Annotated in this window: 46 protein-coding genes and 1 other RNA gene (2 of these 47 cut by a window edge); 31 read left to right on the top strand and 16 right to left on the bottom strand. The window is 47.0% G+C overall.

Translation table 11 applies throughout. The annotated features are described in order from the left end of the window. Positions 1–542: the 5' end (the start) of a SusC/RagA family TonB-linked outer membrane protein gene (locus AC4BAP_RS11445; RefSeq protein WP_490582786.1), read on the bottom strand. 2,653 nt of this gene lie to the left of the window's left edge; only the first 542 of its 3,195 coding nucleotides appear in the window; it begins with the start codon at positions 540–542; its stop codon lies off the left edge, out of view. Between the two features lie 549 nt (positions 543–1,091). Here AC4BAP_RS11445 and kduI point away from each other — a divergent pair. From kduI to AC4BAP_RS11395, 10 genes are all read left to right on the top strand, one after another. Beyond that, positions 1,092–1,931 carry a 5-dehydro-4-deoxy-D-glucuronate isomerase gene (gene kduI / locus AC4BAP_RS11440; protein WP_490582785.1) on the top strand — a complete coding sequence of 280 codons (840 nt, stop codon included), beginning with the start codon at positions 1,092–1,094 and terminating at the stop codon, positions 1,929–1,931. A 5-nt stretch (positions 1,932–1,936) separates the two neighbouring features. Then, positions 1,937–2,722, top strand: a complete 786-nt coding sequence (locus tag AC4BAP_RS11435; RefSeq protein WP_490582784.1) for a gluconate 5-dehydrogenase — start codon at positions 1,937–1,939, stop codon at positions 2,720–2,722. Between the two features lie 42 nt (positions 2,723–2,764). Continuing rightward, entirely contained in the window at positions 2,765–3,793 is a 1,029-nt protein-coding gene (locus tag AC4BAP_RS11430) for a LacI family DNA-binding transcriptional regulator (RefSeq protein WP_490582783.1), read from the top strand. A 201-nt stretch (positions 3,794–3,994) separates the two neighbouring features. After that, positions 3,995–5,422: a tagaturonate reductase gene (locus AC4BAP_RS11425; RefSeq protein ID WP_490582782.1), complete on the top strand. Its 1,428-nt coding sequence runs from the start codon at positions 3,995–3,997 to the stop codon at positions 5,420–5,422. 106 nt (positions 5,423–5,528) lie between these two features. Then, positions 5,529–6,962, top strand: coding sequence for a glucuronate isomerase (uxaC, locus tag AC4BAP_RS11420; protein WP_490582918.1), 1,434 nt, complete (start codon positions 5,529–5,531; stop codon positions 6,960–6,962). Between the two features lie 2 nt (positions 6,963–6,964). After that, positions 6,965–7,981, top strand: coding sequence for a PfkB family carbohydrate kinase (locus tag AC4BAP_RS11415; protein WP_490582781.1), 1,017 nt, complete (start codon positions 6,965–6,967; stop codon positions 7,979–7,981). A gap of 18 nt (positions 7,982–7,999) precedes the next feature. Continuing rightward, a complete protein-coding gene (locus AC4BAP_RS11410; RefSeq protein ID WP_490582780.1) occupies positions 8,000–8,674 on the top strand; it encodes a bifunctional 4-hydroxy-2-oxoglutarate aldolase/2-dehydro-3-deoxy-phosphogluconate aldolase in 675 nt (224 codons plus the stop codon). Positions 8,675–8,753: 79 nt separating this feature from the next. After that, positions 8,754–9,773, top strand: a complete 1,020-nt coding sequence (locus tag AC4BAP_RS11405; protein WP_490582779.1) for a TRAP transporter substrate-binding protein — start codon at positions 8,754–8,756, stop codon at positions 9,771–9,773. Between the two features lie 12 nt (positions 9,774–9,785). Next, positions 9,786–10,280 carry a TRAP transporter small permease gene (locus tag AC4BAP_RS11400; RefSeq protein ID WP_490582778.1) on the top strand — a complete coding sequence of 165 codons (495 nt, stop codon included), beginning with the start codon at positions 9,786–9,788 and terminating at the stop codon, positions 10,278–10,280. A gap of 43 nt (positions 10,281–10,323) precedes the next feature. Continuing rightward, positions 10,324–11,622 (top strand): TRAP transporter large permease, encoded by a 1,299-nt coding sequence (locus AC4BAP_RS11395; protein ID WP_490582777.1) that lies wholly within the window; start codon positions 10,324–10,326, stop codon positions 11,620–11,622. Positions 11,623–11,680: 58 nt separating this feature from the next. On the opposite strand, the gene AC4BAP_RS11390 is transcribed toward AC4BAP_RS11395, so the two are convergent. The 5 genes from AC4BAP_RS11390 to AC4BAP_RS11370 all read right to left on the bottom strand — a co-directional run bounded on the left by AC4BAP_RS11390 (position 11,681) and on the right by AC4BAP_RS11370 (position 18,117). Continuing rightward, entirely contained in the window at positions 11,681–12,184 is a 504-nt protein-coding gene (locus AC4BAP_RS11390) for a cupin domain-containing protein (RefSeq protein ID WP_490582917.1), read from the bottom strand. Between the two features lie 224 nt (positions 12,185–12,408). Further along, positions 12,409–12,780, bottom strand: a transfer-messenger RNA (tmRNA) gene (gene ssrA / locus AC4BAP_RS11385). A 130-nt stretch (positions 12,781–12,910) separates the two neighbouring features. Continuing rightward, the gene (locus tag AC4BAP_RS11380) at positions 12,911–14,323 is read right to left on the bottom strand and encodes a hypothetical protein (protein ID WP_490582776.1); all 1,413 of its coding nucleotides are present in this window, start codon (positions 14,321–14,323) and stop codon (positions 12,911–12,913) included. Positions 14,324–14,348: 25 nt separating this feature from the next. Next, complete coding sequence (locus AC4BAP_RS11375; RefSeq protein ID WP_490582775.1) at positions 14,349–15,734, bottom strand: S41 family peptidase; 1,386 nt, start codon at positions 15,732–15,734, stop codon at positions 14,349–14,351. A 28-nt stretch (positions 15,735–15,762) separates the two neighbouring features. Next, positions 15,763–18,117 (bottom strand): ABC transporter permease, encoded by a 2,355-nt coding sequence (locus tag AC4BAP_RS11370; RefSeq protein WP_490582774.1) that lies wholly within the window; start codon positions 18,115–18,117, stop codon positions 15,763–15,765. Positions 18,118–18,537: 420 nt separating this feature from the next. Here AC4BAP_RS11370 and AC4BAP_RS11365 point away from each other — a divergent pair, with 420 nt between their 5' ends. The 4 genes from AC4BAP_RS11365 (at position 18,538) to cfa (ending at position 23,921) form a co-directional block, all read left to right on the top strand. Beyond that, a complete protein-coding gene (locus tag AC4BAP_RS11365) occupies positions 18,538–19,902 on the top strand; it encodes a sigma-54-dependent transcriptional regulator (RefSeq protein WP_490582773.1) in 1,365 nt (454 codons plus the stop codon). Then, positions 19,892–21,247 (top strand): sensor histidine kinase, encoded by a 1,356-nt coding sequence (locus tag AC4BAP_RS11360; protein WP_490582772.1) that lies wholly within the window; start codon positions 19,892–19,894, stop codon positions 21,245–21,247. The genes AC4BAP_RS11365 and AC4BAP_RS11360 overlap by 11 nt, the downstream gene beginning before the upstream one ends. Positions 21,248–21,701: 454 nt before the next feature. Continuing rightward, positions 21,702–22,661, top strand: coding sequence for a DUF3667 domain-containing protein (locus AC4BAP_RS11355; protein WP_490582771.1), 960 nt, complete (start codon positions 21,702–21,704; stop codon positions 22,659–22,661). Positions 22,662–22,799: 138 nt separating this feature from the next. Next, positions 22,800–23,921, top strand: coding sequence for a cyclopropane fatty acyl phospholipid synthase (gene cfa / locus AC4BAP_RS11350; RefSeq protein ID WP_490582770.1), 1,122 nt, complete (start codon positions 22,800–22,802; stop codon positions 23,919–23,921). Positions 23,922–23,964: 43 nt separating this feature from the next. Here cfa and AC4BAP_RS11345 read toward each other — a convergent pair whose 3' ends face one another. Both AC4BAP_RS11345 and AC4BAP_RS11340 read right to left on the bottom strand, forming a co-directional pair. Next, on the bottom strand, positions 23,965–24,426 hold the full coding sequence (locus tag AC4BAP_RS11345; protein ID WP_490582769.1) for a hypothetical protein: 462 nt from the start codon (positions 24,424–24,426) through the stop codon (positions 23,965–23,967). 366 nt (positions 24,427–24,792) lie between these two features. Beyond that, the gene (locus AC4BAP_RS11340) at positions 24,793–27,618 is read right to left on the bottom strand and encodes a T9SS-dependent M36 family metallopeptidase (RefSeq protein WP_490582768.1); all 2,826 of its coding nucleotides are present in this window, start codon (positions 27,616–27,618) and stop codon (positions 24,793–24,795) included. A 583-nt stretch (positions 27,619–28,201) separates the two neighbouring features. Here AC4BAP_RS11340 and AC4BAP_RS11335 point away from each other — a divergent pair. Both AC4BAP_RS11335 and AC4BAP_RS11330 read left to right on the top strand, forming a co-directional pair. Next, on the top strand, positions 28,202–30,103 hold the full coding sequence (locus tag AC4BAP_RS11335) for a DNA polymerase III subunit gamma/tau (protein WP_490582767.1): 1,902 nt from the start codon (positions 28,202–28,204) through the stop codon (positions 30,101–30,103). A 53-nt stretch (positions 30,104–30,156) separates the two neighbouring features. Further along, entirely contained in the window at positions 30,157–33,111 is a 2,955-nt protein-coding gene (locus tag AC4BAP_RS11330) for a M16 family metallopeptidase (protein WP_490582766.1), read from the top strand. A gap of 205 nt (positions 33,112–33,316) precedes the next feature. Here the strand turns inward: AC4BAP_RS11330 and AC4BAP_RS11325 are convergent, their stop codons facing one another. Both AC4BAP_RS11325 and AC4BAP_RS11320 read right to left on the bottom strand, forming a co-directional pair. After that, positions 33,317–33,454 (bottom strand): hypothetical protein, encoded by a 138-nt coding sequence (locus AC4BAP_RS11325; RefSeq protein WP_490582765.1) that lies wholly within the window; start codon positions 33,452–33,454, stop codon positions 33,317–33,319. A gap of 36 nt (positions 33,455–33,490) precedes the next feature. Continuing rightward, positions 33,491–33,865: a transposase gene (locus tag AC4BAP_RS11320; RefSeq protein WP_490582764.1), complete on the bottom strand. Its 375-nt coding sequence runs from the start codon at positions 33,863–33,865 to the stop codon at positions 33,491–33,493. 298 nt (positions 33,866–34,163) lie between these two features. Here AC4BAP_RS11320 and AC4BAP_RS11315 point away from each other — a divergent pair, with 298 nt between their 5' ends. Beyond that, complete coding sequence (locus AC4BAP_RS11315; protein ID WP_490582763.1) at positions 34,164–35,153, top strand: DUF4062 domain-containing protein; 990 nt, start codon at positions 34,164–34,166, stop codon at positions 35,151–35,153. Between the two features lie 86 nt (positions 35,154–35,239). Here AC4BAP_RS11315 and AC4BAP_RS11310 read toward each other — a convergent pair whose 3' ends face one another. After that, the gene (locus tag AC4BAP_RS11310; RefSeq protein WP_490582762.1) at positions 35,240–37,468 is read right to left on the bottom strand and encodes an NADP-dependent isocitrate dehydrogenase; all 2,229 of its coding nucleotides are present in this window, start codon (positions 37,466–37,468) and stop codon (positions 35,240–35,242) included. 463 nt (positions 37,469–37,931) lie between these two features. On the opposite strand from AC4BAP_RS11310, the gene AC4BAP_RS11305 reads away from it, so the two are divergent. Next, entirely contained in the window at positions 37,932–39,257 is a 1,326-nt protein-coding gene (locus tag AC4BAP_RS11305) for a GDSL-type esterase/lipase family protein (RefSeq protein ID WP_490582761.1), read from the top strand. A 4-nt stretch (positions 39,258–39,261) separates the two neighbouring features. Here the strand turns inward: AC4BAP_RS11305 and AC4BAP_RS11300 are convergent, their stop codons facing one another. Then, positions 39,262–39,888, bottom strand: a complete 627-nt coding sequence (locus AC4BAP_RS11300; protein ID WP_490582760.1) for a phosphoribosyltransferase — start codon at positions 39,886–39,888, stop codon at positions 39,262–39,264. Positions 39,889–40,001: 113 nt separating this feature from the next. Further along, positions 40,002–40,682: a dienelactone hydrolase family protein gene (locus AC4BAP_RS11295; protein ID WP_490582759.1), complete on the bottom strand. Its 681-nt coding sequence runs from the start codon at positions 40,680–40,682 to the stop codon at positions 40,002–40,004. A 131-nt stretch (positions 40,683–40,813) separates the two neighbouring features. Between AC4BAP_RS11295 and AC4BAP_RS11290 the strand changes: the two genes are divergently transcribed. The 9 genes from AC4BAP_RS11290 (at position 40,814) to AC4BAP_RS11250 (ending at position 50,873) form a co-directional block, all read left to right on the top strand. Continuing rightward, entirely contained in the window at positions 40,814–41,455 is a 642-nt protein-coding gene (locus tag AC4BAP_RS11290; protein ID WP_490582758.1) for a hypothetical protein, read from the top strand. A 105-nt stretch (positions 41,456–41,560) separates the two neighbouring features. After that, on the top strand, positions 41,561–42,244 hold the full coding sequence (gene nfi, locus AC4BAP_RS11285) for a deoxyribonuclease V (RefSeq protein ID WP_490582757.1): 684 nt from the start codon (positions 41,561–41,563) through the stop codon (positions 42,242–42,244). Positions 42,245–42,332: 88 nt separating this feature from the next. Further along, positions 42,333–42,719 carry a GxxExxY protein gene (locus AC4BAP_RS11280; RefSeq protein ID WP_490582756.1) on the top strand — a complete coding sequence of 129 codons (387 nt, stop codon included), beginning with the start codon at positions 42,333–42,335 and terminating at the stop codon, positions 42,717–42,719. A 205-nt stretch (positions 42,720–42,924) separates the two neighbouring features. Next, positions 42,925–45,543: an ATP-dependent chaperone ClpB gene (gene clpB, locus AC4BAP_RS11275; RefSeq protein ID WP_490582755.1), complete on the top strand. Its 2,619-nt coding sequence runs from the start codon at positions 42,925–42,927 to the stop codon at positions 45,541–45,543. Between the two features lie 115 nt (positions 45,544–45,658). After that, entirely contained in the window at positions 45,659–45,943 is a 285-nt protein-coding gene (locus tag AC4BAP_RS11270) for a hypothetical protein (RefSeq protein WP_490582754.1), read from the top strand. Positions 45,944–46,297: 354 nt separating this feature from the next. Continuing rightward, positions 46,298–46,678 (top strand): transposase, encoded by a 381-nt coding sequence (locus AC4BAP_RS11265; protein WP_490582753.1) that lies wholly within the window; start codon positions 46,298–46,300, stop codon positions 46,676–46,678. A gap of 177 nt (positions 46,679–46,855) precedes the next feature. Further along, positions 46,856–47,701, top strand: coding sequence for an alpha/beta hydrolase (locus AC4BAP_RS11260; RefSeq protein ID WP_490582752.1), 846 nt, complete (start codon positions 46,856–46,858; stop codon positions 47,699–47,701). Positions 47,702–47,882: 181 nt separating this feature from the next. Then, positions 47,883–48,476 carry a HupE/UreJ family protein gene (locus tag AC4BAP_RS11255; protein ID WP_490582751.1) on the top strand — a complete coding sequence of 198 codons (594 nt, stop codon included), beginning with the start codon at positions 47,883–47,885 and terminating at the stop codon, positions 48,474–48,476. A 54-nt stretch (positions 48,477–48,530) separates the two neighbouring features. Next, positions 48,531–50,873: a M1 family metallopeptidase gene (locus tag AC4BAP_RS11250; protein WP_490582750.1), complete on the top strand. Its 2,343-nt coding sequence runs from the start codon at positions 48,531–48,533 to the stop codon at positions 50,871–50,873. A 263-nt stretch (positions 50,874–51,136) separates the two neighbouring features. Here AC4BAP_RS11250 and AC4BAP_RS11245 read toward each other — a convergent pair whose 3' ends face one another. Both AC4BAP_RS11245 and AC4BAP_RS11240 read right to left on the bottom strand, forming a co-directional pair. Beyond that, entirely contained in the window at positions 51,137–52,483 is a 1,347-nt protein-coding gene (locus AC4BAP_RS11245) for an NAD(P)/FAD-dependent oxidoreductase (RefSeq protein WP_490582749.1), read from the bottom strand. 351 nt (positions 52,484–52,834) lie between these two features. Continuing rightward, on the bottom strand, positions 52,835–53,500 hold the full coding sequence (locus AC4BAP_RS11240; RefSeq protein WP_490582748.1) for a peptidase associated/transthyretin-like domain-containing protein: 666 nt from the start codon (positions 53,498–53,500) through the stop codon (positions 52,835–52,837). A 73-nt stretch (positions 53,501–53,573) separates the two neighbouring features. On the opposite strand from AC4BAP_RS11240, the gene AC4BAP_RS11235 reads away from it, so the two are divergent. Together AC4BAP_RS11235 and AC4BAP_RS11230 are read left to right on the top strand one after the other, a co-directional pair. Then, positions 53,574–53,960, top strand: coding sequence for an ArsR/SmtB family transcription factor (locus AC4BAP_RS11235; protein WP_490582747.1), 387 nt, complete (start codon positions 53,574–53,576; stop codon positions 53,958–53,960). Between the two features lie 139 nt (positions 53,961–54,099). After that, entirely contained in the window at positions 54,100–54,801 is a 702-nt protein-coding gene (locus tag AC4BAP_RS11230; RefSeq protein WP_490582746.1) for a YjjG family noncanonical pyrimidine nucleotidase, read from the top strand. A 5-nt stretch (positions 54,802–54,806) separates the two neighbouring features. On the opposite strand, the gene AC4BAP_RS11225 is transcribed toward AC4BAP_RS11230, so the two are convergent. Next, a complete protein-coding gene (locus AC4BAP_RS11225; RefSeq protein ID WP_490582745.1) occupies positions 54,807–55,196 on the bottom strand; it encodes a hypothetical protein in 390 nt (129 codons plus the stop codon). A gap of 186 nt (positions 55,197–55,382) precedes the next feature. On the opposite strand from AC4BAP_RS11225, the gene pruA reads away from it, so the two are divergent. Together pruA and AC4BAP_RS11215 are read left to right on the top strand one after the other, a co-directional pair. Beyond that, positions 55,383–57,017 carry an L-glutamate gamma-semialdehyde dehydrogenase gene (gene pruA / locus AC4BAP_RS11220; RefSeq protein WP_490582744.1) on the top strand — a complete coding sequence of 545 codons (1,635 nt, stop codon included), beginning with the start codon at positions 55,383–55,385 and terminating at the stop codon, positions 57,015–57,017. A 402-nt stretch (positions 57,018–57,419) separates the two neighbouring features. Continuing rightward, a protein-coding gene (locus tag AC4BAP_RS11215) for an NADH-quinone oxidoreductase subunit A (RefSeq protein WP_490582743.1) crosses the window boundary here: on the top strand, positions 57,420–57,671 show its 5' portion. The gene runs 129 nt beyond the window's last position; the window shows 252 of its 381 coding nt (coding positions 1–252); the start codon lies at positions 57,420–57,422; its stop codon lies beyond the right edge, outside the window.

The following is a 57,671-nucleotide window of genomic DNA, read 5'->3' as shown; positions in this document are numbered from 1 at the left end:
ACTACATATAATGGTGTATTGCTTTGCGAAATAGAAGTACCGCCACGCACCTTAATCTGCACGTTAGCATCAGGCGTACCCTCCGAGCCGGTAACCTGCACACCCGCCAAACGGCCGGCAAGCGCCTCAGCGGCTGAGTTTATCGGAACATCCTTTAGCTGTTTGGCACCTACAGACGAAACGGAGCCCGTAAGATCCCTTCTGTTCACCTCCTGGTAACCTATAACTACTACCTCGTCCAGCACTTTTTGGTCCGGCACTAGTATTACATTAATATTGGTCTTAGAGCCAACCTGGATTTCCTGGCGCTGGTAACCTATAAAAGTATAGATCAGAACAGCACTACTGTTGGGCACCTTTATAGTATAGCTTCCATCAACACTGGTGGCTGTGCCATTGGTAGCAGACCCTTTCTGAAGAATGGTCACGCCTGGCAACCCGCCGCCTTTCTCATCCAGCACCTTACCGGTAATGGTGAGTCCCTGAGCCACCACGCTCACAATTGAGATAAAGAATAAAGGCACCACAAGCAGATACCTCATCCTTTTTAGTAAAAAATGCTCCATAATAGGCTAGTTATGTTTTAAGGTATAGAACAGAATTTGAGTTTTGCGCTCAGTAACTCCCGCCGGTTTTCTCATCTGGGCAATAACCTTGAGACATTTTAAGACTCAGTAAGGTTTAAAATCAGACTGATGCACCCAAAGGGAATTTGCAACCGTGTTTCAGCGTTAATCAATTGCTCACCAACCAACACCACTCCAATTGCCTAATCAAGTAAGGCAAAAATTTTTCTTAGTGCAAACGTTTGCATAAAAAATTTTTAATTATTTGTTTACATTCAGATTATTAGTAGTTTTAAAAAATTGATAGCACAACAGTTGCATCATGAGTCAATCTTAAACAAAACACTGCTCAATCATCATTTTATTGCCAAATTGTCAACAAATAGGCGATTTTATTCACAATTTACATAGCACATAAAATAGATGATTAATACAATTACAAGAGCAAAAAAGCTATATTTAAAACAAATTGCGTAATCGTTTGCGCAATCAACGTATATTATAAAGTGTAATCATACATTTAAAATGAGCATAGAGTATATAGTAAGGCACGCCACGCATCCCTCAGACTGCAGGTCTTATGACACGGCAAGGCTGCGCGACACCTTTTTAATAGAGAATTTATTTAAGGCCGACAGCGTAAACGTGGTATACAGCATGTACGACCGTTTAATTGTAGGCGGTGCCAACCCTATTGACCAGGAAGTAAAGCTGGAAACTTTCCCTACCCTTCGCTCAGAGCACTTCCTGGACAGAAGAGAACTGGGCATCATAAATGTGGGTCCGGAAAGCGCGGTAACAGTAGATGGTCAGCAGTTTATACTTGCCACCAAGGAGGCCTTATATATCGGTATGGGTGCTAAGGATGTAGTATTCCATCCGGCTGCAAGCGGCGATGCAAAGTTTTATTTCAACTCCGCGCCTGCTCACCGCCATTATCCTACTAAAAAAATATCGCTGGCTGAGGCCGAAACCGTTGAACTGGGTGCACTGGAGAATTCTAACCACAGGACCATTCGCAAAGTGCTCATAAACTCGGTTGTTGAAACCTGCCAGCTGCAAATGGGCGTTACAGAGCTGAAAACGGGCAGCGTCTGGAACACTATGCCAGCCCACACTCACGACAGAAGAATGGAGGCATACTTTTATTTTGAGCTTCCGGAAGACCAGGTAGTTTGCCACTTCATGGGAGAACCTGACGAGACCAGGCACCTTTGGGTAAAGAACAACCAGGCTGTCATTTCTCCGCCTTGGTCGATCCACAGCGGTGCGGGCACTTCCAACTATACTTTTATATGGGGTATGGCCGGCGAAAACCTGGATTATAACGACATGGACAAGTTTGCCCCTACAGACCTTAAATAAGTTAAATGAAAGAGTTATTTGACTTAAGCGGAAAAGTAGCCCTGGTAACTGGCGCCACACACGGCCTGGGCATGGCCATGGCCAAAGCACTGGGCAAGGCAGGCGCTACCCTGGTTATAAACGGCAACACACCTGCCAAGATGGATCTGGCTGTGCAACACTACAAGCAGGATGGCTTTAATGTATACAGCTATTTGTTTGATGTAACAAACGAAGAGCATGTAAAAGCGAGCATAGATCGCATAGAGAAAGAAGTAGGCCCTATACACATACTCGTGAACAATGCCGGCATGATACAGCGCACACCAGCCCTGGAAATGGAGGTGGCAGACTTCAGAAGAGTGGTAGACGTGGACCTGACCTCCCCTTTTATACTTTCCAAGACAGTGGGCAGGTATATGGTGGACCGCAAAGGTGGCAAGATCATCAACATCTGCTCCATGATGAGTGAGCTGGGCCGCGACACCGTGTCGGCGTACGCTGCCGCGAAAGGCGGTTTAAAAATGCTTACGCGCAACCTGGCAACGGAATGGGCAAAGTATAACATACAGGTAAACGGCATCGGTCCGGGGTATTTTGCCACCGACCAGACTGCCCCGATCCGTGTGGACGGTCATCCTTTTAACGAATTTATCATCAGCAGAACGCCAGCAGGGCGATGGGGCGACCCGGAGGACCTGGGCGGTACAGTAGTGTTTCTGGCCAGTAAAGCGAGTAACTTTATAAATGGCCAGATTATTTATGTAGACGGAGGTATTTTAGCCACCATTGGGAAACCAGGAAACGAATAGCTAATTTACGGGTTCGTCAACGCAAGGCCTAAACAAACAAACATGGCTACTAAAACAAAAATCACCATACAGGACATCGCCAAGAAGCTGAACATAACGGCTTCAACGGTTTCCCGTGCGCTAAATAACAACCCGCGCATCAGCGAGGAAACCAGAAAAGCGGTCCTGAAAGCTGCCAAGCAGCTTAATTACCAACCCAACAACATCGCCGCTGCACTTCGCAATGGCAAGAGCCATATTATTGGAGTAATAGTGCCTACTGCCGACAGAACCTTTTTCGCGTCGGTGGTAAGGGGAGTAGAAGAGATTGCCAATAAACTGAATTACAAGGTGATCATCTGCCAGACCTACGACAGCTACGAGAAAGAAGTACAGACCATTGATGCGCTGCTTAGTGCACGTGTGGATGGCATCATTGCCTCGATAGGCAAAAACACGGAGAACTTCAGCCACTATAAAAAAGTGCTGGCATCGGGCCTGCCGCTTGTGCTGTTCGACAGAACCACAGACCAGCTGGATGTGAGCCAGGTGGGCATCAACGACTACCTTGGGTCTTACAAGATTGTGGAGCACCTGATAAGGCAGGGCTGCCAGCGCATTGCCCATTTCACAAGCCCTAAAAAGATCAGCATCTTTAAAGAGCGCTTAAGAGGTTATACCGATGCCCTGAAGGACAATGGCATTGAGATAGATGAGAATCTGATCATCTCCAGCAACCTGCAGCTTGAGGGTGGCCGCCAAAGTATGGAAAAACTGTTTGAGGCAGGCGATCTGCCGGATGCAATCTTCTCGGCGAGTGATTACGGTGCCATGGGCGCTATGCAGGTACTGAAAGAAAGAGGAGTGTCTATTCCGGAGCAGGTAGCCCTGGCAGGTTTCTCCAATGAGCCTTTCACTTCCTTTACAGATCCGCCCTTAACCACCGTAGACCAGCTGAGCTTAACAATGGGTAACATCACCGCCGAACTGTTCTTTGACCAGCTAAGGATAAAGGACAAAAAGTTTGTACCGCAGCGCACCGTTTTAATGCCGGAGATCATCATCCGGAAGTCATCCTTGAAGAAAGGATAGGCAAAAAGACCGATTCCCCCTTAGCATGACAGGCAAATTGTGCAACGGGGGAATTATTTTAGAATTTTGTACAATCGATTGCACAGATTCAGAAAATTATACTTACTTTTCATTATTGTCAGAAGCAGGTATAAGATCTGGCTCCGCTTGCAGTCTATAGCAGGAGAAAATAGTTATAGAATCCAATAATTACACAAAACGATGAGGACATTGAATCGAAACACGGCAGGCATACTAATGAAACAACCTGTGAAAGTGTTGCAGTTTGGAGAGGGCAATTTTTTGCGCGGATTTGTAGATTGGATGATCGATGTGCTGAACGAGCGCACCAGTTTTAATGGAAGCGTGCACATTGTACAGCCACTTGAGTTCGGTATTGTGCATTTACTGGAGCAGCAGGAAGGTTTGTACCATGTATTGCTTAATGGCATCCAGAACGGCAAAGAAACCCAGACCACGCGCCTCATCAGCTGTGTAACCGGCGTAACAAACCCTTACAAAAGCTACCAGAACTACCTGGCGCTTGGCGAGAACCCGGACCTGGAATTCATCATCTCGAACACAACAGAGGCCGGTATTGCGTTTGAAGACTCCGACACCGATATCCAGAAATTACCGAACAGTTTTCCGGGAAAACTGACAGCGCTGCTTTATCGCCGGTTCCAGCATTTTGACGGGGCGGCAGATAAAGGTCTGAATATTATACCATGTGAACTGATCGAGAAGAATGGCGAGGCGCTTAAAGCAGCTATACTTCAGTATGCCGCTCACTGGAATCTGCCACAGGAGTTCAGCAACTGGATACAGGAACACAACACGTTCTGTAACACACTGGTAGACCGCATTGTGCCGGGTTTCCCGAAAGAGAACATCAAGGAGATACAGCAGGAGCTTGATTTTGAAGACAACCTGGTGGTAAAGGCCGAGCCGTTCCACCTGTGGGTGATTGAAGCACCGGCAAAAGTACAGGCTGCCTTCCCAACCGATAAGGCAGGACTTGATGTGAAGTTTGTGGATGACCTGACGCCTTACCGTACCCGCAAAGTGCGCATCCTGAACGGTGCCCACACTGCGTTGGTGCCCGTGGCCTACTTACAGGGCCTGCGCACAGTTCGCGAGGCAGTAGACGATGCATTGGCCGGCCAATTTATCCGGGAGGCAATTTTTGAAGAGATCATCCCGACACTGGACCTGCCACAGGAAGAACTGGAGCAGTTTGCCAACGATGTGATAGAGCGATTCCAGAACCCGTTCATACGCCACGAACTGATCACGATTGCGCTGAACTCGGTTTCAAAGTATAAAGTGCGCGTGCTGCCTTCGGTGCTGGAGTACATTAACCGAAAAGGCGAACTGCCGCAGCGTTTGTTGCATGCCCTGGCCGCGCTTATACTTTTTTACAAAGGCAACTACAACGGAGAGGCAATTCCGCTAAACGATACGCCAGAAGTACTCAGCTTTTTTGAGAAAGTATGGCAAACAGACAATGCCCAGGAAGTTGCACAGGCAGTTTTAGCCAATGCAGATTTCTGGGGCACTGACCTGACTCAGATAGCAGGCCTGCAGGCATTGGTAGCGCAGCAACTGGAGCTGTTGCAGAAGCAGGAAAGCGTAGAAATTCCTTCCTAATTTAATAAGTGAAGCCACAGGCCTCGACCACCTGAAAAGCCATCGGCTATTAACTTAGCCGATGGCCGGCTTAAAGTATAAGGTCAAGTATAAAGTATATCGAAACATGATTACTCCTGAACAAGAAATAGCTACGAAAGCCACCTTCCTGGACGAAAACTTTCTGCTGGAAACAGAAACGGCGCGCAAACTATACCACGAGCATGCCAAGCACATGCCCATCATCGATTACCATTGCCACCTTTCGCCGGAGGATATCGCCAACGACAGGAAGTTTAAGAACCTGACGGAGATATGGCTGGAAGGCGACCACTATAAGTGGCGTGCCATGCGCACCAACGGCATCGCAGAAAAATACTGCACCGGCGATGCCCCGGATTTTGAGAAGTTCCAGAAGTGGGCCGAAACAGTGCCGTATACGATGCGCAACCCGCTCTACCACTGGACGCACATGGAGCTGAAAAAACCGTTTGGCGTTGAGAAGATACTGAAGCCGGAGACAGCACGCGAGATTTACGATTATTGCTCTGAGATGCTGCAAACAAACGAGTTCAGCGTGAGAGGCATTCTACGACAAATGAACGTTGAGATCATCTGCACCACCGACGACCCTATTGACACACTGGAGCATCACCAGAAAATTAAAGCCGACGGTTTTGAGGTAAAGGTGTTACCTACGTTCCGAGCCGATAAAGTTGTTTTCATTGACAACGAAGAAGTATTCCTGCCATACTTGCAGAAGCTGGAAGCAGCTTCTGGTGTAAAAATCAACAACTACACTAGCCTGATCGAAGCTATTAAGCAGCGTCACGATTTCTTTCACGAGAATGGCTGCCGCTTGTCTGATCATGGTTTAGAGACTATTTATGCCGCAGAGTATACTCAGGAAGAAGCAGAGCTTATTTTCCAAAAGGTCCTGAACAAAGAAAGCCTGACCAAAGAAGAAGCCCTTAAGTATAAATCGGCGATGCTGGTTGAACTGGCACTGCTGGATCACTCAAAAGGGTGGACGCAGCAGTTCCACCTGGGTGCGCTGCGCAACAACAACACCCGCATGATGCGCGAACTTGGCCCTGATACAGGTTTCGACTCTATTGGTGATTTTGACGTGGCAAGCTCCCTGGCTAAGTTTATGGACAAACTGGACAACTCTGACCAGTTGGCAAAAACCATACTTTACAACCTGAACCCGAGCCAGAACGAATTATACGCTACCATGATCGGTAACTTTAACGACGGCAGCACACCGGGCAAAATCCAGTACGGCTCCGCATGGTGGTTCCTGGATCAGAAGGATGGCATGGAGCGCCAGATGAATGCTTTATCAAATATGGGCTTACTGAGCCGCTTTGTGGGCATGCTTACAGACTCACGCAGCTTCCTCTCCTACCCTCGCCACGAGTATTTCCGAAGAATTCTGTGTAACCTGATCGGCAATGACGTGGAGAACGGCGAACTACCTGCCAGCGAAATGAAGTGGCTGGGCCAGATGGTGGAGAATATCTGTTACTATAACGCTAAATCATACTTTAACTTCTAAAGATGGCGAATAAAGTAGTAACCTTTGGTGAGGTGATGATGCGCCTGTCTGCGCCTGGCTTTGCCCGGTTTGTACAGTCGGATGCTTTTGACGTGACCTATGGCGGCGGAGAGGCAAACGTGGCCGTATCGCTGGCGCAGTTCAATATGCCGGCAGCACACGTTACGCGCTTCCCGGATAACGAGCTGGGCCGTGCCGCCACCAACCTGATGCGCAAGTATGGGGTGGATACGCAGCACATCGTATACGGCGGCAACAGGCTGGGTTTATACTTCCTGGAGACAGGCGCCAGTGTTAGGGCAAGTAAAGTGATCTACGACCGAGCCGGTTCCTCATTTGCCGATCTGCAGCCCGACATGATTGACTGGGAAAAGGCTCTGGAAGGAGCCAGCTGGTTCCACTGGACCGGCATTACGCCGGCTATCTCGGAGGGAGCGGCTGCCAGTTGCAAAAGAGCCATCGAGGTAGCCAACAGCAAAGGCATCACTGTATCCGCTGACATCAACTACCGCAAAAACCTGTGGCAGTATGGGAAAAAAGCCAGCGAGGTAATGCCTGACCTTATTGCAGGCTGCGACCTGATCGTGTCGGGCAAAAGCGATGCGAAAGACATCCTTAAAATAACTTCCAATGAGTCTGATGAAGAAGTATCTTATATGGATGTATTCAGCCAGATAATGGAACGCTTCCCGAAAGTGAAAAAGATAGTGAACACCACCCGCGGAAGTATAAGCGCCTCACACAACACCCTTTCGGGTATGCTGTACGATGGCAAGCAACTACTCCACACCACCACCTACGACATCAACCCTATTGTAGACAGGATTGGCGGCGGCGATGCCTTTATGGCTGGTTTGATCTATGGCATGCTCACGTACCAGAACGACCAGAAAGCACTTGACTTTGGGGTGGCTGCCTCTGTATTAAAGCATTCGATACTGGAGGACGCAAACCTGGCCACGGTGGAGGAAGTTGAGACGCTGCTTGCCGGAGACACCTCCGGAAGACTGCAACGATAAAGTATAATGCTAACAAGTATGAACAAGAAAGAAGAAGCATTACAGGCTATACTACAACAAGGATTGCTGCCCCTGTTCTTTTACCAAGACCCGGAAGTGAGCCTTGAGATCATCAAGACGCTTTACAACGCCGGCATCAGAACGCTGGAGTATACCAACCGTGGTGCAGCTGCTTTGGAAAATTTTACATATCTTAAAGCTGAGCTAAGCACTGACTACCCTGATTTACAACTAGGTATAGGCACTATAAAGACCACTGAAGAGGCAAATAACTTTATAAAGGCTGGCGCTGATTACATTGTTTGCCCGATCGTGAATCCGGCTGTGGGAGATTTGGTACGTGAGGCTGGGATGTTGTGGATTCCGGGTTGTTTTACGCCAACCGAAGTATATGTTGCACAACAGCACCATGCAGCCCTTATCAAAATCTTCCCGGCAAACATACTTGGTCCTGCTTTCATCTCTTCTATAAAAGAGCTGTTTCCGGGCCAGTTTTTTATGCCAACCGGAGGTGTAGAGATAGACCAAAACAACATCAGCACCTGGTTTAAAGCCGGCGTGTGCGCGGTGGGTATGGGCAGCAAACTGATCAGTAAAGAGATTATGGCAGGCCAGCAGTACGAGCAGCTTTATACTTTAACCCAGCAAGCACTTAATCTGGTGGATATTTGCAGAACACCAGTTAACGCATAACCGAACCTATTTCAACTACTACTAAACTTTATGCACGCGCTGCAAGGCGCGTGCAACTAACCTTAAAACTAGTAAGCATATGTTTACTAAAAAGTATAAAAAAATACTCCTGGGCTTAGTGGCATTAATTGCAGTTCTCGCCACACAATCGTGTCAGAAATTATCCGACACAAAAGAGATAAAGCTGGCACATGCCCTGGAAACCACCCACCCGGTGCACCTGGCCATGGTGGAGCTGGCTAAAAGCGTGGAAGAGAAATCCGGAGGCAAGCTCAGAGTTGATATTTACTCGAACGGGCAGCTGGGCAGTGAGCGTGAGTGCGTAGAGTTGCTTCAGATAGGCAGCCTGGGCATGACCAAAGTCTCCGCTGCTGTGATGGAAAGCTTCTCTCCCAACTTTAAAGTACTAAGCCTGCCTTATATTTTTGAAGACAAGCAACATTACTACAGTGTATTGGAAGGTGACGTAGGGAAATTTTTACTCTCAGAAGGTGAGCCATACTGGCTTAAAGGCCTTTGCTATTACGATGCCGGCAGCAGAAGCTTTTATACTACCAACAGGCAAATCAATGACCCCAAAGACCTGAAAGGGTTAAAAATACGCGTACAGGCCAGCCCTACAGCCATTAACATGGTAAAAAGCTTTGGCGGCGCTGCCACACCAACTTCATGGGGTGAGCTTTACACGGCCTTGCAGCAAGGTGTGGTAGATGGTGCAGAGAACAATACACCCAGCTTTTACCTGTCGCACCACTACGAGGTATCCAAATACTATTCGCTTAACGAGCATACCATGGTACCCGACATTTTGCTGATCAGCAGCAAAGTATGGGAAAGCCTGAACCCGCAGGAGCAGAAATGGCTGCAGGAGGCAGTGGATGAATCTGCAGTGGTGCAGCGCCAGCTTTGGCAGGAAGCAGAAGAACATGCGCTTGCTGAGGTTAAAAAAGCCGGCGTTATCGTTACCAAACCAGACAAAGAACCTTTTGCCAGACTGGTAGAGCCACTTTACGAGAGCTACAAAAGCGAGCCGGAAGTATACTCTCTTATCCAGCGCATCAGAAACACAGACACAAAAGCTCATCTCAGCAAACGCTAATTTAACCTGTTTATGAAGCTTAGAAATACAATTGATAAAGCCCTCTATACCGTACTGATTATACTTATGTCGGCTATGGTTATAAATGTGCTTTGGCAGGTGGCGTCCAGGTACGTTTTAAAGTCGCCTAGCTCTTATACCGACGAAATTGCGCGATTCCTGCTTATCTGGGTCGGGTTACTAGGCGCCAGTTACGTTGCCAGCAAAAGAATGCACCTGGCTATTGACATTCTGCCATCGAAGCTGGAAGGAGTAATACAAGCACGGCTTAATATCCTCATCAGCTCGGTAGTAGCATTGTTCGCGCTGTTTGCCATGGTATGGGGAGGCAGCAAACTTGTTTACATCACCCTTACGCTAAAACAAACCTCAGCGGCCTTAAATGTGCCTTTGGGTTACGTTTACACTGCCATCCCGCTCAGCGGATTATTGATCTTATACTATAGTATATCTAACCTCTTCATTAAACCGGACCTGGCTGAGGTTGATGAAAAAGAAGAATACTAGCCCCTACTCTATACCTTAAAACTCGCCTACTACTAACCTTGATATGGAATTTTTAGAAGTAATTGTCCTGGTTCTCAGCTTTGTGGTGCTGCTTATACTTGGTGTACCCATCGCATTCTCTATTGGCGTATCAGCTTTGCTAACCATGCTGGTAAGTATAGCCCCCGATGCCGCCTTTACTACCATGGCTCAACGAATGGCCACCAGCCTCGATAGCTTTGCCCTTTTGGCCATACCCTTTTTTATACTGGCCGGGCAGTTCATGAACCGGGGCGGCATTGCATCGCGGCTAATAGACTTTGCCAAAGCCTTGGTTGGAACGCTCCCTGGCGGCCTCGCTTATGTAAATATCATTGCCTGTATGCTGTTCGGAGCCATTTCGGGGTCTGCGGTAGCTGCTGCTTCTGCCATTGGGGGTATCATGAGCCCAAGAATGGTAAAAGAAGGTTACTCAAAGCCATTTAGCGCAGCAGTTAACATTACCTCTGCTACTACTGGTATGATCATCCCTCCAAGTAATATCCTGATCGTTTACTCATTGGCCAGCGGTGGTGTCTCTATTGCTGCGCTTTTCGTGGCGGGTTACGTACCGGGTATACTTTTGGGCCTGGTGCTGATGTTTGTTGCCGGCTTTATAGCATTTAAACAGCGTTATCCAGTTGGCGAAAGGACATCTTTAAAAGAGGTTATTAAGAAGTTTTTTGATGCCCTGCCAAGCTTGTTTCTGTTAGTAGTGGTAATCGGAGGTATTATCGCTGGCATATTCACAGCTACAGAAGCATCAGCCATTGCAGTACTTTATACTTTAGTCCTATCGATGGTGGTTTATCGCCAGATAAAGATAGAGAACCTGCCCGAGATACTTATCAATACAGTTATCACTACCTCTATTGTAATGCTGTTGATCGGCACCTCTATGGGTATGTCGTGGGTAATGTCTTTTGAAAACATTCCGCAGGGCGTAAGCGAGGCTTTGCTCTCTATCAGCGATAACAAGATCGTGGTGCTTATCATCATTAACCTAATCCTGCTGTTCGTAGGCATCTTTATGGACATGACACCGGCGGTACTTATTTTCACACCTATCTTTTTACCGGTAGTTACGGCATTAGGTGTAGACCCTGTTCATTTTGGCATCATGATGGTGCTGAACCTTTGCATCGGCTTGTGTACGCCTCCGGTTGGCTCGGTACTGTTTGTGGGTTGCGGGGTGGCAAATATCAGCATCAGTAAAGTAATTAAACCGCTGGTGCCACTGTTCATTGCCATGGTGCTGGCTTTGCTTTTGGTTACCTATGTGCCAGCATTAAGCCTGTGGTTACCTGGAGTATTTGGGTTATAATTCCATACTTAAAACAAAAGGCTCTAAAAAGAGCCTTTTGTTTTAAGTATGGTTTGTTTTACCTACCAAAATCATCCTGAAGGCGTACGATGTCTTCCTCGTCAGAGGGTTGCTGTGCATCGGTGTGTCGCCATATCTCAGCCAGCACACCCCAATCGTTCAAGCCGATCAGGCGGTGGCGCTCGCCCTGCTTCAGGGTAATCAAAGACTCTGGTAACAGTTTCTGCAATTCACCTTCCTCATCGGTATCGCTGGTAACCACGCCTACTTCGCCTTTAAGCACTTTCCAAATCTCGGCACGGCGGTGGTGGTACTGCCACGATAATCTTTTATCCGGTGCAACAACAAGAATTTTAGGGCTAAGTTTACCGGATATTTTCAGGTCCTCCATGGGCACCTGGCTAAAGTATGTTTCTGCGAATTTCGGTGCCTGGGCCTCATCTATTACAAAAAAACCTCCCCATGGTCTATCCAAATCTTTCTTCTCTATATGGAAGCCCTGGTTGGCAAGCTCTTTCTCAACCTCGCTAAAGAGCGCCTGCTTGTTTTCTGCTAAGCTCATCATAAGGGTGTACTAAGGGTCTTAATTCAAAAGTTGTTGAATAAAATAATACTGCTATCTGTAGCTGAAAGTTTAACAGCAGCTAGTATCTATTTGTATTTTTTCCCCTTAGCTGCTTTAAAGTAATTGCGATTAGCTTACACAATTTACTTTTTTAATTTGAAATCAGAAGTATAAAGCGCAAAAAAGCGCCAACCGGTACAATACCAGTTGGCGCTTTTTTATAGTGGAGATGCAGGGACTCGAACCCTGGTCCAGACAAGGAAACCGTCGTGCCTTCTACATGCTTAGACGCTAGTTGGATTGTCGGGAGCTTGCGGGCCTAGGTCAAGCCTATGCGCACTCCTTAGGTGCTTTAGTTTCGCCTGTGCACCACACCTTTACACAGACTAGTAAATCGGATCGAAGCCTCTGATGTGCAGGCAGATTTACGAAACCTGCACGAGACTATGGCTAGTGCTTAATACCTAGATTAAGCAGCCATGGCGTAGTTATATTCGCCAGTTATTGTTCGAACGAATTTTTAACAGGTGGTACGTTCATCACCCGACATGCTTACACGCAATCTGCACAAGCTGTCAATTCCGGTCATCCCCAATAAATAAAGAACGAATTCTTGCTATCTATACTTCAAGAAGTATGCCACAAATGTATAAAATTTGCAGCATACTTCTATCCGTATTTCAGTTCTTTAACACTTAAAAGCCGTGTCAGGTTTCAATCCTTCTATAGTTTCGCCTGTAGGTGCTTGCTCCAGTCCAGCATAGCCACATAGAGCTCATCTACACTTATCTTTGGGTTCTGTTTGTAAAGTGAGATCAGTTTTTGGTTAAAGTCTCCGAACCGGATAAAGCCTCTGCTCTTTTCCATCTGACGCTCCATTTTAGGTATAAACGTAGCGTTATCCTCGGCAGAAAATTTATCCAGGCAGTAAAGAGAGTACAGGCTCCAGGTCATGTATTCATTAAAAACATTGTCAGGAGAAGAGTAAGCGCTTGTGCCGTTTGCCTCCACTACCCACTTTTTTCTATCGGCAAACGCTTCGTTAATCTGCTTCGTGTACCTTTCAGAAACCGGGTTTGCAAAGTTGTGGTCTATTTCTGTAAACACGACACGGCTGTTGTTCATTTCGTTTACATGTTCGTTATACTTAGGGCTGAGCTTTGCCCGGTTCACGAACATTACTGTCTGGCTAAAGCCATTGTCTTCGAAGCTCATGGTAGAGTGGGCGCCACCAATCAGCGGGGAGAATGTAACGCGGTAGTTGCCATACGTAAACCCGAACTTCTGTTCCAGCCACGACTGCATCTGGTCTATCGGGTTCTGAGAGCGATAAGTTTGCATTAACTCCTGGTAGTATGGCTGGTGTTGCTTGTAAAACTCTCTGAAACCAGACTTTCTGGCAAAGTCCTCGATCAAGGTTAAATTGGCAAGTATTGGGTCTTCCGGGTAGTTGAAACCCATTTTTCGGATGATGCCTTCGTTTTTGATGTTGCCTTTCTTGTTGAAAACATAAGCGCAGGCGTTCATTTTCATGCCATAGTAGTACCAGTAGCTATCTATATCAAATGGTTCTGTAATGCGCTTGTTCACCACAACCATTACCGGATGATTTTTATAAGGAGAAAAATGCGCCATTACTTCTTTATAGTATGGCGTGGTCATATCCACCATATTAGAATCCTGTTGCCCCACCTTAGAAATAGCCACCAGAATGTTTGCCAATTCATGTACTTCCGGCACCTCCACGCTATATTTGCCCTGGTGCTCACGAATATACTTTTTCGTGAAGTTCACGTTCTTTGGCACTCCTACAACCTCGGTCAGCTCTTTTTCTTTACCTGATTGCAGTATGTAGAGCTGTACCGTTTCTCCTTCTTTTATATCAAAAAAAATAGAATCCACATCTGTTATAAGGCCTACTTTGTTTGTCTTAAGTCTGCACTCTACCTCTAGCCTGGCTGGCTTATTACCAGCACCTACCCGCCAATCAGAGCGTCTCTCGGCATCATTTACTACATAAGTATAGCTGTCTGAATTCGATTTTATACTTGGCAGTTCTTTTACTTTCTGTGCATAGCATGCTGATGCGCCCGAAACAAGCAGCAGAGTCAGCGCATACTTTTGTAAGCTTTTCATAGAGTTTTATTTTAAGATATAGGTATTATTTAGCGGCTAGTTTCCGTCCTTTCAGGTGCTTAAGCGCCTGCTCCAGCACGGGGTCCTTTTTCTGGATATAATCCTGAAGCGTCATCTTCACTTCAACATCTGGCTTTACACCATAACCCACAAACTCACGACCATCCGGGTAGGTATCCTTTTTAGTACAGATGCGGGCATTGCCACCACCAGGCAACTCGAACATGAAAGGCTGGCCGGTGCTACCGTTCGTGTTCTCACCTATCTTGGTCATGTGCTTTTGGTTGTCGGCATAGATCAGGAAATCTTCGGCGGCAGAGGCTGTTTTATGGCCGATAAGTATAGCGGTTGGCACAATTACTTTTTCGCCTTGCTGCACATTATTCCGGGCTGGATTGTAGTCGAACTCATACATCAGTTTGTCGTTATAGGCATTTAGCGATCTGGTTGCAAACTCACTTCCTACAGTATCTTTAGGTTCTGTAAACACACCCCACGCTTTAAAGCTTGCCAGGTGCTGGCGCGTAGCGTTCTTAGAACCGTACAGCAGCGTGTCAGGGCTAAGGTAACTTAGTATCTCGCGGCCTATCGTTGTAGAGCCGCCACCGTTGTTGCGCAGGTCAATTACCAAAGCTTTGGCTTTGCGTAGCTCCGGCAGTTTCTCCAGGAACAGTTCGTTGATCTTCGGATCATGGAAAGCATTCAGCGCCAGGTAAGCCGTTTGGTTCGGATACCATTTCAGGTCAAGCAACTCGCGTTTCTCCAGGGCTGGGTACAACTCCTGCTCTGCGGTTTTAGCAACTGTTAACGCCAGGCTTCTTACTTTACCTTTCGGGGTTTTATACTTTATGTCAAACGTCTCTCCTTTCAAGCCTCTCAGCATGTTTTCAATGGCCCAGTCCATCAGCACATAATCTGTAGACGATGCTATGTAAGGCAGCACATTTTGCTTTAAGTGCGTTGCTGTTGGCAAACCGTTTACTTCAATAATCTCGCTGCCAACTGGCACTTCGTCTTTTATGCTCAGGTTGGTTCTGGTAACAATGGCTTTGTTATCGATATTGCTCAACATAATTCTATACTTCCCGAACATGGACTTATAGATCAGCGAGTCTATACTTCTAGGAAAATAGATGTTGGTGTGTCCATCATTTAAGCTGGCGCAAAGCTTCTGGAGTTCGCGGTAGTACTCGTAATCGTTTTTGGTGTTCTGTACTTTTGTAATGGCTTCGCGGTAATCGTTTTCCCACTTGCTGCGGTCCACTTTATCCAGGTACACAAAGTTGTAGTTTACTTCCTGCCAGAACTTAGACAAGCCATACACTTTATCAGCAGGACTAAGAGTATTTGGCACTTGCGCTTTAGCAGTAAACACCAACAGCAGCAATAATAGGAATAGATACTTTTTCATCGTTTTATTTTATACTAATGGATTTGATTTATTCAGTTCTGATTGATGTAACAGGATTTGCAATAGCTGTTTTAACGGCATGAAAACTTAGCGTGAACAAGGCGATGAAAACAGTAGCAGCAAGTGCCAGGGCAAATATCCACCAGCTTAGTTCGGTGCGGTAAGCGTAGTCGTTTAACCAGCCGCTCATGAGGTACCAGCCCAGCGGCAGTGCGATCACATTAGCCAACAGCACTAGTTTTAAGAAGTCTTTGCTTAGCATAAACACGATACTAGTCACAGATGCTCCCAGCACTTTTCGGATGCCGATCTCCTTTTTGCGCTGCTCGGCCGTAAACAACGCCAGTCCGAAAAGGCCAAGACAGGAGATGAAGATAGCAATGCCCGCGAAGTAGTTGGTGAGCTCTGCGATCATGGCTTCGCTTTTATACATCTTTTCAAAGTCATCGTCCATGAAGTGGTAATCGAACGGGAAAGCTGGGTTATACTTTTGCAGTACAGCTTCCATAGAGGCCAAGGCTTCCTTTGTCTTGCCTTTCTCTGTTTTTACAAACAACCGGCTCACGTTCTTAGGGTCCAGGCGGATAATAAGTGGCCTAATACCCGCGCGCATATCTCTCGACTGGAAATCCTTAACTACACCGACAATATTTCCTTTATTTTCCCACATGTCTATCCACTCGCCCACAGGCTCCTTAAGCTGCATTACCCGTACGGCCTCTTCGTTTACCAGGTAGTTTGCTGTATCCGTACCAAAGCTTTTAGAGAAATCGCGTCCTTCTTTTAACTGTATCCCTAAAGTCTCCAGCAGGCCATACTCTACATTCATTACATCAATAGATACCACTTCCTCTGGCTCTTTGCCGCTCCAGTTTGCATCACCCGTGTTGGAGCTGATCCGCAGCGGGTTCTGGTTAGATGCTGACACAGTAGCAATGCCCGGCATCGAAAGCAACTCCTGCTTTACAGCATCATAGCGCTCACGCAAGGCACCTTCTACCGGCACATAAACCACTTGCTCGCGCTGCAGTCCCAAATCTTTGTTTCGAATGAAATGTAACTGCAGGTATACCACCAGGGTACTCACAATCAGCAATCCGGAAAGTATAAACTGAAACACTACCAGTCCTTTTCGCAGGTAGGCGGCTCTGTAGTTCAGTTTAACAGCGCCTTTTAGCACCACCGCCGGGTCAAAAGATGACAGGAAGAAAGCCGGGTAGCTGCCCGAAACCAGACCAGTGAATAACGCCACCCCCAGCAGCATAGCAATAAGCGTTGGATCTGATAAGTCGAATTGCACCGCTTTTTCTGTCAGGTTGTTGAAAGCTGGCAGCAACATACCGGTTAAGTTCATGGCCACAAAAAGGGCCAGTAGCGCTACCAGAACCGACTCCAGCATAAACTGCCCAACCAGCATAGATTTGTCTGCCCCGATAGCTTTGCGAACACCGACTTCCTTTGCGCGTTTTACCGAGCGGGCCGTGGCCAGATTCATGAAGTTAATGCAGGCAATAAGCAGGATAAACACGGCAACAACCGAGAACAGGCGCACATAAGTAATTAAACCGCTTTCAGTCTTACCTTTTCTGAAGTCTGAGTAAAGGTGCTGTTTGCTGTAAGCATGCAGGAAAAGCTCTGAGTCGAGGGTTTTATCCTGTCTTGTAAGAAAATGCTTCATCTTAGCATCAAGCGCCGCAACGTCAGCCCCTTTCTTTGCCTGCACAAAAGTCAGGATACCATTGTTGCCCCAGTTTTTTAACCAGTCATTCTTGGCCTCATAATTTTCATAAGGCATTACAAAGTCAAACTGAAGCGATGAGTTTTTAGGTACTTTCTGCATCACGCCGGTTACCTTATAGCTCTCACTGTTATTCAGCTTAACAACCTTACCTACTACATCTGTAGAGCCAAAAATCTTTAACGCAACACTGTCACTCAACACAACCGATTTCGGATTCCGGAGTACCTGCTCCGCATCACCGTAAACCAGCGGAAATGTGAAAACTTCAAAAAACTCAGGATCAGCGTACTGCCCCTGCACTTTTATACCTTTGTCTCCGAAGCTAAACAACTCCTCTTCTGTAAAACTAACCCGCACCGCATGTGCTACCTCAGGCAACTGTTGCTCAAGGGCAGGAGCCAAAGGGCCAGTCTGAGCAGGCATGGTTAGGTTATCGGCGCCTGGATAAATCTCGGTTCTGTACACGATGTACAGCTCATCAATATTCTTATGGAAGCGATCAAAATTCAACTCATCCTTTACCCAAAGCATAATCAGTATGCTGCAGGTCATACCCAATGCTAAACCAGAAACGTTGATCAAAGAAAAGACTTTGTGTCGCATCAGGTTGCGGTAGGCCATTTTAAGGTAGTTCTTTAACATAGCTTTAAGTTTTATCTGGAACAGGTATACAATCTTGTTTTAAGCAGAAGCAAGGAGAACCATGCAAACTGTAAAAGCTCATAAGAAATTAAAATGCCAACTTTAAAAACACCTCATTATCAACAACTTAACTATGCCATAATTTTAAAAGTGTTCGCTTCCGATACACATTTCAGTAGAACACCTGTACGCCTGCGATACAGCACTTTTTAGTCAGCATCAGGATTTACAGGATTAAAGGATTAGCAGGATTAATCTGTTAATAAATGAATAAATGTATTATTTAATAAAGATTCGTATCCTGAACCATCTTATTCCCATCACTTTAATCCCGTCAATCTTTCAATCCTGTAAATCTTGATTCTGACAATATCATTTGAATTGCTTAAATTCGGTATCTGAACCAGAAAAGCTTGCACAATGGCCACAGGAAAAACAGGCAGAGTTTTAGTTGTTGACGATGAGGCAGACGTGCTCTTCGCCATGAAGATGCTACTGAAAACAGAGGTAAAAGAGGTAGTAACGGAGAAGAATCCGGACAACCTGATGAGCCTGCTGTCGAAGGAGAAATTTGATGCTATTTTCCTGGACATGAATTTCAAGAGCGCGCTTAACACCGGCAACGAAGGCCTGTTTTGGCTGCGCCAGATTCTGGACAAAGATAAGGATGCCAAAGTTATACTTATCACGGCCTACGGCGATGTGGAACTGGCTGTGAAATCGTTGAAGGAAGGGGCGTTTGACTTTATAGTAAAGCCCTGGCACAACGATAAATTACTGGAAACCCTACACACCGTTTTGCAGGCAAAGGGGCCGAAGAAGAGTGAGAAATCAGCAGCAGGCACAGGCCAAACTACCATACTTGGCGAATCTGAAGCGATACAGGATATACTTTACAAAATAGAGAAAATTGCCCCTACTGAGGCCAATGTGCTCATACTCGGCGAGAACGGAACTGGTAAAGAACTGGTAGCACGCGCCCTGCACGAGAAATCATTTAGAGCTAGTCAGCCATTCGTAAGCGTAGATGTGGCCGCCCTGACAGATACCTTGTTCGAGAGTGAGTTGTTCGGTTTTAAGAAAGGAGCTTTTACCGATGCCAAGGAAGATCGCAAAGGGCGATTTGAAGCAGCCAATGGTGGTACCCTGTTCCTGGATGAAATCGGAAACATCTCCCCTGCCATGCAAGCCAAACTGCTGACAGTGCTTCAGAACCGGCAGGTAACGCCTCTCGGCTCTAACACTCCGGTACCTGTTAATATCCGCCTGATTTCAGCTACCAACGAGCCTATTTATGAATTGGCCGCCAAAAACCTGTTCCGCAAAGATCTGATTTACCGCATTAATACAGTAGAAATAACGCTGCCTCCGCTGCGTGCCCGAGGCAATGATGTAGAGCTGCTAGCCAGACATTTTGCTGATATCTATGCCAGCAAAAACCATAAGCCTGCACCTGAGTTTACACCTGCCACCCTGCAGAAACTAAAACAACACAACTGGCCGGGTAACGTGCGTGAGTTGCAGCATGCCGTGGAGCGGGCCATTATACTTGCCGAAAACAATGTGCTGCAGCCCCAGGATTTCAGCTTCTCGCCGATGGAGATGGCGCCAACTGACTCTACACCTGTGCTTGCGGTAGATACAAGTATGCCTTTGCACGAAATTGAAAAAGAAACCATACGCCGTGTGATCGAGAAGAATAATGGCAATATCTCCAAAGCTGCCAAAGAACTTGGCCTTACCCGCACCGCCCTTTACCGCCGCCTGAACAAGTATGATATCTAAGCGACTGGAACTCGGGCTGTTTGTCAGGTTTATACTTTTGCTGGGCGTGATGTACGTGACAGTGGCTTACCTGACGCAGTACACCTGGCTACAGGTAGCCACAGGTATACTTGTGATGCTGGCCCAGGTGCTGGAAACAGCGCGATACGTCACCCGCAGCAACAACGAACTGGCCAGGTTTCTGGAAGCCGTAAAACAACGTGATTTTTCCCAGCGGTTTAACGAGAACGCCAATTCTTCGCTGCAGCAACTGCACCGCGCCTTTAACACAATAAACGACACCTTTAAGCAGCTGCACATAGAGCGTGAGGCACAGTTCCAGTACATGCAAACCATACTTCAGTTGGTGGATACTGGCATTATGGCTGTGGATGAGGAGACAGGTGAAGTGGAATGGGTAAACGATGCCCTAAAGAAGATGCTCGGCCTCCCCTACCTCAAAAGTATAGACAACCTGGACAAGCGTTACCCTATCCTGCTTAATGCGCTGCAAAGTATAAAGTCCGGTGAAAGTATACTTACAAAGTTAAAGCTGCCATCTGGTCAGTCGCAGGTGCTGGTTTCGGCTACAGCCTTTACCATGCAGCACCGCAACCTGCAGCTGGTAGTGCTCAAAAACGTAAGCGCCACCGTAGATGCTACCGAAACCGAGGCCTGGCAAAAGTTGCTCCGCGTTATGACGCATGAGATCATGAATTCCGTGGCACCCATTGCCTCGCTGGCCGATACTTTAGGCAAACACCTGCACCTGGAGCGGGAACGCTATACTTCGGAACCTGACACAACCGTTGATGTGGAAGTGCTACAAGATACGGAAGAAGGAATCGGCATCATCAAAAAACGTAGCGAAGGCTTGCTGCGCTTTACACAATTTTACCGCAACCTGAACAAATCGCAGCAGCTAAACCTCACTACTATTTATGTGCAGGAGCTTTTCAAAAGTATAAATGCCCTGATGTATCCAAGGCTTAAAGAGGCTGGCATAGACTTTAGCTGCAAAGTATCACCCCCTAACCTGGTCATAAATGGAGATGTAAATTTGCTGGAGCAAGTAATTATCAACCTGATTACCAATGCCCAGCGTGCGGTGTTGGATCGGCTATCTCCACAAATTATACTTATAGCCGGTCAGCAGGACGGGAAAGTAACGATAGAAGTACACGACAACGGCACAGGCATTCCGGAAGAAATACTGGAGAACATCTTCATACCTTTCTTTACCTCTCACAAAGAAGGCTCCGGCATAGGCCTTAGCCTGTCCAAACACATCATGCTGCTGCACAAGGGCACTATACAAGTTGAAAGTGAGGAAAGCGTGGGCAGTACATTTAAACTGGTGTTTTAGAAAATAGTCCTCCCTTCGATCTACTTACGTTTTATTCTCAAATCTCCACTCTCGCCGGCGTAGATTTGTGCCCCATTGTGCCAGTTTGCCTAAGGCTCAGAGCTTATGCCGCAAGTTTAGCGAAGCGTAACTTGTGGCTACACATGATGCCAGTTTGCAACTGGCTATCTGTGTAAGCAGAAAAGAATACTTTAGCTGATTTATACTTTGAGAGATTTATACTTTATCGTCTATTCCCAAAGTATAAAGTATAAAACAGGCCGTCGCAGTCCTTGCTTTTTCAAAGCAAAGCAGTTGAAAACTCCTGCCATACATAGCCACAAGTTACGCTTTGCTAAACTTGCGGCATATTTGCTTCTTTCAAACTCTCATTCAAATCTCCTAAGCTTATATAGCTAAAAATTTATATTTACTTTTGGTGTTTAAACAGTCGAACTTAAACACCACCTATACTATGAAAAAACACTACCGCTCCGAGAGCAACTGCTTAAACTGTGAGGCAACTGTTACGGGTAATTTCTGCTCCGTTTGTGGGCAGGAAAACCTGGAATTGCACGAAAACTTTCTGCACCTGGTGCTGCACAGCGTCGGGCACTACTTCCACTTAGAGTCAAAGTTTTTCAAAAGCATGGTGCCGCTTCTAACCAAACCAGGTCATCTTACAAAAGAGTACTTTGCCGGTAAACGCGCCTCGCATCTCAACCCGATCAGCATGTACATCTTTATCAGTATAGTTTTCTTCTTTCTTTTTACGGCCAACACCAATATCAACAAAAAGGGTATTATTAAAGAGAATGCTACTGAAAAAACCAAAAGCGCAGAAGCAGTTGCAGGGAAGGCAGCTAAGGACTTAGGAAACTATATTAAGACAGACATTACTAACACACAGGCAGTAAAAGACAGCGCCAGAAACCGAAACACAGTAAAGGAATCAAACAAGAAAGATTCTGTCGGTGAATTTAACATACCGCTAGGGACATTTAACGAGAAGTTTAGAAAGGTAAAAAACGACGAACTGCAGTTTGAGCTTTTTAAAAACAAGCTGACAAGTCACTTGCCGAAGATCATGTTCATCCTGCTACCCCTGTTTGCCCTTATCCTGAAGCTGGTGAGCATCAGGTCGAAGAAATACTACACAGAGCACCTGATCTACTCGATACACGTACATTCGTTCCTTTTCCTGTTCGGCTCCATACTGATCTTACTAAAGTGGATGCTGCCTTTCGTCTCGGGCTGGATACAGTTTCTGGGCATTCTTGTTATACTTTGGTACATCTACCGGTCCATGCGCACAATTTACAATAGCACCCGCTGGCGCACTGTTACTAAGTTTTTGCTGCTGGCTTTCGCTTATACTTTTCTGTTGTTTTTAAGTGGCCTTACAGTAGTGGTGGCTACGCTTTACACTATGTAAGGCATAAGCTTACAGCTAAAATCACTTAAGATACCGCTGCAAAGCCAAAAGGCTTTAACTATTCTATGCCGCCGCCGTTCAAATCTGCATAAGTATAAATCTATACTTAACAGGTGCTTATACTTTAAACTCAGAACTATGGCGGCCCAGAACCTACAGCAGCAAGTAGTTGATATTTTAGCCACAGCAGATGTTAAGATAAACGGCCCCGATCCGTGGGACCTGCAGGTGCACGACGGCAGGTTTTACAAGCGTATACTTTCGGATGGCACCCTTGGGCTGGGCGAGTCTTACATGGACGGCTGGTGGGACTGCCAAAGTATAGACCAGTTTGTGTTTAAAGTGCTCCGGGCCGACCTGTATAAAAGAGCAAAACTAAGCTGGCGCTCGAAGCTACAGGTGCTGCTGGCAAAACTGCTGAACATGCAGGCCAAAGGCAAAGCTGCCCGCAACGCACAACGCCACTACGACATCGGCAACAGATTGTACCAGTTGATGCTGGACAAGCGCATGACCTACAGCTGCGGCTACTGGAAAGATGCAGACAACCTGGACCAGGCCCAGGAAAACAAACTAGACCTTATCTGTCGGAAATTATACTTGAAGCCCGGACAACGCGTGCTGGATATAGGCTGTGGCTGGGGCAGCTTTGCCGGGTTTGCCGCGGAAAAGTATGGCGTAGAGGTGGTAGGTATAACCGTATCGGAAGAGCAGGCGGCACTGGCCCGGGAGAGGTACAAAGGCTTACCTATAGAAATACGCCTGCAAGACTACCGCGACATAAACGAGCCGTTTGACCATGTGGTATCGGTGGGCATGGTAGAGCACGTGGGTTACCGCAACCACCGGAAATTTATGCAGGTGGCAGCACGCTGCCTAAAGGATGATGGCCTGTTTCTGCTGCACACCATCGGTCACAACTATTCCAGAACCTCTGCCGATCCATTTACAGATACGTATGTTTTCCCGAACTCGGTGATACCTTCTATCAAACAACTCGGCGCGGCCATGGAGCATATTTTTAAGGTAGAAGACTGGCATAACTTCGGCCCCTACTACGACCCAACTTTGATGGCGTGGTTCGACAATTTTGATCGCAACTGGGAGCAACTGCAGGGAGAATACGGAGCGCGCTTTTACCGCATGTGGAAATACTACCTGCTTTCCAGCGCAGGCTCGTTCAGGGCTCGCAACAACCAGCTGTGGCAGCTGGTACTGTCTAAGGCAGGGATCGCAGGAGGGTATACAGCAGTAAGGTGATGTAAAGCATAGCCAAAAAGTATAAAGTATAACTTGTAAGCTTTTACTTCAGCATAAAGCGCGCAGAGGTTACTTCATGCTCTGTTATTAACCGGCCAATGTAACTGCCTGCCGGCAACTTTTCCCTTCTTAACTGAAACACAAAATACTCTCCTGCTTGCCCTGTGCCTTCAGCTAATACCATTAACGTGTTACCCTGCATGTTCAGAATTTCAAGTTTGTAGCGTCCGGCTTGCTTTAGCTTAAAACTTAGGTCTGTTTTATTACCGAAGCTCTTTGGTGATGCAGAAAGCGATAAACGTTCCTCTCCTATCCCCCCGCCAAGCGTCGAGGCTTTCCTAATTCCATCGCCGGGCGCAAGGGCCTTTTCTGTGCCGGCAGTAATAAATGGATTAACGCTGGTTTCGGTAGCTGCTATTTCTCCCTGCCCAAAGACAAATTCCAGTCTCGACAGGAAAGCCAATAACAGCAGAAGCTTGATCAATGGTCCGATGCTTTTTTTCATGCCAGATGTTTGAAAACAATACTTTGCAACACACCCACTCCTATTATTTTGGGGATTGTGATAAAAGTACAAATTCAAACACCGCACTACCAGGAATAAATATTGCCAAAGGTAACATCATCAGCATAATAGATTATTGCAAGTAATTTCAAAATGAATACCCGAAACACCTTATAACACAATAATCAAATAATTATTATACAACTTTCACGGAGATAATATTACCATTCTCCTGACCTTGGGTAACATCATAGCACATCATGACTGAGTTCAAAATTATCAAGACAGACAAAATCCTTAAAGTGAAAGGCACCCTGCAGTAAATTTTGCCACAGGGTGCCTTTCTCAAGAAATTATTTCTCTATCCTACTTTATTAGTAGCATTGTGCCTGAACGGCTGGAGTTACCGTTCACCAGCTTGTAAATATAAACTCCGCTTTTATTTTCGGATGCTTTAAAGTTATAAGTATAAGTTTGACCAGTTTCCACGTTGCCCTCAAAGAGCGTTGCTACCTCACGGCCAGTTACATCATAAACCTTTAACAATGTATAACCAGACTCTTTTGCTTTAAAGCTGATCGTGGTGCTTTCAGAGAATGGGTTAGGGTAGCTTAAGACCATTTCATCCGCTTTGTTTACCTCTGACATTGCAACTGCCGGACTTGCAGTAGAGCCGCCTGCGATAACCGTTGCCGGAGGCATATCAAATGCTTCCTTCTGGTCAAATCTATAGTAGCTTAGGCCCTGACTGGCGCTATAGCCCACGCCTCTTCTTGCAAAGGCACTCCAGATCAGTTCTTGGTTAGCACCGCCATAGTTTAGCTGATCAGCTAAAAGTATAGCATTGCGGCCATCCACAAAGCCAGGATAGCATGGTTGCAGTTTTAAGCCGTCGATAACCAATTGCATAGCCATGTTGTTACCTCCCTTGCCGTTATAAAGGTCTGGGTCGAAGCCGTACTTATCTATCAGATCCCATGTCATTTCCCAGAGTATAGTAGCAAACACAAAACCAATACCGTGCGGAGCTGAAAGATTTGGATTGTTGGTGGCACCATAAGTATAACTGTTCACGCTAATGTCAGTGGAGTAAGGAGCAGGTCTGATACCCCGGCCCTCTACAGGCTGCCCTGAAGCATATGTACCTATACCTCTGATCTTATTACGGGTATCACCTTTCTTCATGGTCATCATTAGTCCAAACCAGTCGCTCCAGCCTTCACCCATCTGTTCGGTTGTCAATACCTGACCACTGGCAAGCACCTGGGTTGGCAAGCAGGAAGTAGTATTACGGCCACCTGTCAGTCGGTTTGAAATGCCATGACCGTATTCATGCACAATGATGCCATTGTCAAAATCACCGTCAATCTCAGGCCCAGAACCATCGTCTTTTAGGCTTACGGTTACCTCTTGATTTGCATCCAGTAATGCTCTGATGCTGGCACCTGTTATATCGCTGATCATCACCGAAGGAATCGTAATTGAAGGATCGGCACCGCCCATAGTACTTGGAGCACCCGGTGCATTATTAATAACCACTACCGCAATGGCTCCGGCATTTTGAGCGTTTTTAACTTTATCTACAAAAGGACAATTACCTCTGTATACTACTGCTATTTTGCCTGAAACAGCCGCAGCATTAAGTACTGTGCCACACCCCTCCACTGCGTTAACACCTTCGCTGTTTACCAGAACTAATTTTCCGGTTACTGGAGTGGAAGTAAGAGCCGGACCAAAAGCTGCAGTGGCTGAAGGATTACTTCCGGCAATAGATGAAGGCGACGTCACCCTAAATTTATCAGGATCAGGAATACCACTCCAAAGGTACATCTGCATTCTTGGTCTTCTGCCATCAATTGGAGTAGCAAAGTTTGCATTATTTCGTGTGGTTTGTCCTGCCGGTGGGATAGGAATGTTCCGTGCATCCTGTGCTTCTGCCATTACATAATCACCTCCAAGACCTGACTTGCCAAAGTTAGTTCTCTGAAAGTTGCCACTCTCTTCGTCAAAGCCATACTTGTACCACACATCATGTGTAATATTATTCCAATAGAAAAGGTTGGTGATGGCAGCATCACGATAAGTTTCTGGTTGCTGCGAAAAGTTTAAAGGGTATTTGAAAACCCTCTGGGTTCCACCGTCCGGGCTATGGCCATGCACTACATCTGCTCCATTATCGGCATTACTTACTATATGACCTTTATTATTCGGGTCTTCGTAAGCGTACACGTTATTGCCTCTGGTTATGGTGTAGCTTTTCTTGTCGTCTGTGTGCCAACCATTCGGCGATGCCATTTTGTCTACCACAGCAGCCGCGTTCATCGGTTTTCGGCCGCCATGGCTTGGACTTTCAAATGGCATAGGATATACTTCATAAACACCTGGTGTATTTCCTTGATTAACAGGTCCGGCCATTGGCGAATACGGAGTCATATCAATATCCCCATCCATTGCCAGGGACACTTCGTGCCGGTGCGTATCGTGGAGGTATTTTCCTCCGGCACCGTCATTTTCGAACACGCAATGCACCACCATGTTGTCTTTGTCCAGCAGTTCTCCTGTTTTGGCATCTACCCGGATATTCCACCAGTTTTGCGCATCCAGTTCATAGATGGATACCTCCCAGGCCAGTCTCAGACTACCATCAAACATAGGCTGATAAACTAGCTTAGCAGGTATTGTTTCCAGTGAGACACCACCTTTCGAAAGCACTACTTCTTTATTTCTGTTATTTGTTCTCTCCAATACAGTTAATGGCTCTGAAACGGTAACGCCTAAATGGCGCGCAGCTGCTTGAACTGCCCCCTCAGCGTCCAGAACAGGCTGTTTACTATTCACTTTACTTTCAATATCTTCATGAAAACGGTTGCCTACATTCACAACCTTTCCATCGCTGGAGATACTCATGTTAGTTATGGCACCATGAATTTCAATACCTTCATACCGCTGCATAATGTAGTAGTGCTTTACACCACTCTTTTTACTTTCGGCTTCACTGCCTAGCGCCAGGTCCTGTATGTCTTTGTCTTTTACTTTAAGTGCTTGTTTATTTTTTTGTATGTGATCAAGCGCTACCTGTGGAATTGGCTTTTTCTCGGACTGGCGGTTCCCTTGGGCGAAGGCAACACTGCCACCGAACAGCATGACTACAATAATAGCCAGCCGCGTACAATCGCGTAAATATTTAACCATAGATTTTTGAGTGAAGATGTTAGGAAATAAATCAGACGATATATACGGATAGTCTATAAAACAAGCGATTGCATATCCATAAATTATACTATTGCATTATAAGTATTTTACATCTATATTGGAATGCTAAAATAAATATTCATATATAGAACTAACATATTATATAAAACTACAAACCAGGCAATTACAACAGCCACACATTACAAAACCAGTGCAAACTGCGCCATAACCCACCGGCACACTCCGGCAGGCTATGTTTTAAATATATTCCTATTTCATAAAACTTATTTCAGGCCTCAGGCAGCACTATTCCGGTATTAGGCAAAACTTAGAAAGATGACCTTGATAAAATCTACTTACCAATTTTATTTTAGTGTTTAAACACCGTCATTGGTCCTATGTTATTTTTGGTTCAATTTTGCATGCAGAACATGTTGTGGCTTAATTTTTAAAATAAGTGGGGCAGTCAAATTATTTGCAGCTAACTCTTGTTACCATATCAAGCAAAAGTGGATAACTATCTGGAAAACTACTGGATAAAAAGCACTCCCATCTCAGCTTCAGATTGATTATCTTTGTAGTAATGGAAAATTTTGTAGTATCAGCGCGTAAGTACCGTCCAACCACGTTCGACAGTGTGGTGGGGCAGCACCATATAACCAATACCCTTAAAAACGCCATCAGCAGCAAGCATTTGGCGCAGGCCTTTTTGTTTTGTGGCCCAAGAGGTGTGGGTAAAACCACCTGTGCCCGTATTTTGGCCAAAACCATAAACTGCCAGAACATTACCCCGGAAACAGAGGCCTGCAACGAGTGCGAATCGTGCAAAAGCTTTAACAGCAGCAGCTCGTTCAACATCCATGAGCTCGATGCCGCTTCCAACAACTCAGTAGAGGATATCCGAAACCTGGTGGAGCAGGTACGCTATGCGCCGCAAACAGGCAAGTATAAGATCTACATCATAGATGAGGTGCACATGCTCTCGAACCAGGCCTTCAACGCCTTCCTGAAGACGCTGGAGGAGCCGCCATCCTACGCCATCTTTATACTTGCCACCACCGAGCGCCACAAAATTATCCCGACCATACTTTCGCGTTGCCAGATCTTCGATTTTAACAGAATCAGGATAGAGGATATGGTGCGCCACCTGGGCAACATCGCCCAAAAGGAAAGCATACAGGCCGAGCAGGACGCCCTGCACCTGATCTCCCAGAAAGCAGATGGGGCCTTGCGCGATGCCCTGTCTATTTTCGACCAGATGGTGACGTTCTCGGGTAGCAATGTGACTTACAAGGCTACCGTTGAGAACCTGCACATACTCGACTACGACTACTACTTCCGGTTAACAGACCATTTGCTGGAGCAGAACCTGCCTGGTTCGCTGCTGCTGTACGATGAGATCCTGAAAAACGGCTTCGACTCGCACAACTTCCTGATCGGCATTGCAGAGCACTTCCGCAGCCTGCTGGTGTGCAAAGACCCGCAGACGATACAGTTGCTGGAGGTATCGGACAACATCAAGGCAAAGTATGCGGAGCAGTCGCAGAAGGCAAGTGTGAGCTTCCTTTTATCGGGTCTAAACCTGGTAAGCACCTGCGACACCAACTACAAAAGCAGCAAAAACCAGCGCCTGCACGTAGAGCTTTGCCTGATGAAACTGGCCCACCTGAATGCAGCCCTGAGTTTTGCCAGCGAGGGAAACGAACCAAAAAAAGCTAAGGTAGCAGCCCCGGCACCAGCCGCTACCGGAAATACAGGTGCCATACCTTCTGCTGCCATGCAGCCAGCCCATAACCAGGGCACGGTTCCGTCGCAGCAGATGCAGCAACCTGCGCCGGGTAGCGTGCCATCAGAGCGCATGCAACCGCCGCACACGCCAACGCATGTGCCATCCGAAGGTTTGCAGCAACCTCCAAAGCAGCAGGAAGTAACACCCGATGCACACCTGACGCCGCCAAAGGCACAGGCAGCCCCGGAACAGCCGCGCTCTAAAGTACAGTTGCCTCCGCCGAAAAAACTGGGCAAGCTGCCTAGCCTGAAAGACCTGCAGAACCAGCAGGCCGCCGCTACAAATGTGGTGGTAGCCGAAGAAGAGGAAGACGCCAACTATGGTGCCGTGGTGCCTGTTGATGAGGCGCGCCTGAAAACGGTTTGGCATGCTATACTTCGCCGCAAAAAGGCAGAGAACATGATGGAGTTCACGCTCCTGAACCGCCAGTACCACATCAGCGCCGACAACGAAGTTATACTTCACCTGGAAAACCACGTGATGATGGACCAGTTTACGGCCATACGCCCCGAGATACTGCGTGAACTAAAGGCACAGACAGGCAACAGAAGTATAAAACTGAAAGCAGAGGTAGTGGAAGTGCAGGACGATAGCCGAAAACTTTATACTTCTCAGGATAAGTTTAACTATCTCGCCGAGAAATACCCGGTGATCGTCGATTTAAAGCAGCGTTTTGGCTTAGATACGGATTTCTAAATCTGTTATATACTATATTCGTATAGTTACACCGTCACTAATCAAGCTATACTATGATAATCAAAAAGGGAGTATCTCTGTTTTTGATCGCGTCTGTTTTTGCATTTACCCAGTGCAAGAACGAAACGTATCAGACGCAGTCAACCACTGACACAACAGCCACTGCTAGCCCAGCAGTAAAAGAGTACAAGTATGAAACCGTGCCCGGCGACCCACTGAATGCCCGCATTTATACGTTGGACAACGGCCTGAAAGTATACTTATCGGATTACGAAGAGGCACCTCGCATTCAGACGTTTATAGCAGTTCGCGCCGGCTCTAAAAACGACCCTGCTGATGCCACCGGCCTTGCCCATTACCTGGAGCACATGGTGTTTAAAGGCACCACGGAGTTAGGCACACAGAACTGGGAGAAGGAAAAAGTGGAGCTGGATAAGATCGAGGCACTCTACGAAAAGTATAGAGCCACCACCGATGAAGCCGCCCGCAAAAAGATCTATGCCCAGATCGACTCTGTTTCGGGTGTTGCTGCTACCTATGCCGTTGCCAACGAGTATGACAAGATCCTGGGCGCTATTGGGGCAAAAGGCACCAATGCCTATACCTGGGTAGACCAGACAGTTTATACCAACGACATCCCAAGTAACCAACTGGAGCGCTGGATAGAGCTGGAGGCAGATCGCTTCGGCGACATGGTGCCGCGTATTTTCCATACGGAGCTGGAGGCTGTGTATGAAGAGAAAAACCGTACCCTAGACAGCGACGGACGCAAAGTGGCAGAGGTCATCAACACCGCCCTTTTCCCAACGCACCAGTACGGTACCCAGACAACTATAGGCACTATAGAACACCTGAAGAATCCTTCCATCACCGAGATCAAAAAGTACTATAACAAATACTACGTACCGAATAACATGGCCATTGCCATGAGCGGAGACATCGATTTCGACAAGACCATCCGTTTGATAGACAAGTACTGGGGAAGTATGGCGCAGCAGCCGGTACCGGCTTTTAATGTAGCTGATGAAAAAACTATTCAGCAGCCAATTGTGAAGGAAATACTGGGGCCAGATGCCGAGAACGTATCTATCGCCTACCGCACACCGGGCATTAACACCCGCGATGCGCTTGTAATACAGATGATCAGCAACTTGCTTTATAACGGCCAGGCCGGTTTGATAGACCTGAACCTGAACCAGCAGCAGAAAGTGCTGAACTCGTACGCCTACGACACGCCGATGAAGGACTATGGCACGTTCCGGATGACGGGCATGCCACGCCAGGGCCAGACCCTGGACCAGGTGCGCGACCTGTTGCTGCAGCAGCTGGATATGATCAAGAAAGGTAATTTTGACGAAGACCTTATCCAGGCGGTTGTAAACAACGACAAGATCAACACTATGAAGGCCTATGAGCAGAACAGCAACCGCGCCGATGCCTTTGTAACAGCCTTTATCTATGACATGCCGTGGCAAAAGTTTGTAAGCCGCCAGGATGAGTTTGCTGGTATTACCAAGCAGGATGTGATGGATGTGGCTAACAAGTACTTTGGTAATAACTATGTGCTGGTATACAAGCGTACCGGCAAAGACCCGAACGCGCAAAAAGTGGAGAAGCCAGCCATTACGCCGGTAGCCGTTAACCGCGATGTGCAATCGGAGTACTACAAAGAGTTTATGGCCAAGAAAGTAGAGCCGCTGCAGCCTGTTTTCCTTGATTATAAAAAAGACATCACCGAAACTACCCTGAAGCAGAACATCCCACTGCTGTATACTAAGAACAAAGACAATGGCTTGTTCCAGCTATACTACATCCTGGACATGGGCACCAACAACGACCAGAAACTAGGACTGGCTGTTAACTACCTCAAGTACCTGGGTAACGATAAGTATACGGCAGAAGAGCTTCAGAAAGAGTTCTACAAGTTGGGTACTTCATTTGACGTGTTCTCTTCCGGCGACCAGGTATATGTAAGCTTGTCTGGCCTGGATGAGAACTTCGAGAAAGGCCTGAACCTTTTTGAGAGCGTATTAGCTAACCCGAAACCAGACCAGCAGGCCCTGAACGACATGGTAGCCGGTATCCTGAAAGCCCGCGCTGATGCCAAGAAAAACAAAGGCGTTATTCTGCAGCAGGCCATGGTGAACTACGCCAAGTATGGCCCTAAGAATCCGTTTAACACGGTACTGAGCGAGAAAGAGCTAAAGGCTATTAAACCGCAGGAGTTGGTGAACATCATCAAGAGCATCCCGACTTACGAGCACCGCGTGCTATACTATGGTCCACGTGAAACCGACAAGTTAGTAGCTGCCTTGAATACAGGCCATATGGTACCAGCTAAACTAAAGCCAGTACCTGCCGAAAAAGTATATAAGGAGATCGATTTTACGCAGCCAACGGTTTACTGGGCAGATTACGACATGGTGCAGGCCGAAATGCTATTCCTGAGCAAGTCGGTGCCTTACAGCAAAGACATTATTCCGGTAGTGCGCCTATACAACGAATACATGGGTGGCATCGTGTTCCAGGACCTGCGTGAGTCGAAGGCCCTAGCCTACTCTACTTACTCGTTCTATAGCCCTGCTTCTAAAAAGGACCGCGCCAATTACCTGATCTCATACATCGGGGCGCAGTCGGATAAACTGGCGGAGGCGATGGCCGGCATGCAGAACCTGCTAACGGATATGCCTTTGGCAGATGCCAACTTCCAGAACGCACAGGCTGCCCTGCGCAATAGCATCTCTACGGAGCGCATCACCAAAGCCGGCATCCTGTTCGACTACGAGCGTGCCAAAAAGCTAGGCCTGAACTACGATATCCGCCAGGACGTGTACCAGAGCGCCAACACCATGACCTTCGATCAGATGAAGGAGTTCCAGCAGAAGTATGTGAAAGCCCAGCCGCAGGTTATACTTGTGATCGGCTCTAAAGACAAGCTGAACTTCAAAGCACTGGAGAAGTATGGCAAAGTGAAGCAACTGGATCTGAAGACCTTGTTTGGGTATTAACCTCCCCCTGCCCCCTCCTAAAAACAGGAGGGGGTATTTTTTTTGTCCATACTTTTCATGCCGCAAGTTTAGCGATAGCGCAACTTGTGGCTATCCATGAGGCCAGTTTGTAACTGGCGTATATTCTAAAGCTATACTTCCGCCAGTTACAAACTGGCCCCATACTTCACCACCAGTTACCGCTGCGCTAAAACTGGCGGTATGGTTAGTTCAGAAGTATAATTTCCACCATTCCTTTTCCTCCTGCATAATCAATGGCGCTGCTATAAGGATAGTTCTGCGGCTCGTACACAAAGCCAGCTTCTACAGGATTATTGTGAATGTAATTTAATTTCTGATCCATCAGGAAGTTTGAATTTAGCTCGATAGGCTGGTTATGCTACTGCCAGAACTGGAAAGTTTGGTTATTGTTGTTCCGCACACCAGCTCGTTCAAACATCCAGAGCATCCACTCCTTTCTACTTTCCTGTGGGTTATCAGAGATGGCTTTAATTATAGTTTTAGAAGTATGCTTCTTCAGGTCCCGGATAATGCCTGACTGGTTTTCTGTTTGCGAGCCAATAATCAAATGTACATGGTTCGACATAATGCACCAGGCATATACTTCCAGCCCTTTGTTTTTAACACAATAATTCAGGCTCTCAACTACAATATCTTTATATGCAGGTCTAGTAAAAACGTCTATCCAATTCACCGTGGCAAACGAGATGAAGTGCAGTTTACTCTGGTCGCTAATCTTATAATTCCGGCTCATGGCATACTATACGAACATACCGCCAGTTTGAGCGCAGCGGTAACTGGTGGTGGGGTATGGCGCCAGTTTGTAACTGGCGAAAGTATAAAGTTGGATAACGCCAGTTACAAACTGGCCTCATGGATAGCCACAAGTTGCGCTCACGCTAAACTTGCGGCATGGGGGGGCTCACACTAAACTTGCGGTATCAAGAAAAAAAGTCAGAATAACTCATGGCATTTATCATAAGAACTATGAATCAACTTCTTATTTATTTGTTTATATTTTTTACTTTTAGTAGTTCTTGAAACTAAAATAAATGGAAAAAAAATACCAAGTCTTTGTTAGCTCAACATATCAAGATTTTACAGAAGAAAGAAGGGAGGTTATTCAAGCATTATTAGAATTAGATTGTATTCCAGTTGGCATGGAAATGTTTCCTGCGACTGATGATGATCAATGGACTTTAATAAAGAATCTCATAAATGACTGTGACTACTATATTCTCATAATAGGAGCAAGATATGGTTCTGAAAGCGCTGAAGGTATCAGTTATACTCAAATGGAATTCCAGTATGCGCTCGATCAGGGAATACCTATAATTTCATTTTTACATAAAAATCCAGATACTGTATCTGTTTCTAAAACAGACAAGGACGAAGATAAAAGAAGGAAGCTGGAAGAATTCAGGAAATTAGCAGAGAAAAAACTTGTAAGATTCTGGGAGTCACCCATTGAACTTGGATCTGTTGTAAGTAGAAGTCTTGTCAAATTAATTAAAAGTCATCCTCGGACTGGATGGGTAAAAGCTGATAATTTAGGTTCTGAAGAAGCCCAGCTAGAAATACTTAAACTTCGAGAAAAAGTATCTGAACTAGAGACAGTAAAACTATCGGTCAACCTAGTGGAATTGGCTCAAGGAGATGATAGATTTGTGGTAAATGTTGTTTTTAAAGAAGAAAGGTATACGATTAATAATATTCGCACCTCAGTAGAAGTAACTTGGAATGATTTATTTAAAAAATCTTGTACAATACTTATGAATGAGGCTTCTGAATTAGATTTTAAAAACCATCTAAATACATACCTCAAATATCTTCTAAAAGGGGAGTACAGTGCATTTTATGATTTTACAATCATTAAGGATAATTTTGCTCAAATTCTAATTCAATTAAAAGCACTAGGTTTAATTGAAAAAAGTATAAAAAAGAGATCTCTTAAGGACACAAACACTTATTGGACATTAACATCTAGAGGGGATAAGTATCTTACTGAACTTAGAGCAATAAAGCGAGAAGTTGTTTTATAACGTATAAGAAACAAGGATAAAGTATACATGAGAAAGGCCACCCGATCTCTCAGGCAGCCTTTCTCTTTTATACTATATACTTCTACTTAGAAGTTACTCAGCGCAGCGTTTAGCGTTTCGCTTGGGCACATGGCTTTGCTAGTTTTTTCTTCGTCCGGGTGGTAGTAACCGCCGATCTCAACAGGCTTGCCTTGTGCGGCGATCTGCTCGTCTACGATCTTCTGCTCGTTGTCGGTTAGCTCTTTGGCCAGGCTAGAGAACTTCTCTTTCAGCTCCTGATTTTTGTCCTGCTTGGCAAGTGCCTGAGCCCAGTACATGGCCAGGTAGAAGTGGCTGCCACGGTTGTCGATGCCGCCAACTTTACGCGCCGGCGACTTGTCTTTCTCCAGGAACTCAGCGTTGGCTTTATTCAGTGCCTCTGCCAATACCTCAGCCTTCTCGTTCTTGGTCTTGTAAGCAAGATCTTCCAGAGAAACGGCCAATGCCAGGAACTCACCCAATGAATCCCAACGCAGGTAGTTTTCTTCTACGAACTGCTCTACGTGCTTAGGTGCAGAACCACCCGCTCCTGTCTCGAACAGGCCACCGCCATCCAGCAACGGAACAATAGAAAGCATTTTTGCGCTGGTGCCAAGCTCCAGGATCGGGAACAGGTCAGTCAGGTAGTCGCGGAGTACGTTACCAGTTACTGAGATGGTATCTTTACCAGCTTTGGCGCGCTCGCAAGTATAACGCATGGCCTCTACCGGCGACATGATCTTGATTTCAAGGCCGTTGGTGTCATGGTCCTGCAGGTACTTTTCTACTTTTATGATCAGGTTAGCATCGTGTGCACGCTGTGGGTCCAGCCAGAAAATGGCAGGCGTATTCGTGATGCGGGCTCTTGTAACGGCCAGCTTCACCCAGTCCTGGATAGCTACGTCTTTTGTCTGGCAAGCTCTGAAGATATCGCCTTTTGCTACTGGCTGCTCCATCATCACGTTACCATTGGCATCCACCACACGCACCGTTCCGGCCTCAGCCATTTCAAATGTTTTATCGTGCGAGCCATACTCCTCGGCTTTCTGCGCCATCAGGCCGATGTTCGGAACAGTACCCATAGTTGTCGGGTCGAAAGCGCCGTTCTCTTTGTTGAACTTGATCACTTCCTGGTAGATACCGGCGTAAGAGCGGTCCGGAATGATGGCTACCGTATCTTTCGGCTTGCCATCAGGTCCCCACATCTGGCCTGACGTACGGATAGCCGCCGGCATAGACGCGTCGATGATCACGTCGCTAGGCACGTGCAGGTTCGTAATGCCTTTGTCAGAGTTTACCATTGCCAGTTCAGGGCGCTTCTCCATCTCAGCTTTCAGGTCAGCTTCGATCTCGACACGCTTCTGTTCTGACAAACTCTGGATTTTGTTGTACACGTCGCCCAAACCGTTATTTGCGTCAACGCCGATTTCCTTAAATGTAGCAGCATGCTTGGCAAACGTATCCTTAAAGAACACTTTTACCGCATGGCCGAACATGATAGGGTCAGAAACCTTCATCATGGTAGCTTTCAGGTGCAGCGACAACAGGATGTTATCTTCTTTTGCCTCATTGATGGCCTTCTCGAAGAAAGCGTTCAGGGCATCCACGTGCATCACAGAAGAGTCCATCACTTCGCCATCTTTCAAAGCGATCTTCTCCTTTAATACTTTGGTGTTGCCATTGGCATCCACAAACTCGATGCGCACCTCTGTAGCCTTATCAGCCACAAACGATTTCTCGCTGCCATAGAAGTCGCCTTCCGTCATGTGGGCAACGCGTGTTTTAGAGTCTGATGACCATTTACCCATGGAGTGCGGGTGGCTTTTGGCATACTGCTTCACGGCATCAGCTACACGGCGGTCAGAGTTACCTTCACGCAGTACAGGGTTTACCGCGCTACCCAGAATTTTGGCATAGCGAGCTTTGATATCTTTTTCCTCTTCTGTTTTAGGCTCAGAAGGATAGTTTGGAATATTGTAGCCCTGCGACTGCAGTTCTTTGATAGCCGCGTTCAGCTGCGGGATAGAGGCACTAATGTTTGGCAATTTGATGATGTTCGCCTCCGGTGTTTTAGCTAGATCGCCCAGGTAAGCCAGGTCATCCGACTGCTTCTGCTCATCAGAAAGGTTCTCCGGGAAGGCAGCAATGATACGGCCAGCCAGGGAGATGTCTCTTGTCTCTACTTCGATGCCGGCAGCTTTTGTGAAAGCCTGAACTATAGGTAAGAAAGAGCGCGTGGCAAGTGCCGGCGCCTCATCGGTAATCGTATAGATGATCTTTGATGCTTTTGTCGTCATTATAAAGTGTTAGTTAAGTCTGTGCCTCTGCCACCGCGCAGCAAAAACACAGGTTAAAAATACTGTTTTAAGGTTGATACAACATTAAAGTCCGAGCATAGGACCACAAGATTTAGCCACGCCGGATCAGGGAACAAATATAAGAGTCTTTTTGATATTGGTGGGGTATTATGGCAGGTTTATGGGTTTTATTCAGCACCAGGCATGGCGTAATTTATAAACGTTGTAACACAGTGTGTTCTTACTCTTTTGCCATTAACACAAAACTTCTGAAGCTGTCAGGCACGGAGGCTTTATACTTAAAAACAAATCCACCCAATAGTATAGCAATTTATACTTACTAAGTAATTAGTTCGCTTGGTATAAACAGGTTATGTGTTCGCTAAAAGTAATCCTGCGGCCAAAAACATCTTAAAAGGAGCATATGTACAACAAGAGAATATAGTATTTACCTATTTTACTTATGATTCACATCCTTACTTTACCTGCCTGCAGGATAATACTCTTGCTTATCTTGTGTGCCTTTTACGTTCACCCAGCTTTCCCGGAGCCGATCAGGATCATGGCGCTGGGGAACTCCATTACGCAATCGAACCAGGCTAATTACAGTTACCGGTACTACCTCTGGAAAAAACTACTGGACGCTAACATGGAGGTAGATTTTGTTGGCTCGCATGCGGTAAACAACGGCGGCAACCCGGCATGGCCACAGCATAAAGGCCAGAGCTTCGACCCCGACAACGAAGGCCATTGGGGCTGGAGTGCAGACCAGATACTTTATGGCAACTCAGGAGAACCTGCCAAAGGCAAACTAAGCCAGTGGCTTGCTGGCTATACCCCCGATGTAGTGCTAATGCATGTGGGCACAAACGATATGTTCCGGGACCAATCGCTGGATGAAACGCTGGATGAGCTGCGCGAAATTGTGAGGCAGCTAAGAGCGGACAATCCGGATGTAACGATACTCATGGCGCAATTGATTCCGGCCTATGATCAGAAAGTAGGGCCAACGGCCGCCAATAACATCAGGCTATTAAATGACCGCATACCGGCCCTGGTCAATGAACTCAATACCGCCGCATCCCAGGTTATACTTGTAGACCAATACACTGGCTTTGATGCAACAACCGGCGTCGACACCTGGGATGGCATACACCCCAATGCAAGCGGAGACGAAAAAATGGCGCAGCGCTGGTTCGATGCTTTAATGGATGCCATCATTCCTTTGCCTGTTACTTTGATCTCATTCAGCGGAAGGCACATTCCGGATAAAGGAGTAGAGTTAAAATGGGCAACAGCATCAGAAGAGAATAATGCACAGTTTGAGGTTCAGCGTTCTGAAGGTGCCAGCTCGTTTTCAACTATTGCCACCCTGGCAGGACGCGGCAATACGCACCATCTGATAAACTATACTTACCTGGACTCAACTGCGTTTAGCGGCACCTATTACTATCGCTTAAAACAAACTGATCTGGATGGCGTGAGCAGCTACTCAAACATTATTCAGGTACAAGCTGCAGCTTCAAGTGCCAGTCTGCAGGTTTACCCTACTGTTAATGTGCAGGAAAAGGTAAGTATAAACCTTAGCGGACAAAGACCTTTTGCGAAGGTGGAGATCTGGGTCTATACTTTGTCAGGGAAGCGGATAAAGCATTTGGTAAGGCAATGCGCTGCCAATGGTGTGCTGCTGATGGACCTGTATTTTAACGAAAGTCAACAATCAGGCTTATATCTGGTGCAGGTTGCTACACCACACGGTAAGCTGCAGAGAGAGTTTATAGTAAAATAGTGGTTTACTCTTTATCCTGCTCCTGCAACAACTGAATCACCTCTTCATCGGAGGTCTGGTAAAACTCTTCGTAGAACTGCCCAACCGCCTGAAAAAACGGAGGGGTTAGCAGGCAAACTACTTCATCAACCATTTGCTCGAAACGGCGCACCGCCTCAGGTGGCGCCACCGGCACGGCAATCACTATTTTTTTGGGATGCTCGGTTTTAACCAGCTTTACAGTAGCCTCCAGTGTTTTGCCGGTGGCAATGCCGTCGTCTACAATAATTACTGTCTTGTCTTTTAAGGGCACATGTGTGCGGTTGCCCATAAACAGCTTATACTTCTCCTTCAGGCTCTCCCGGATGCGCTGCACCTCTGCGTTTACATATTTGTCGGGTACTTCGGCGCGTTCATCCACGGCTACACTTTTTAAGCTTACAGAGCCAATGGCAAACTCCGGGTTGGCTGGGTGCCCGATCTTTTTAGTAAGCGTTACTTCTAAGGGCATGCCAAGACTTTTAGCAATAGGCGCGGCAACAGGCACGCCTCCGCGGGGTATCGCCAGCACAACCCCGTCCGTTCCTTTATACTTCTGTAACCGCTGCGCCAATTCCTGCGCCGCACTCTCACGGCTGTGTATCATTTCCATAGCTTTTTCAATTGTGAATGAGTGAGTGTGTGCATGAGCGAGTGAAGCCGCCAATCAGATATTTTTTTGTTATTCACTCAATCACTCATTCGCTCATTCTCCCATTAGTAATGTCACGGTTTGTCCTGACGCAAAGGGTGCTGCTTGCCGGGTTCCAGGTATTTGCGAAACCAGTCGGTGGCCAGTTGCGCTGCCATCTCCAACGCGCCAGGTTCTTCGAACAGGTGTGTGGCATCGGGCACGATCTCCATATCCTTCAGGCACTGAAGCCGGTCATGGGCCTGTTTGTTTAAACTGATAACCGGGTCGTCTTTTCCACCCACGATTAGCAAAGTTGGCGATTGCACGTCCGGCAAAACTGCATCTGCCAGGTCGGGCCGGCCTCCGCGGCTAACTACAGCCTTTACCATATCGCCAAGGGCAGCGGCGGCTCCCAAGGCGGATGCGGCACCGGTGCTTGCCCCAAAATAGCCAATATTGTAGTCAGTCAGCCGATCATCTTTCATCACCCAATTGGTAGCGTCAACCAAGCGCTGCGTGATCAGGGGGATGTTAAAGCGGTTATCATAGTTTTCGTCTTCCTGCGGCGTAAGCAGGTCGAAGAGTAAGGTAGCGAAGCCGGACCGCTGCAGGTGTTCGGCAACAAAACGGTTGCGTGTACTTAAGCGGCTGCTCCCACTGCCATGCGAGAATATAACCAGTCCTTTAGCGTTTTCCGGCACCGAAAGATCACCTGTGAGTGTTGCCTGGCCTACCGGGATGTCTACCTGCTCGCTAATAATTAAGTCTGTCATAGCTGTCTGGGTTTGATTTCATAAATACAGAGGCTGCATGTTTTGAATTACGCCCATAAATCTTAGAAGTTCAGAATGTTACACCATTACACACCGCTGTGCGTACAGCAAGTATAAAATCCCCAACTGTCATGTTTAAACCTGTAAGTATACTTTTGTTGGCCTTTATTATTCTGGCATCCTGCAGTTCGGAGCAAACCACCACCATTACAGAGGACCAGCAAGTTAATACTAACTCACACCAGGAAACCGACTCTGCCAGAAATTTCAAGGAGGCATTCGGCAGCTTTTTCGACGCTGTGCAACAGTCCGACACGGCTGTGATCAACCGGTTTATTCATCCAAAGTATAACCTCTGGATAATTGAGCAGCCGGGTGCCCTGCCCAAAATGACACAGGTAGCCAGGATACAGAACTTTGGCCGTGAGTATCAAAACAGGTCATTTTTTACCATAGCCGAGGAGATGCAGGCCTGCAAGCTAACCGAAGAGCCACTCCCGGATTTTGACTGCGCCGACATGAATTACGATGAAGGCAAAAGCGGCTACAGCAAAGACGGCTGCTTTGCCTGGAATGCCGACAAATTCAGGAAGAGTGGTTATTGGAACTACGCCAGCCTTTCCGATGCTGAGATCCAACGCATAGAGGCTACCCTACCATTAGTACAAAAAACTGTACTGCACACCAATACCTCTTTCGAGTTTCACTTCGGCCAGGTAAACGGGCAATGGTACCTGCTCTTTGCCAAGCTCATTTACCCCTGCAGCGCGTAAGCTTCAATCTTGAAAGAGTGGATGGGTAAGTGTATAAGACTATGGCTTATACTTATTACTACCATCATTCGTAATTCTTAATTCTTAATTCATAATTCTAAAAACATGGCCTACTACCGAAGACATGCTGTTCCCCCACCCGATCCTAACCTGCTCAGAGACCTTACTGCTCTGCAAAACAAAATGCAGCAGCGTATCATCATCCAAAAACCTGACTTCGACCTCAAACTTATTGCCGGCTGCGATTCTTCTTTTGTAGGCGAAGACGCTATACTTTCCGTGTTCGTACTCATGACATACCCCGAACTGGAAGTACTGGAGAAAGTATGGCATTACGGCCCGGTAGAGTTGCCCTATGTACCCGGCTTTCTGTCCTTTAGAGAAGCGCCAAACCTGCTGGAAGCCTATAAAAAGCTCGACCAAAAGCCCGACCTGATCATGGTAGACGGTCACGGCATCTCACACCCGCGCCGCCTGGGCATCGCCACCCACCTGGGCCTGCACCTCGACAAACCCACCATCGGCGTAGCCAAAAAGGTGCTGGTAGGCAAGTATAAAGAACCTGCCGCTACTAAAGGCTCTGTCTCCCCGCTGGAGTATAAAGGCGAGATCATCGCCAACGTTCTCTGCACCAAAGACAACGTTAAGCCCGTCTTTGTCTCCCCCGGCCACCTCATGGATCTCGAATCAGCCACCGAGATCGCCCTGAATTGCGCCACCAAGTATAAACTCCCCGAACCCACCCGCCTGGCCGACCATTATGCGGCGGTGTTTAAGAAGGAGGTCTGAATCAGGATTTGCAGGATTTTTGGATGGACAGGATGTTCAGCACGAGTGAATAAATTTTTGAGCATTATAAAATTTGCAATTATAGATAATGAAGCGATTGGATGAGGTTACATACAAAATAATAGGATGCGCCATGAAGGTACATAACACATTAGGCAACGGATTTCAGGAGGTAATTTATCAGCGATGTTTAGCAATTGAATTACAAACGGCTGGGCTAAATTTTGTGCGGGAAAAAGAACAAACAATCTACTATAACAACATAGAAGTTGGTAGCCGAAGAGCTGATTTTATAGTTGAAAGCAATATTGTGATAGAACTGAAGGCGTTAATCAGTTTAGAAGACATTCACCTGGCACAAGCCAAGAACTATACTGTCGCCTACAATTTACCAGTTGGCTTGCTTATTAACTTTGGTAGTATCAGCCTCCAATACAAGAAAGTATTTAACAGCAAGTATAAATCGTTAACATAATTTAAATCCTAAGATTAATTTGTGCTGAACATCCTGTCCATCCCATAATCCTGTAAATCCTGATTCAGACAAAAAGTCCGAAATTCACCAAACACCACTCCAGCAACCTGTCATTATTTCAGCAGAATCACCTAAAAGTACCATTGGTTCACCCTTTGCTTCTGAACTCGTAGAAATAAAACTAAGGGAAAACAGACAAAGGCATATGAATTTTAACAACTATACCATCAAAGCCCAGGAGGCCATACAGAAGGCTACTGAGATAGCAGGCGGCAATCAGCAGCAGGCTATCGAAACCGGGCATATTTTAAAAGCTATTCTGGAGACAGACGAGAACGTAACCAACTTCCTGCTTCAGAAATTAGGCGTTAACGGAAACATCCTGCACAGCAAGCTGGACGAGATCATGGCGGCTTACCCGAAAGTGAGCGGCGGCAGTCCGTACCTAGCTAACGATGCGGCTGCAGCGCTACAAAAAGCTACTTCTTATTTAAAGGAATTTGGAGATGAGTATGTGGCCATTGAGCACATGCTGCTGGGCATACTTGCTGGCCGCGATAAAGTGGCTGGCCTGATGAAGGATGTTGGCTTTAACGAAAAAGACCTTAAAAAAGCCATAAAAGAATTGCGTGGTGGAGCTAAGGTAACTGACCAGAACGCTGAGGCTAAGTATAACTCCCTGAAACGCTATGCAAAAAACCTGAACGAGCTGGCTCGTGCCGGCAAAATAGACCCTGTGATTGGCCGTGACGAGGAGATCCGACGTGTACTGCAGATCCTGAGCCGAAGAACTAAGAACAACCCCGTGTTGCTTGGTGAGCCTGGCGTGGGTAAAACCGCTATTGTAGAAGGCTTAGCACAGCGTATTGTATCTGGTGATGTGCCGGAAAACCTAAAAAACAAAACGCTGATGAGCCTGGATATGGGCTTATTGGTGGCAGGCGCCAAGTATAAAGGTGAGTTTGAAGAGCGTCTAAAAGCCGTGATTAAAGAAGTGGTGGATGCTGAAGGTGAGATTGTGTTGTTCATCGACGAGATTCATACGTTGATCGGGGCCGGTGCGGGTGGCGAAAGTGCCATGGATGCGGCCAACCTGCTTAAGCCAGCCCTGGCGCGTGGCGAACTGCATGCCATCGGTGCGACTACCCTAAAAGAGTATCAGAAGTACATAGAGAAGGACAAGGCTCTGGAACGTCGTTTCCAGGCGGTGATGGTGGACGAACCAAGCGTGCCGGATGCCATTTCCATACTTCGCGGTATTAAGGATAAGTATGAGGTACACCACGGGGTACGCATCAAAGACGATGCGATCATAGCCGCAGTGGAGTTATCGAACCGCTACATCACTGACAGATTTTTGCCAGACAAGGCCATTGACCTGATGGATGAGGCGGCTGCAAAATTACGTATCGAGATCGACTCGCTGCCGGTAGAACTGGACGAATTGCAGCGTCGCATCATGCAGCTGGAGATCGAGCGTGAGGCAATACGTCGTGAGAATGATAAGGACAAGGAAACGGTGCTTTCTAAGGAGATTGCTGATCTTTCTACCAAACGCGATGACCTGAAAGCCAAGTGGCAGAACGAGAAGCAGATCATCGAGGGCATTCAGAAAGAAAAGGAAAACATTGAGCAGTATAAACTGGAGGCTGAGCAGGCTGAACGTAGCGGTGATTATGGCCGTGTGGCGGAGTTGCGTTACGGTAAAATTCAGGAGGCTGAGGCACACCTGAAAGAATTGCAGGAGCAGGTACACCAAATGCAGGGCGAGAACCCGATGCTGAAGGAGGAAGTGAATGCCGAGGATATTGCCGAAGTAGTTGCCAAATGGACGGGCATACCTGTTAGCAAAATGCTGCAAAGCGACCGCGAAAAACTGTTGCACCTGGAGCAGGAACTGGGCAAACGCGTAGCTGGGCAGGAAGAGGCAATTGAGGCCATCTCTGATGCAGTACGACGTAGCCGTGCCGGCATGCAGGACCCGAAACGTCCGATCGGTTCGTTCATATTTCTGGGTACAACCGGTGTAGGTAAAACAGAGCTTGCCAAGGCGCTGGCCGATTACCTGTTCAACGACGAGAACGCCATGGTGCGCATCGATATGAGTGAGTATCAGGAACGCCACGCCGTAAGCCGCATGGTGGGTGCGCCTCCGGGATACGTGGGCTACGACGAAGGTGGTCAGTTAACCGAGGCTGTGCGCCGTAAGCCATACTCTGTGGTGCTGCTCGACGAGATCGAAAAAGCGCATCCGGATGTGTTCAACATACTTCTGCAGGTACTCGACGATGGCCGCCTGACCGACAGCAAAGGCCGTGTGGTAAACTTCAAGAACACCATCATCATCATGACCTCCAACATCGGTTCGCACATTATCCAGAGCAATTTCGAGACGATGGATGAATTTAACCATGATGAGGTGATTGAGAAGACCAAGGAAGAGGTATTTGAACTTCTGAAGAAGTCGGTAAGGCCGGAGTTCCTGAACCGTATTGATGAACTGGTGATGTTCCGTCCGTTGAGCCGAGAGGATATCCGCCAGATCGTAGAGATACAGTTCGGCCATATTCAGGACCGACTGGAGGATGCCGGCATACGACTGGTAGCCTCCGACGAGGTACTGGATTACCTGGGCGAGCAGGGCTACGACCCACAGTTCGGCGCCCGACCACTGAAGCGCGTTATCCAGCGCCAAGTATTAAACGAGCTATCAAAAGAGATCCTGTCTGGCAAGATCAGCAAGGACTCTGTGGTAGAGGCCACGCTGGAGAACGGTCAGATACGATTCAACAACATAGACGTAGAGATACCGACAGGAGAGTAATTGTGATTTAGTTTAAAGTATAGATTAGCTGTAAACCCCGCTATTCCTTAGGAGTAGCGGGGTTTTGTATCTGTTAATAAATATCTATATTAACACTTCCAATACACACTACCTTATGCTAAACAGCTTAAAAACAATCTCCTTAATCAAAATTAAAACAGCAGGCATCAGCCTGCTTGCTCCGGGGCTAATCATACTATTTCTGGGGTTAAATCAGCATCCGCCCACAATCAACAAAGGCTTACATTACTCTGTTATAATTGCTTTGCTGTTTCAGATAACAGGAGTTATTCTTTTGGGCATTTACTATTTCAAAACCGACAAACGGCAACTTTATACTCGCCTGTTTATTGCTGTTCTGATGCTGGCTTTGGTTAAGGTTTATTTTATCTTCCGTTAAAGACATTATCTGCCGCCCCGAAGGCATTCGGGGTGGCTTTTCATGAGGCAAGCTTTCAGCTTGCGTTACCTATACTTGTTACTTTCGCAAGCTGAAAGCTTGCTTCATGCACCACCACGAGCTGAAAGCTCCCGGTAGAAAATACATAAATGCAACCAGATACTTACTTTCTGAGTTAGCTGCTGCATGAGTCGTAGCTATAAATTCCGGGATCAGTCAAAGCTATACTTTGTTTCCTTTGCCGTGGTAAACTGGATTGATGTTTTCGTACGGCGGGAGTATAAAGAGATTGTAGTGGAAAGCTTACAATACTGTATAAAATAGAAAGGGCTGGAAGTGTATGCCTGGGTGATCATGAGCAGTCACGTCCATTTAATTATCGGCAGCACTAAAGAACCGCTGGAAGGCATTCTTCGCGACATGAAAAGGCATACGGCTAAAGCCATACTTAAACTTATCGAGGAGCACAACCAGGAAAGTCGGAAGGATTGGCTTCTTTGGATGTTCAAACGCGTAGGCAGTTATAATCCTAGCACCGAAGTTTATCAGTTCTGGCAACATCATAATCATCCTATCGAGCTTAGCAATACCTTCCTTTTAGAGCAGAAACTAGACTACCTGCATCAAAACCCCGTTGAAGCCGGCTTTGTAGAAGAGCCTTGGGAATATTTATACAGCAGCGCCAGAGATTATGCTGGCAACAAGGGACTGGTCGACGTTATATTAATTGAGTAAACCTGCCGCGAGCTTTCAGCTCGTGGTAAGTATGAGGCAAGCTTTCAACTTGCGTTTTATAATATTTCATGCATTCGCAAGCTGAAAGCTTGCCTCATTTCCGTTCCAAGCTGAAAGCTTGAAACAGGTGCGTAAAATCCATACTTTGCAGTTGCTATACTTTAATACCTCCTAACCATGCTCAAAAAGCACCTACTGCTCCTGCTCTTTACTCTAACCATACTTACCGCTCAGGCTAAAGTAGATACCCTTACCATCCAAAGCCCATCAATGCAGAGAACGCTGAAGGCTGGCGTGGTAACTCCGGAAGGCTATAACAAGAAAAAGAACGGCCCTTATCCTGTTTTATACTTACTGCACGGCTACAGCGGCAATTTCAGTAACTGGCTAATAGTACCCCCGCAAAAAGACCTGCTCCAAAGTATGGCCAACAAGTATAACTTCATCATCGTTACCCCGGACGGTGGCTACAGCAGTTGGTATTTTGATAGCCCAGTTGACCCGACCAGCCAGTACGAAACCTTTATTACGCAGGAGCTGGTGCAGCTGATAGACACCAAGTATAAAACCATCAAAGAGAAAAATGGCCGCTTTATTTCCGGTTTAAGTATGGGCGGACATGGGGCTTTATACTTATCGTCCAGGCATCCGGATTTATACTTAGCCGCAGGAAGCATGAGCGGCTCTGTAAACATTGCTGCCATAGACCGCAAAAACCTATTGCCAAGTATAGAGGCCGTGCTTGGGCCGAAACAGCAAAATCAGCAGCGCTATGAGGAGAACTCTATAGTACACATGGTGCCGAAGCTAAAACAAAGCCGTGTAAGTTTTATGATTGACTGCGGTGTGAATGATTTCCTGATCGAGGATAACCGTGAGCTGCACCGGAGAATGGTTGCCGAAAAAGTGCCACATGAGTACATAGAGCGGCCCGGCGCACATTCCTGGACTTACTGGGGCAACGCGCTGGAATATCATCTTTTATTCTTCCAGAAAGAAAGAGCAAAAAGCCTCAAAACCTGATAATCTTTATACTTTTATAAATAAGCATTTCACTATTAAGCTATATTACAGCATTTTACTGCTATTTATAAAAATTGAGCAATAATATACTGCCATTCCTGAACTACAAGCTTGCAAAACACTGTGCAAACACGTAATTTGCCACAATTAGTAAAACTGTAACTGTATAAAAACAAGCAGGGTGTCTTCTGTTTTTACAACCTATACAAAGCTAGGCTTTCATCATATTTTTAACCTGCAGGCTTACGACCACATGCTGTTCCTGCTGGCACTTTGCGCCATCTATACTTTAAGCGACTGGCGAAAGGTACTGGCATTGGTAACCAGCTTCACGCTTGGCCACTCTGTTACCCTGGCACTGTCCACGTTCAATCTTATCCAGTTCGATACCGCCTTAATTGAGTTTCTGATACCGGTAACCATACTTTTTACCTGCCTTACCAATTTCTTTAAACTGAAGGGCGCAGCCTCCAAGCAGCATACCATATTTTCGCTGCATAACCTGATGGCGGTTTTCTTTGGACTGGTGCATGGCATGGGCTTTTCCAATTACCTGAAGTCTTTGCTCGGGCACGGCTCCGACACCTGGTTGCAGTTGCTTGCCTTTAATGTGGGCATCGAACTTGGCCAGTTGCTTATCGTCCTGATACTGCTTGTCGTGGCATTTATACTTTTAAACATTTTCAATGCCCGGAAACGCGATTGGATCATGGTGCTGTCGAGTGCGGCGGCAGGCATTTCGCTTATCCTGATCATGCAGACCAATATATTTTAGCACACAAACAACCTACTATCCCTAAACTTAACTAACCTAACTACCAACCCACGAATGAGAAACCTACTTACCGGCTTAGCTCTGATTGGTATGCTCGCAGGGCCTGCAATTGCTCAGGCACAGGACAATACCGACAAATCGAAGTTTAAGCAGCTGCAGCAGGAGTTGCCAACGCCGAACACATACCGCACCGCCTCCGGTGCACCAGGCCACGAGTACTGGCAACAGCGCGCCGATTATACTATTAAGGTTGAGCTGGACGACAAAAAGCAGTCTATCAAAGGCTCTGAAAGTATAACCTACACCAACAACTCGCCGGATGTGCTTACCTACCTGTGGGTGCAGTTGGACCAGAATATCTTCGAGCCAAACTCCATGACCAACCTGACCCGAACCGGCGAACTGAAGCAGCAGATGTCGGTGCAGGCGGTGGAGTACATGACCCGCGAGAAATTTGACGGTGGCTTTAAGATTGAGCAGGTAAAAGACCGCAATGGCAAAAACCTGAAGTATACCATCAACAACACCATGATGCGTATCGACCTGCCTTCGCCGCTAAAGCCAAAGCAGAGCTATACTTTCAGCATCGACTGGCACCACAACATCAACGACCAGAAAGCACTTGGCGGCCGTTCAGGTTACGAGTATTTCCCGGAGGATGGTAACTACCTGTACGAAATGGCGCAGTGGTTCCCGAGAATGGCCGTGTATGACGACGTAAACGGTTGGCAGCACAAGCAGTTTCTGGGCAGCGGCGAGTTTGCCCTGCCTTTCGGTGATTACAAAGTAAGTATAACCGTACCAGCAGACCACGTGGTAGGCGCAACCGGAGAGCTCCAGAACGCAAGCCAGGTGTTGTCTACTACGATGCAGAAGCGCTTTGCCGAGGCCATGAAAAGCAACAAGCCTGTAGTTATTGTAAATCAGGACGAAGCCGCTAATGCGGAGAAGAACCCTGTAAACAGTAAAAAGACCTGGGTTTACGCCGCTAAAAATGTGCGCGATTTTGCCTGGGCCAGCTCACGCAAATTTATCTGGGATGCCATGAACGTGAATGTAGGCGGCAAAAATGTGCTGGCTATGTCGTACTATCCCAAAGAGGCTAACCCGCTTTGGGGTCAGTATTCTACCGAGTCAGTGGCTCATACCTTGAAAGTATACTCCAAGCATACCATCGATTACCCATACCCTGTGGCTATTTCGGTACATGGCCCTGTAGGTGGCATGGAGTACCCGATGCTTTCATTTAACGGTTACCGCCCTGAGGCAGATGGCACCTACTCCGACCGTACCAAGTATGGCCTGATCTCCGTGATCATCCACGAAGTAGGTCATAACTTCTTCCCGATGATCATCAACTCCGACGAACGCCAGTGGACATGGATGGATGAAGGTCTGAACACCTTTATGCAGTACCTGGCCGAGCAGGAGTGGGAAAGAAACTACCCGTCACGCCGCGGCGAGCCTGCTAACATTGTAGAGTACATGAAGAGCGCCAAAAACGCGCAGGTGCCTATCATGACAAACTCAGAGTCTGTGCTTCAGTTCGGCAATAACGCGTATGGTAAGCCAGCCACCGCCCTAAATGTTTTACGTGAAACAGTAATGGGCCGCGAGCTTTTCGATTATGCTTTTAAGGAGTATTCGCAGCGCTGGGCATTTAAACACCCGATGCCTGCCGATTTCTTCCGTACCATGGAGGATGCTTCTGGCGTGGACCTGGACTGGTTCTGGAGAGGCTGGTTCTATACTACCGACCACACTGATATCTCTATTGAGAATGTGAAGTGGTATACGATCGACTCGCAGAACCCTGAGTTTGTGAACGCACAGCTACGTGAGCAGCAGAACAAGGCTCCTAAAACCTTATCGCAGCAGCGCAACCTGAAAGATATCCAGAAAACCAGGCTGGACGAAAGACCGGAACTGAAGGACTTTTACAACAGCTACGACCCGCTGGCAACCACAGCAACTGACCAGCAGCGCTACCAGGCTTTCCTTAAAAACCTGACACCTGCCGAGAAAAAAGCCCTTGACTCTGGCCTGAACTTCTACGAGGTAAACTTCAAGAACATCGGCGGTTTGGTGATGCCTTTGATCGTACGCATGGAGTTTGAAGATGGCACGGAAGAAGTAGTAAACATTCCGGCCGAGATCTGGCGCTACGACAACGAAAATATCACAAAAGTATTTGTAACAGAAAAACCAGTTGTAAACTTCGAACTGGACCCATACCTGCAAACTGCCGATACCGAGCTATCTAATAATTACTTCCCTCGTCGCCTGGCCCCGTCACGCTTCGAGCTTTATAAACAGCAGCAGCGCGAGCAGCAAAACCCAATGCAACGCGAACGCTCCACGAGCCGTAACGGCAGCAGAAACAATACCGGCCAATAATTATACACATCTCACCTTAAACACAAAATCCCCCAGGCGCATCGTCTGGGGGATTTTTTTATTATGTGATAAACTGAAGTCAGTTTATACTTTGAAGATGCCAGCACCTCCCTTCTCACAAGATCTCCCGAAACATGTTCGGGATGTTTCACTTACAGAATGTCATTTCGAACGCTAGTGAGAAATCTGAAATAATGCGGTACTATGAAATACTCCAGATTTCTCCCGTTGGTCGAAATGACACTCATTCTTTAATTTATCACCTAATCCCCGCCATACTTGTTGATGAAATCCTGCGATACCCTGTCGCCTTTCCGGACGAAAGGCCTGATGATTAGGCGGGTACTGTTCTCGTAGGTGAAGAACTTGTAGATCCAGTTGCTGAGCACGACCAGCTTGTTTCGGAAGCCTATCAGGTACATGATGTGCACAAACAGCCAGATGACCCAGGCAAAGAAACCGCTCAAGTGCATGTTGTTTGGCAGGTCGGCCACGGCGCGGTTACGTCCAATAATAGCCAGTGAGCCCTTGTCGTAGTATTTAAACGGCTCCAGAGGTTCTTTCCTGATGATCCGGCGCAGGTTCTTGGCCAGCAGTTTGCCCTGCTGTATGGCTGGCTGCGCCACCCCAGGGTGCCCCTTCGGAAACTCAGGGGTTTTCATCATGGCCACATCGCCTATGGCAAAAATACTGTCGTAGCCAAGCACCTGGTTAAACTCGTTTACCAGGTAGCGTCCACGCTCCACGCATTCCTCCGGCAACCCGGGCAATACCGCCCCGGATACACCTGCCGCCCAGATCAGGGTATTTGTTTTGATCTGCTCGCCGCCCTTAAGTATAACCGTCTCTCCGTCGTAACCTTCAACCAGCGTATTCAGCTTAATGATAATCCCGAGTTCGTTCAGGTACTTATAGGTTTTCTGGCTGGCCTCTTCCGACATAGGTGGCAACACCCTGTCAAGCCCTTCCACCAGGTAGATATTCATCTGGCTGAAGTCCATACCGGGGTAATCTGTTGGCAGTACGTGCTTCTTCATTTCGGCAAGTGCGCCGGCCAGTTCAACGCCGGTTGGTCCCGCCCCCACGATCACAAAGTTCATCAGGGTTTGCCTTATCTCCGGGTCGCTGGTCATGTTGGCCTGCTCAAAGCACTGCAGCATCTGGCTGCGCAGATTCAGAGCCTGTGGTATCTGCTTCAGCGGGAAGCCATACTTCTTTATCTGTTCGTTACCAAAGTAGTTGATCTTGGTTCCGGTTGCGATCACCAGGAAATCGAAAGGCAGTTCCCCGATCAGGGTGTCTACGGTTTTGGCAACAGGATTAATGCCGGTTACCTTTACCAGCCTGAAATGGAAATCCTCGTAATCGTCACTGCCGAACATCTTACGGAGTGGCTCTGCAATGGAGTCTGGTTCCAGGCCGGCTGTGGCCACCTGGTATAGCAAAGGCCAAAAGCCATGGTAATTCTGCTTGTCGAACATCACCACCTGGAAATTCTTCTCAGACAGTTTTCTGGCGAGGTTTATTCCCCCGAATCCGCCTCCAATAATAACCACGCGGGGTTTGGTAGTATCGGGTATATTTAGCGATAGCTTATCAGGTTTAAGCATAGTTTATTTTGTTTTGATAGTTGTGCAGCGCATAAATAAGGGGCTGCAGCATATGTTTAGCACATAAACACTTCTATCGCAAAATAACGCAGGGGGCTGTAGTAAGTTACTGTAATGCCTGCTTAAAGGCAACTGGCAGCAAATGCCGGCAAACGGAGCGCACAAAAAAACAAGATTTACCTAACCCTTCCGAGGAGTGGAATTTTTCCTCGTGCATGTAATTCCCCTCTGGGGGTAGGGGCCCTCTTTAAAGAGAGGGGTGCAGGGGTGTTTACACCTTCCTGGTTAATCATATATCGTAACTTGAGTAAATTAACAACTGCCCCTGGGATTTATACTTTATAAGATTTGCTACTGGCCGTTGCCTTTGAAAATGGCGTTGATAATCGCCGGTATGGCAAACGGGCTGATGGTAGGATACATGATGCGGTTTTGCTGCTGTTGCACCTGCTGTTGTTGCCAGAACCTGAAATTGGCGCCACCATCCATCGGGGTGTTCTTGAATAGCTCTTCCAGTCGTTCCGGGTCCAGGTTGCGCATGGCCATGGCTCGGCCCTCGTCGGGTAGCTTTACTTTGGCAACGGCCTCTTTAAAGTCACGTTCGGTTGGCCACGGAAAAACATCTACAGTAGGCAGTTCGGTTGGGTCCTCCTGCATCTGCATAATAATAGAGTAACTGTCGCTGCTATATGTTTTAGGGATGATCAGGTATTGCTTTTTGTAACCCAGCGCACTGAAAAGCACACTATCGCCGGCTACCACCGGCACTGAGAAAAAGCCAAACTCGTTGGACTGAGTACCACGGCTTGTTTTGGGCACATACACACTTACGCCGGCTACTCCGTACAGGCTATCGCCGGTGGCCACAAAGCCCGACAGCTGCACTACACGCTGCCGTGTTTGCGCCTGCGCTTCATTGGGCAGCAGCACCAGCAACAGAAGTATGGCCACAGCTGCACCCAGGGCTTTTTTAAGCCTGGAAGTATACTTTGTAAATATGGTTGCGCTTGTGCTCATTTCTTACAATTATAGGATTTATTATTTTATAATAGCAGCTTTTGCCTAATTTTGTTCTGTTCCCACAGCAACCATGAGGCTCAAACACTTCAGTATCACCTTTGGCGAGCAGATTCTGAAAGCACTGGCAGACGAATCCCGCATCCGCATTCTCAACCTGATAATGCATAACAAGGAAATGTGCACTTCGGACCTGGAGCAGGTGCTGGATTTTACGCAAACCAAAACCTCCCGCCACCTTACCTATCTCCGTAACGCCAGCCTTGTTACTTCACGTAAAACAGACCAATGGGTGTTTTACGCCATCAAGGACGAAGCCGCAGACTTTGTAAGCCAGATCTTTAGTTACCTGGAGCGCGACGCAACGCTGCAAAAAGACCAGGAAACTTACCAGATACTGTACTCGAACCGCGAACTGGCCATTAACAAATTGCAGGCCCGCCGTTGGGTATCTCCTTAATTTAGGCACCCTTGCTATAACTATTAAACCTTTCATTTATTGCAAGGTTTAATTTTTGCATCAGTCAGTTACAATGGCTAACTGCAACATTGTGCCATAAAGTTCGTTCTTTAGCACCTTCATTTATACTTTACCCCACATGAAACAGTACCAGCACATCCTCTTCGACCTTGACCACACGCTTTGGGATTTTGAGAAAAACTCAGAAGAAACAATTTATACTTTGTATGAAGAGTTTGAGCTGGCCGGCTTTGCCATGTTCGACAAAGATTCGTTTTACAAGAAGTATAAATTTGTGAACGCCTTGATGTGGGACTTGTATAATAAGGGCAAGATTGACCAAAAGGAGCTGCGCGAGAACCGCTTTAAGAAAACGTTGATGGGCCTGGGCCTGGAGGAGCACGAGGTACCGGCCGGTATTTCGGATGCGTACACGGACCTGTGCCCTACCAAAACGGCTGTTTTTCCTTATACTTACGAGGTGCTGCAATACCTGCAGCCAAAGTATAATTTACACATTATCACCAATGGCTTTAAAGAAGTTCAGCACATCAAAATGGCATCTTCTAACCTGCATGGCTATTTTAAAGAGATCGTAACCTCTGAGTGCTGTGGCTATAAGAAACCAGACCGCCGCATGTTCGAGCACCTGCTGGACCGCATTGCCGTAACGCCTGACAACTGCCTAATGATAGGTGACAACTTTGAGTGTGATGTGGAAGGCGCCATGGCCTGCGGCATAGACCAGGTATACTTTAACCCGGAAGGTGTCCGAAGCAAAAAACGTCCCAAGCCAACCTATGAGATCATGTGCCTGAGCGAATTGAAAAGTATACTTTAAGCCCTTTACCCAGCCGCAGCCTTTGCCTCTAGGGCCCTGAACTCAGCTTCCATGTCCTTTATTTTACCCAAATCATCAATGTTGATGATCCTGCCCATGGACCTCTTCCTTGAGTTAAGCTTCGCCAGGACGGCTTTGGCGTAGTCCCAGTCTGCTCTGTTCCAGTTGGCTTGCTTTGCCTTTACCCGGTCAATAAAGGTCATGTAAGCGTGAGCAATGTTGGAGGCAGTAAGCGAACCCACGTCGGCATAAGGCCCTAAAAGCTCTCTTTCTGATTTAATGTGTAGTTGTTCGGTCTGTGATGCCGCAATGAGGGCAGAGGCTGCCAGAATACAGACCGTGAACAAGGCTATAGTTAACAGGATGTGTATGTAATGTATTCGTTTGGCTTCCATCTTTCTTGCCGTCCCTCATTCTTATGTACGCATCTGCTTTAAAGTTGGCTTATCCGTATAGCGCCTTGTAACAAGCCTGATACTATGCCACAAAATCAAATTATAAGACTTACCTTTGTTCAGATGCCGCCGCAAGGCTGCTTTAAGTTTTGATCAACCAATTCTAAATCTGTAACTATAAAACAAATGGCAACCGGATTTTTTAGAGTACCAACCCCAGTAAACGAACCTGTAAAGTCTTACGCACCTGGCTCGCCGGAGCGTGAAGAATTACTGCGCACCTATAAAGAGCTTAAGTCGAAGCAGATCGATGTGCCGATGTACATTGGCGGCGACAGAGTTTTCACAGACAACAAGCAGCCAATGCTGCAGCCGCACGACCACCAGCATATCCTGGGTCACTTCAGCGAAGGCGACGCGTCACACGTGGAACAGGCAATCAATGCGGCTCTGGCAGCACGCGAGGCCTGGGCTAACATGAACTGGGAGCATCGTGCTTCTATCTTCTTAAAAGCCGCTGAATTATTGGCCGGGCCATGGAGAGCGCGCTTAAATGCAGCCACCATGCTGGGCCAGTCTAAAAACGCTTACCAGGCCGAGATCGACTCTGCCTGCGAGCTGATCGACTTCCTGCGCTTTAACGTGCACTACATGACGGAGATCTACCAGATGCAGCCGGAGTCATCGCCGGGTATCTGGAACCGTATGGAGCACCGTCCACTGGAAGGCTTTGTGTTTGCATTAACACCGTTCAACTTCACGGCCATTGCCGGCAACCTGCCTTCTTGCGTGGCTATGCTGGGCAACGTAGTGGTTTGGAAACCTGCCCACACGCAGATCTATGCAGCACACATGATCATGGAACTGTTTAAAGAGGCCGGTTTGCCTGATGGTGTTATCAACCTGGTTTATGTGGATGGCCCTACTACTGGTGATGTCATCTTCAACCACGCTGATTTTGCAGGTATCCACTTCACAGGCAGCACAGGCGTGTTCCAGCACATCTGGAAAACAATCGGCACCAACATCCACAAGTATAAATCTTACCCACGCATTGTAGGCGAGACAGGTGGCAAAGACTTTATACTTGCCCATAAGTCTGCTGATGCAAAGGCGCTGGCCGTTTCAATTTCGCGTGGTGCATTCGAGTTCCAGGGTCAGAAATGCTCTGCTGCCTCCCGTGCCTACATCCCGAGCAACCTTTGGGAAGAGGTGAAAGGCTATGTGGTAGAAGACCTGAAGTCGTTCAAAATGGGTGCTCCGGAGGATTTCGGCAACTTTATCAACGCCGTTATCGACGAGAAGTCGTTCGACAAGATTGCCAAGTACATCGACAATGCGAAGAACAGCAACGAGGTAGAGATCATCGCAGGGGGCAACTACGACAAGTCAAAAGGTTACTTTATAGAGCCAACCGTATTGCTGTCGCATAACCCACAGTATGTGACCATGTGCGAGGAGATCTTCGGACCAGTGATCACGATCTATGTGTATGACGAGAACAACTTCGAAGACACAATAGAGCTGGTTAACTCTACTTCACCTTATGCCCTTACAGGTGCTATCTTCAGCCAGGACCGTTACGCAGTAGAGTATGCTACCAAGAAGCTGGACCAGGCTGCCGGTAACTTCTACATCAACGACAAGCCAACAGGCGCGGTGGTTGGGCAGCAGCCATTTGGTGGCGCGCGTGCTTCCGGCACCAACGACAAGGCCGGCTCTATGCTGAACCTGCTGCGTTGGGTATCGGCACGTTCTATCAAAGAAACGTTTGTTCCGCCAGTGGATTACCGTTATCCGTTCCTGGGTGAAAACAAGTAGTACTAACTACTCACCATAAGTATAAAACCCCTGCTTTACGTAGTTTTAGCAGGGGTTTTTCATTAAAAATCATTATAAGTGAGTATTTCACATATGGGCTTTTTTCAAGTTCTTTGCTACTTGATTATTGCACTACGTTATTTAGAAGTGTAATATCCGGAAAGCCTTCCAAGCTATCTAGAATTACAAACAGCCAACGATACTATTACCCCACCCCTTTAATAAAGCCATACTTTACCTGAAGTATGGCTTTTCGTTTTTATGCGCTTTTGTTTTCAGGGCAGGCAAAATCAATGCAACAGGGTATAATTTTTACTCCTATTTACATGATAGATAAACTTTTGATTAATGCCTATTTATACCTAATTTTGCTGCCTAATTTGACCAAAGGATTACAGAGTTATGGAACCAACTGTAAATCAGTATGTACCATCGGATTATCTACCGATTATTATCCAGTTCGCGGCGGCACTCGGATTCGTGATTTTTGCACTGGTGGCCACGCATTTGCTGGGCCCGAAACGCAATAGCGAAGTAAAGGGCTCAGCCTGGGAAAGCGGTATCGAGTCAGTGGGTGATGCGCGCACGCCTATTTCCTATAAATATTTCATGACGGCCATCCTGTTTGTGCTGTTCGACGTGGAGATCATCTTC

This window comes from Pontibacter sp. GD7 (assembly GCF_058216375.1).
This window is presented reverse-complemented; position numbering and strand designations above follow the sequence as displayed.

Excerpts from the sequence above, each read along its gene's own strand:
- kduI (WP_490582785.1), top strand. The coding sequence starts at position 1,092 with ATGAGCATAGAGTATATAGTAAGGCACGCCACGCATCCCTCAGACTGC.
- AC4BAP_RS11435 (WP_490582784.1), top strand. The coding sequence starts at position 1,937 with ATGAAAGAGTTATTTGACTTAAGCGGAAAAGTAGCCCTGGTAACTGGC.
- AC4BAP_RS11430 (WP_490582783.1), top strand. The coding sequence starts at position 2,765 with ATGGCTACTAAAACAAAAATCACCATACAGGACATCGCCAAGAAGCTG.
- AC4BAP_RS11425 (WP_490582782.1), top strand. The coding sequence starts at position 3,995 with ATGAGGACATTGAATCGAAACACGGCAGGCATACTAATGAAACAACCT.
- uxaC (WP_490582918.1), top strand. The coding sequence starts at position 5,529 with ATGATTACTCCTGAACAAGAAATAGCTACGAAAGCCACCTTCCTGGAC.
- AC4BAP_RS11415 (WP_490582781.1), top strand. The coding sequence starts at position 6,965 with ATGGCGAATAAAGTAGTAACCTTTGGTGAGGTGATGATGCGCCTGTCT.
- AC4BAP_RS11410 (WP_490582780.1), top strand. The coding sequence starts at position 8,000 with ATGAACAAGAAAGAAGAAGCATTACAGGCTATACTACAACAAGGATTG.
- AC4BAP_RS11405 (WP_490582779.1), top strand. The coding sequence starts at position 8,754 with ATGTTTACTAAAAAGTATAAAAAAATACTCCTGGGCTTAGTGGCATTA.
- AC4BAP_RS11400 (WP_490582778.1), top strand. The coding sequence starts at position 9,786 with ATGAAGCTTAGAAATACAATTGATAAAGCCCTCTATACCGTACTGATT.
- AC4BAP_RS11395 (WP_490582777.1), top strand. The coding sequence starts at position 10,324 with ATGGAATTTTTAGAAGTAATTGTCCTGGTTCTCAGCTTTGTGGTGCTG.
- AC4BAP_RS11390 (WP_490582917.1), bottom strand. The coding sequence starts at position 12,184 with ATGAGCTTAGCAGAAAACAAGCAGGCGCTCTTTAGCGAGGTTGAGAAA.
- AC4BAP_RS11380 (WP_490582776.1), bottom strand. The coding sequence starts at position 14,323 with ATGAAAAGCTTACAAAAGTATGCGCTGACTCTGCTGCTTGTTTCGGGC.
- AC4BAP_RS11375 (WP_490582775.1), bottom strand. The coding sequence starts at position 15,734 with ATGAAAAAGTATCTATTCCTATTATTGCTGCTGTTGGTGTTTACTGCT.
- AC4BAP_RS11370 (WP_490582774.1), bottom strand. The coding sequence starts at position 18,117 with ATGTTAAAGAACTACCTTAAAATGGCCTACCGCAACCTGATGCGACAC.
- AC4BAP_RS11365 (WP_490582773.1), top strand. The coding sequence starts at position 18,538 with ATGGCCACAGGAAAAACAGGCAGAGTTTTAGTTGTTGACGATGAGGCA.
- AC4BAP_RS11360 (WP_490582772.1), top strand. The coding sequence starts at position 19,892 with ATGATATCTAAGCGACTGGAACTCGGGCTGTTTGTCAGGTTTATACTT.
- AC4BAP_RS11355 (WP_490582771.1), top strand. The coding sequence starts at position 21,702 with ATGAAAAAACACTACCGCTCCGAGAGCAACTGCTTAAACTGTGAGGCA.
- cfa (WP_490582770.1), top strand. The coding sequence starts at position 22,800 with ATGGCGGCCCAGAACCTACAGCAGCAAGTAGTTGATATTTTAGCCACA.
- AC4BAP_RS11345 (WP_490582769.1), bottom strand. The coding sequence starts at position 24,426 with ATGAAAAAAAGCATCGGACCATTGATCAAGCTTCTGCTGTTATTGGCT.
- AC4BAP_RS11340 (WP_490582768.1), bottom strand. The coding sequence starts at position 27,618 with ATGGTTAAATATTTACGCGATTGTACGCGGCTGGCTATTATTGTAGTC.
- AC4BAP_RS11335 (WP_490582767.1), top strand. The coding sequence starts at position 28,202 with ATGGAAAATTTTGTAGTATCAGCGCGTAAGTACCGTCCAACCACGTTC.
- AC4BAP_RS11330 (WP_490582766.1), top strand. The coding sequence starts at position 30,157 with ATGATAATCAAAAAGGGAGTATCTCTGTTTTTGATCGCGTCTGTTTTT.
- AC4BAP_RS11325 (WP_490582765.1), bottom strand. The coding sequence starts at position 33,454 with ATGGATCAGAAATTAAATTACATTCACAATAATCCTGTAGAAGCTGGC.
- AC4BAP_RS11320 (WP_490582764.1), bottom strand. The coding sequence starts at position 33,865 with ATGAGCCGGAATTATAAGATTAGCGACCAGAGTAAACTGCACTTCATC.
- AC4BAP_RS11315 (WP_490582763.1), top strand. The coding sequence starts at position 34,164 with ATGGAAAAAAAATACCAAGTCTTTGTTAGCTCAACATATCAAGATTTT.
- AC4BAP_RS11310 (WP_490582762.1), bottom strand. The coding sequence starts at position 37,468 with ATGACGACAAAAGCATCAAAGATCATCTATACGATTACCGATGAGGCG.
- AC4BAP_RS11305 (WP_490582761.1), top strand. The coding sequence starts at position 37,932 with ATGATTCACATCCTTACTTTACCTGCCTGCAGGATAATACTCTTGCTT.
- AC4BAP_RS11300 (WP_490582760.1), bottom strand. The coding sequence starts at position 39,888 with ATGGAAATGATACACAGCCGTGAGAGTGCGGCGCAGGAATTGGCGCAG.
- AC4BAP_RS11295 (WP_490582759.1), bottom strand. The coding sequence starts at position 40,682 with ATGACAGACTTAATTATTAGCGAGCAGGTAGACATCCCGGTAGGCCAG.
- AC4BAP_RS11290 (WP_490582758.1), top strand. The coding sequence starts at position 40,814 with ATGTTTAAACCTGTAAGTATACTTTTGTTGGCCTTTATTATTCTGGCA.
- nfi (WP_490582757.1), top strand. The coding sequence starts at position 41,561 with ATGGCCTACTACCGAAGACATGCTGTTCCCCCACCCGATCCTAACCTG.
- AC4BAP_RS11280 (WP_490582756.1), top strand. The coding sequence starts at position 42,333 with ATGAAGCGATTGGATGAGGTTACATACAAAATAATAGGATGCGCCATG.
- clpB (WP_490582755.1), top strand. The coding sequence starts at position 42,925 with ATGAATTTTAACAACTATACCATCAAAGCCCAGGAGGCCATACAGAAG.
- AC4BAP_RS11270 (WP_490582754.1), top strand. The coding sequence starts at position 45,659 with ATGCTAAACAGCTTAAAAACAATCTCCTTAATCAAAATTAAAACAGCA.
- AC4BAP_RS11265 (WP_490582753.1), top strand. The coding sequence starts at position 46,298 with ATGAGCAGTCACGTCCATTTAATTATCGGCAGCACTAAAGAACCGCTG.
- AC4BAP_RS11260 (WP_490582752.1), top strand. The coding sequence starts at position 46,856 with ATGCTCAAAAAGCACCTACTGCTCCTGCTCTTTACTCTAACCATACTT.
- AC4BAP_RS11250 (WP_490582750.1), top strand. The coding sequence starts at position 48,531 with ATGAGAAACCTACTTACCGGCTTAGCTCTGATTGGTATGCTCGCAGGG.
- AC4BAP_RS11245 (WP_490582749.1), bottom strand. The coding sequence starts at position 52,483 with ATGCTTAAACCTGATAAGCTATCGCTAAATATACCCGATACTACCAAA.
- AC4BAP_RS11240 (WP_490582748.1), bottom strand. The coding sequence starts at position 53,500 with ATGAGCACAAGCGCAACCATATTTACAAAGTATACTTCCAGGCTTAAA.
- AC4BAP_RS11235 (WP_490582747.1), top strand. The coding sequence starts at position 53,574 with ATGAGGCTCAAACACTTCAGTATCACCTTTGGCGAGCAGATTCTGAAA.
- AC4BAP_RS11230 (WP_490582746.1), top strand. The coding sequence starts at position 54,100 with ATGAAACAGTACCAGCACATCCTCTTCGACCTTGACCACACGCTTTGG.
- AC4BAP_RS11225 (WP_490582745.1), bottom strand. The coding sequence starts at position 55,196 with ATGGAAGCCAAACGAATACATTACATACACATCCTGTTAACTATAGCC.
- pruA (WP_490582744.1), top strand. The coding sequence starts at position 55,383 with ATGGCAACCGGATTTTTTAGAGTACCAACCCCAGTAAACGAACCTGTA.